General features: G+C 64.8%; 48 protein-coding genes and 1 pseudogene (1 of these 49 running past the window's edge). 21 read left to right on the forward strand and 28 right to left on the reverse strand.

The window, feature by feature from the left end; all coding sequences use genetic code 11:
• Positions 1-112 precede the first annotated feature (112 nt).
• Positions 113-2,167 (forward strand): GGDEF domain-containing protein, encoded by a 2,055-nt coding sequence (locus tag KUV74_RS07460; protein WP_222516021.1) that lies wholly within the window; start codon positions 113-115, stop codon positions 2,165-2,167.
• Positions 2,168-2,254: 87 nt separating this feature from the next.
• On the opposite strand, the gene tadA is transcribed toward KUV74_RS07460, so the two are convergent.
• On the reverse strand, positions 2,255-2,707 hold the full coding sequence (gene tadA / locus KUV74_RS07465) for a tRNA adenosine(34) deaminase TadA (protein WP_045991988.1): 453 nt from the start codon (positions 2,705-2,707) through the stop codon (positions 2,255-2,257).
• A 122-nt stretch (positions 2,708-2,829) separates the two neighbouring features.
• On the opposite strand from tadA, the gene KUV74_RS07470 reads away from it, so the two are divergent.
• Positions 2,830-3,645, forward strand: coding sequence for an acyl-CoA thioesterase (locus KUV74_RS07470; RefSeq protein ID WP_108132364.1), 816 nt, complete (start codon positions 2,830-2,832; stop codon positions 3,643-3,645).
• 172 nt (positions 3,646-3,817) lie between these two features.
• Here the strand turns inward: KUV74_RS07470 and KUV74_RS07475 are convergent, their stop codons facing one another.
• The 3 genes from KUV74_RS07475 to thpD form a co-directional block, all read right to left on the reverse strand.
• Positions 3,818-4,171: a DUF488 domain-containing protein gene (locus KUV74_RS07475; RefSeq protein ID WP_045991984.1), complete on the reverse strand. Its 354-nt coding sequence runs from the start codon at positions 4,169-4,171 to the stop codon at positions 3,818-3,820.
• A gap of 154 nt (positions 4,172-4,325) precedes the next feature.
• The gene (locus KUV74_RS07480; RefSeq protein ID WP_108132360.1) at positions 4,326-4,535 is read right to left on the reverse strand and encodes a hypothetical protein; all 210 of its coding nucleotides are present in this window, start codon (positions 4,533-4,535) and stop codon (positions 4,326-4,328) included.
• A gap of 89 nt (positions 4,536-4,624) precedes the next feature.
• Positions 4,625-5,548, reverse strand: a complete 924-nt coding sequence (gene thpD, locus KUV74_RS07485) for an ectoine hydroxylase (protein ID WP_108449962.1) — start codon at positions 5,546-5,548, stop codon at positions 4,625-4,627.
• A 178-nt stretch (positions 5,549-5,726) separates the two neighbouring features.
• Here thpD and KUV74_RS07490 point away from each other — a divergent pair, with 178 nt between their 5' ends.
• The 8 genes from KUV74_RS07490 (at position 5,727) to KUV74_RS07525 (ending at position 13,940) form a co-directional block, all read left to right on the forward strand.
• Entirely contained in the window at positions 5,727-6,473 is a 747-nt protein-coding gene (locus KUV74_RS07490) for a Crp/Fnr family transcriptional regulator (RefSeq protein ID WP_045991981.1), read from the forward strand.
• A 262-nt stretch (positions 6,474-6,735) separates the two neighbouring features.
• A complete protein-coding gene (locus KUV74_RS20965) occupies positions 6,736-7,437 on the forward strand; it encodes a GntR family transcriptional regulator (protein ID WP_108132359.1) in 702 nt (233 codons plus the stop codon).
• 73 nt (positions 7,438-7,510) lie between these two features.
• On the forward strand, positions 7,511-8,719 hold the full coding sequence (locus KUV74_RS07500; protein WP_108449960.1) for a CaiB/BaiF CoA transferase family protein: 1,209 nt from the start codon (positions 7,511-7,513) through the stop codon (positions 8,717-8,719).
• A gap of 52 nt (positions 8,720-8,771) precedes the next feature.
• Positions 8,772-10,064, forward strand: a complete 1,293-nt coding sequence (locus tag KUV74_RS07505) for a TRAP transporter large permease (RefSeq protein WP_045991076.1) — start codon at positions 8,772-8,774, stop codon at positions 10,062-10,064.
• A 68-nt stretch (positions 10,065-10,132) separates the two neighbouring features.
• Entirely contained in the window at positions 10,133-11,179 is a 1,047-nt protein-coding gene (locus KUV74_RS07510) for a TRAP transporter substrate-binding protein (RefSeq protein WP_222516022.1), read from the forward strand.
• A 7-nt stretch (positions 11,180-11,186) separates the two neighbouring features.
• Positions 11,187-11,735 carry a TRAP transporter small permease gene (locus tag KUV74_RS07515; protein ID WP_108132356.1) on the forward strand — a complete coding sequence of 183 codons (549 nt, stop codon included), beginning with the start codon at positions 11,187-11,189 and terminating at the stop codon, positions 11,733-11,735.
• A 19-nt stretch (positions 11,736-11,754) separates the two neighbouring features.
• The gene (locus KUV74_RS07520) at positions 11,755-12,702 is read left to right on the forward strand and encodes a hydroxymethylglutaryl-CoA lyase (RefSeq protein ID WP_124803374.1); all 948 of its coding nucleotides are present in this window, start codon (positions 11,755-11,757) and stop codon (positions 12,700-12,702) included.
• A complete protein-coding gene (locus tag KUV74_RS07525; protein ID WP_124803376.1) occupies positions 12,699-13,940 on the forward strand; it encodes an MFS transporter in 1,242 nt (413 codons plus the stop codon). The genes KUV74_RS07520 and KUV74_RS07525 overlap by 4 nt, the downstream gene beginning before the upstream one ends.
• Before the next feature lie 99 nt (positions 13,941-14,039).
• Here the strand turns inward: KUV74_RS07525 and KUV74_RS07530 are convergent, their stop codons facing one another.
• From KUV74_RS07530 to KUV74_RS07545, 4 genes are all read right to left on the reverse strand, one after another.
• Positions 14,040-14,978 (reverse strand): CorA family divalent cation transporter, encoded by a 939-nt coding sequence (locus KUV74_RS07530; protein ID WP_052704205.1) that lies wholly within the window; start codon positions 14,976-14,978, stop codon positions 14,040-14,042.
• A 43-nt stretch (positions 14,979-15,021) separates the two neighbouring features.
• Entirely contained in the window at positions 15,022-18,051 is a 3,030-nt protein-coding gene (locus KUV74_RS07535) for an EAL domain-containing protein (protein ID WP_146164649.1), read from the reverse strand.
• A 181-nt stretch (positions 18,052-18,232) separates the two neighbouring features.
• Positions 18,233-20,071: an ABC transporter ATP-binding protein gene (locus tag KUV74_RS07540; RefSeq protein WP_108132352.1), complete on the reverse strand. Its 1,839-nt coding sequence runs from the start codon at positions 20,069-20,071 to the stop codon at positions 18,233-18,235.
• A gap of 69 nt (positions 20,072-20,140) precedes the next feature.
• Entirely contained in the window at positions 20,141-21,328 is a 1,188-nt protein-coding gene (locus tag KUV74_RS07545; RefSeq protein ID WP_222516023.1) for a M24 family metallopeptidase, read from the reverse strand.
• A 156-nt stretch (positions 21,329-21,484) separates the two neighbouring features.
• Here KUV74_RS07545 and KUV74_RS07550 point away from each other — a divergent pair, with 156 nt between their 5' ends.
• A complete protein-coding gene (locus KUV74_RS07550) occupies positions 21,485-22,204 on the forward strand; it encodes a YebC/PmpR family DNA-binding transcriptional regulator (RefSeq protein WP_108132350.1) in 720 nt (239 codons plus the stop codon).
• A gap of 191 nt (positions 22,205-22,395) precedes the next feature.
• Positions 22,396-23,496 (forward strand): GGDEF domain-containing protein, encoded by a 1,101-nt coding sequence (locus tag KUV74_RS07555; protein WP_222516024.1) that lies wholly within the window; start codon positions 22,396-22,398, stop codon positions 23,494-23,496.
• A gap of 93 nt (positions 23,497-23,589) precedes the next feature.
• Here KUV74_RS07555 and KUV74_RS07560 read toward each other — a convergent pair whose 3' ends face one another.
• Complete coding sequence (locus tag KUV74_RS07560; protein ID WP_222516025.1) at positions 23,590-24,381, reverse strand: META domain-containing protein; 792 nt, start codon at positions 24,379-24,381, stop codon at positions 23,590-23,592.
• A 148-nt stretch (positions 24,382-24,529) separates the two neighbouring features.
• Positions 24,530-26,251 carry a GGDEF domain-containing protein gene (locus KUV74_RS07565; RefSeq protein WP_108132347.1) on the reverse strand — a complete coding sequence of 574 codons (1,722 nt, stop codon included), beginning with the start codon at positions 26,249-26,251 and terminating at the stop codon, positions 24,530-24,532.
• Positions 26,252-26,519: 268 nt separating this feature from the next.
• Here KUV74_RS07565 and KUV74_RS07570 point away from each other — a divergent pair, with 268 nt between their 5' ends.
• Together KUV74_RS07570 and KUV74_RS07575 are read left to right on the forward strand one after the other, a co-directional pair.
• Positions 26,520-26,822 carry a hypothetical protein gene (locus tag KUV74_RS07570; protein WP_045991267.1) on the forward strand — a complete coding sequence of 101 codons (303 nt, stop codon included), beginning with the start codon at positions 26,520-26,522 and terminating at the stop codon, positions 26,820-26,822.
• Positions 26,823-26,929: 107 nt separating this feature from the next.
• Positions 26,930-27,034 (forward strand): annotated as a pseudogene (locus KUV74_RS07575) (type II toxin-antitoxin system HigB family toxin); the annotation flags it as partial.
• A gap of 179 nt (positions 27,035-27,213) precedes the next feature.
• Here the strand turns inward: KUV74_RS07575 and KUV74_RS07580 are convergent.
• The 6 genes from KUV74_RS07580 to KUV74_RS07605 all read right to left on the reverse strand — a co-directional run bounded on the left by KUV74_RS07580 (position 27,214) and on the right by KUV74_RS07605 (position 34,938).
• Positions 27,214-27,738, reverse strand: coding sequence for a helix-turn-helix transcriptional regulator (locus tag KUV74_RS07580; RefSeq protein ID WP_222516026.1), 525 nt, complete (start codon positions 27,736-27,738; stop codon positions 27,214-27,216).
• Positions 27,739-28,270: 532 nt separating this feature from the next.
• Positions 28,271-29,848, reverse strand: a complete 1,578-nt coding sequence (guaA, locus tag KUV74_RS07585) for a glutamine-hydrolyzing GMP synthase (RefSeq protein WP_045991086.1) — start codon at positions 29,846-29,848, stop codon at positions 28,271-28,273.
• A 166-nt stretch (positions 29,849-30,014) separates the two neighbouring features.
• On the reverse strand, positions 30,015-31,484 hold the full coding sequence (gene guaB / locus KUV74_RS07590; RefSeq protein ID WP_222516027.1) for an IMP dehydrogenase: 1,470 nt from the start codon (positions 31,482-31,484) through the stop codon (positions 30,015-30,017).
• A gap of 126 nt (positions 31,485-31,610) precedes the next feature.
• On the reverse strand, positions 31,611-32,708 hold the full coding sequence (locus KUV74_RS07595; protein ID WP_222516028.1) for an ABC transporter substrate-binding protein: 1,098 nt from the start codon (positions 32,706-32,708) through the stop codon (positions 31,611-31,613).
• A 119-nt stretch (positions 32,709-32,827) separates the two neighbouring features.
• Complete coding sequence (locus tag KUV74_RS07600; protein WP_222516029.1) at positions 32,828-34,273, reverse strand: sensor histidine kinase; 1,446 nt, start codon at positions 34,271-34,273, stop codon at positions 32,828-32,830.
• The gene (locus tag KUV74_RS07605; RefSeq protein WP_222516030.1) at positions 34,270-34,938 is read right to left on the reverse strand and encodes a response regulator; all 669 of its coding nucleotides are present in this window, start codon (positions 34,936-34,938) and stop codon (positions 34,270-34,272) included. The genes KUV74_RS07600 and KUV74_RS07605 overlap by 4 nt, the downstream gene beginning before the upstream one ends.
• Positions 34,939-35,062: 124 nt before the next feature.
• Here KUV74_RS07605 and KUV74_RS07610 point away from each other — a divergent pair, with 124 nt between their 5' ends.
• The 4 genes from KUV74_RS07610 (at position 35,063) to KUV74_RS07625 (ending at position 39,355) form a co-directional block, all read left to right on the forward strand.
• Positions 35,063-36,037, forward strand: a complete 975-nt coding sequence (locus tag KUV74_RS07610; RefSeq protein ID WP_222516031.1) for a Bug family tripartite tricarboxylate transporter substrate binding protein — start codon at positions 35,063-35,065, stop codon at positions 36,035-36,037.
• Entirely contained in the window at positions 36,034-36,468 is a 435-nt protein-coding gene (locus KUV74_RS07615) for a tripartite tricarboxylate transporter TctB family protein (protein ID WP_222516032.1), read from the forward strand. Before KUV74_RS07610 ends, KUV74_RS07615 begins: the two co-directional genes overlap by 4 nt.
• A gap of 95 nt (positions 36,469-36,563) precedes the next feature.
• Entirely contained in the window at positions 36,564-38,069 is a 1,506-nt protein-coding gene (locus KUV74_RS07620; RefSeq protein WP_222516033.1) for a tripartite tricarboxylate transporter permease, read from the forward strand.
• A gap of 215 nt (positions 38,070-38,284) precedes the next feature.
• Positions 38,285-39,355: an AbrB family transcriptional regulator gene (locus KUV74_RS07625; protein ID WP_124803390.1), complete on the forward strand. Its 1,071-nt coding sequence runs from the start codon at positions 38,285-38,287 to the stop codon at positions 39,353-39,355.
• Positions 39,356-39,386: 31 nt separating this feature from the next.
• Here the strand turns inward: KUV74_RS07625 and KUV74_RS07630 are convergent, their stop codons facing one another.
• The 4 genes from KUV74_RS07630 to KUV74_RS07645 form a co-directional block, all read right to left on the reverse strand.
• Entirely contained in the window at positions 39,387-40,481 is a 1,095-nt protein-coding gene (locus tag KUV74_RS07630) for an alpha/beta hydrolase (protein ID WP_124803392.1), read from the reverse strand.
• A gap of 35 nt (positions 40,482-40,516) precedes the next feature.
• Positions 40,517-42,088 (reverse strand): GMC oxidoreductase, encoded by a 1,572-nt coding sequence (locus tag KUV74_RS07635; protein WP_222516034.1) that lies wholly within the window; start codon positions 42,086-42,088, stop codon positions 40,517-40,519.
• Complete coding sequence (locus tag KUV74_RS07640; protein WP_157032936.1) at positions 42,085-42,705, reverse strand: hypothetical protein; 621 nt, start codon at positions 42,703-42,705, stop codon at positions 42,085-42,087. The genes KUV74_RS07635 and KUV74_RS07640 overlap by 4 nt, the downstream gene beginning before the upstream one ends.
• 170 nt (positions 42,706-42,875) lie before the next feature.
• Positions 42,876-44,609, reverse strand: a complete 1,734-nt coding sequence (locus KUV74_RS07645) for an alkaline phosphatase D family protein (RefSeq protein WP_222516035.1) — start codon at positions 44,607-44,609, stop codon at positions 42,876-42,878.
• 180 nt (positions 44,610-44,789) lie between these two features.
• Here KUV74_RS07645 and xseA point away from each other — a divergent pair, with 180 nt between their 5' ends.
• Positions 44,790-46,184 (forward strand): exodeoxyribonuclease VII large subunit, encoded by a 1,395-nt coding sequence (xseA, locus tag KUV74_RS07650; protein WP_222516036.1) that lies wholly within the window; start codon positions 44,790-44,792, stop codon positions 46,182-46,184.
• 134 nt (positions 46,185-46,318) lie between these two features.
• On the opposite strand, the gene glrR is transcribed toward xseA, so the two are convergent.
• From glrR to KUV74_RS07680, 6 genes are all read right to left on the reverse strand, one after another.
• Complete coding sequence (glrR, locus tag KUV74_RS07655; RefSeq protein WP_045991097.1) at positions 46,319-47,704, reverse strand: two-component system response regulator GlrR; 1,386 nt, start codon at positions 47,702-47,704, stop codon at positions 46,319-46,321.
• A 228-nt stretch (positions 47,705-47,932) separates the two neighbouring features.
• Complete coding sequence (locus tag KUV74_RS07660; protein ID WP_261392290.1) at positions 47,933-48,520, reverse strand: hypothetical protein; 588 nt, start codon at positions 48,518-48,520, stop codon at positions 47,933-47,935.
• Positions 48,517-50,025: a sensor histidine kinase gene (locus KUV74_RS07665; protein ID WP_222516037.1), complete on the reverse strand. Its 1,509-nt coding sequence runs from the start codon at positions 50,023-50,025 to the stop codon at positions 48,517-48,519. The genes KUV74_RS07660 and KUV74_RS07665 overlap by 4 nt, the downstream gene beginning before the upstream one ends.
• Before the next feature lie 810 nt (positions 50,026-50,835).
• Complete coding sequence (argA, locus tag KUV74_RS07670; protein WP_045991098.1) at positions 50,836-52,146, reverse strand: amino-acid N-acetyltransferase; 1,311 nt, start codon at positions 52,144-52,146, stop codon at positions 50,836-50,838.
• Positions 52,147-52,370: 224 nt separating this feature from the next.
• Positions 52,371-53,636 (reverse strand): inorganic phosphate transporter, encoded by a 1,266-nt coding sequence (locus KUV74_RS07675; protein ID WP_045991099.1) that lies wholly within the window; start codon positions 53,634-53,636, stop codon positions 52,371-52,373.
• An 83-nt stretch (positions 53,637-53,719) separates the two neighbouring features.
• Positions 53,720-54,400, reverse strand: a complete 681-nt coding sequence (locus KUV74_RS07680) for a TIGR00153 family protein (RefSeq protein WP_045991100.1) — start codon at positions 54,398-54,400, stop codon at positions 53,720-53,722.
• Positions 54,401-54,535: 135 nt separating this feature from the next.
• Here KUV74_RS07680 and KUV74_RS07685 point away from each other — a divergent pair, with 135 nt between their 5' ends.
• Both KUV74_RS07685 and KUV74_RS07690 read left to right on the forward strand, forming a co-directional pair.
• A complete protein-coding gene (locus KUV74_RS07685; protein ID WP_124803406.1) occupies positions 54,536-55,417 on the forward strand; it encodes a CYTH domain-containing protein in 882 nt (293 codons plus the stop codon).
• 98 nt (positions 55,418-55,515) lie between these two features.
• Positions 55,516-56,493, forward strand: a complete 978-nt coding sequence (locus KUV74_RS07690) for an ion transporter (protein WP_240184309.1) — start codon at positions 55,516-55,518, stop codon at positions 56,491-56,493.
• A gap of 173 nt (positions 56,494-56,666) precedes the next feature.
• On the opposite strand, the gene KUV74_RS07695 is transcribed toward KUV74_RS07690, so the two are convergent.
• Together KUV74_RS07695 and KUV74_RS07700 are read right to left on the reverse strand one after the other, a co-directional pair.
• Positions 56,667-57,290 carry an L-threonylcarbamoyladenylate synthase gene (locus tag KUV74_RS07695; RefSeq protein ID WP_045991103.1) on the reverse strand — a complete coding sequence of 208 codons (624 nt, stop codon included), beginning with the start codon at positions 57,288-57,290 and terminating at the stop codon, positions 56,667-56,669.
• A 79-nt stretch (positions 57,291-57,369) separates the two neighbouring features.
• A protein-coding gene (locus KUV74_RS07700; RefSeq protein ID WP_315900729.1) for a PHP domain-containing protein crosses the window boundary here: on the reverse strand, positions 57,370-57,671 show its 3' end. It continues 679 nt past the right edge of the window; 302 of the gene's 981 nt are visible here — the last part of the coding sequence; its start codon lies off the right edge, out of view; the stop codon is at positions 57,370-57,372.

Genomic DNA, 57,671 nt, shown 5'->3' on the forward strand with positions numbered 1-57,671 from the left:
AATCCCACTGGCGCGAGGCGGCGCACTTCTTCCTGAGCCTCGTTCAGCGCCTGGGTAAGCTGGTCGTAGCGCGGCCAGTCAGGCCGCGAGCCGCCAGGGTTGGAACGCCTGAATGTGGTACACCTCGACACCCGTTGTTCGTCACTACCGGCTATTGAGCCAAGGGCTGACCCTGCTCGCCCTGGTGCTGGCAGTCGCCTCCCTCACCGTGCTCGATACGCGGGTAGCGTCTCTGCCAGCGAATCAGACGACCCTGGCGCTGGCCCTTATCGTAGCCATCGGTCAATGGCGATGGACACGCAAGGGGGTCTTCACCAGTGCCCTGGTGCTATGGCCACTGTGTCTGTGCCTGGTCACTCTGCTATTCGGCACCTGTGCACCGGAAGACTGGCTGTCACTGGAGCGCCTGTCCGAACCCTTCCGTTGGCTGACAACACCTTCGACTCTGCTGGACTGGCGCCCGCCGCTGGTCGAACTGGTCGTGCTGACGCTGCTGACCCTGGGGATACTGGCGCGCACGCGCTCGAGCCTGGGCGTCCCCTTGCTCCACATGTCCTGCTTGCTGCTGTTGCTGCTGGACCAGACACCACTGCATCACTGGTTGCCTTCAGCGGCACTGCTGCACGCCCACTCGCTCACCGTCACCGCCGTCCTCGGCCTGTTGCTGGCCGGCCAGTGGGTGGGCGTGGTAAGCGGCTGGCGTCCCACCCGCGACAGCCTCAGGCGTGGGCTTTGGCCTTCGACACTTCTGGTCGTGATGACCCTGGCACTTTGGCAGTACCTGGAGATTCAGGCCGATGGCGAACTGCAATATCTAGGACAGCGCGAAGGCCGTGCCATGGAGGAACGCCTGGCTAGCGAATTCAATGACTTTCGACACTCCCTGCAACATTTGCAGGTTTTCCTCGAACAATCGCCGCTCCCGCCCTCTACCGAACGCTGGCAGCACCTGACGCGACCTCTTCGCGACCTCTTCCCCTACCTTGCGACGCTGCGCTACGTCGAAGTGACCGGCGGCAATGTGCGAAGCCCCGCGACCACAGTCGTCCCCAGGCCCACTGATATGCCTCAACCTGCCGCGGTGCTCCCCCCGGAGGCCCAGATCACTACCCTCGCCATCGACGCTCCTGCACCGACGATGAAGATCACGCTCTCGCTACCGATTCGCCGTCCCGGTGGAAAGCTGCTCGGGCACTTGGCAGCGACCTTGTCACTGTCAGCCATGGCCGAGAATATGTATACGCATCCCCCCTCGGGGGCGGGGAGCCTGCAGGTCCGACTTACCTACCACAACCGTCTGATCAAGGAATGGCCCATGGAGGGGCATCCGGCCCCGTGGACAGTATCTGTTCCCCTCGACGCCATTCCCCTGCATCGACCCGACAATAAGGCGGTGACAGTCGACACAGCCTATCTACCGCTCGAGCTGACCTTGCGCCCCGATACCCGATTGCTGACGCGCCTGCGCAGCCGTCTTCCGGCTGTCACCCTGATGCTGGGTCTGCTGTTCAGCCAGTTCCTCTATCTGACATTGTTCAGCCAGCACCAGATGGCCTCCCAGCATCGTGCGCTTGCACGCTCCAACGGAGACCTTCGCCGCGAGGTCCGCACTCGCCATCGCCTGCAGCAGCAACTCAGCTGGCTCGCCGACCACGACGAACTCACCGGTCTGCCGAACCGACGTCACCTTCAGGCCACCGCCCAGACCTGGCGGGCGCGCTTGCCCCTTAGCGTTATTCTTGTCGACATCGACCACTTCAAGCGCATCAACGACTGCCTCGGCCATGCCGAAGGCGACAGAGTGCTCAAGGCGGTAGGTCGACTTGCACAGGAGACCCTGGGGGATGACGGCCTGCTGGGGCGCTACGGCGGGGAAGAGTTTCTGGTGATCATTCCCGAAGGACGGCTAGCCGAAGCCAGCGCTGTGGCCGAGCGTCTGCGGCGTGCCGTCCGACAGGCACCGCTGGCTCATCACGACGGCACGCCACTGACCATCAGCCTGGGGGTGGCATGCCAGGACCAGGCACCGCTAGATCTGGCACGCCTGATACAGCAGGCGGACCAGGCGCTCTATACAGCGAAGCACCAGGGACGCGACCGGGTCGAGCTTTTCGTGGATACCGTCGACGGCGCATCGGACCTGGACACACCGCCCTTCACCGCCTGAACGAGGCTCGACGCCTATAACGGGAGTCTTGAGTACCCTGGTCTGCACCGCCGACGTTGCCTCAGTGCTTTGCGCTTCGGCAAAGGCTCATCGGCGCTCGGCAAAAAACGTCTTGAGCAGGCGAGAGGCTCGGCTCGCCAGCACCCCACCTTCGACCTCCACCTGGTGGAAGTGCCAGGGCTGGGCGAACAGGTTGGCTCGGGACTCGACCATGCCGGAACGAGGCTCCGCGGCACCGTAGACCAGACGCCGGATCCTGGCGTGGATGATGGCCCCGGAGCACATCATGCAGGGTTCCAGCGTCACGTACAGCGTGCAGCCCTCGAGCCGATAGTTCGACAGGCTCACCCCGGCGTCCCTGAGCGCCTGAACCTCGGCATGGGCGCTGGGATCATGGCTCGCCACGGGGCCATTGGCGCCGCGTCCGATGATCTCTCCGGCCGCGTCCACCACCACCGCACCGACCGGCACCTCTCCTGCCTGGGCCGCCCGCTCGGCCAGTTCCAGCGCTCGATGCATGTAAAATTCGTCACTGCGCAAGGTGTTGCACTCCCGTACACTGAGCCCAGGCAAATGCTGAACCATTGTCGCGGGCACGGCAATCGCCACCGTGTCACCGCCATCGACTAGCCGGGCTACCCCGGCGCAAGGAGGATACGCGAATGTCGGACGCCTTGAAGGGTCTGGTAGACCTGCTGGGCCTGGAAATGCTGGAAGAGAACCTGTTTCGTGGACGCAGCCAGGACCTGGGGCTTCCCCAGCTGTTCGGCGGCCAGGTACTGGGCCAGGCGCTGTCGGCAGCCACCCAGACCGTCGCGGCGGAGCGTCAGGTGCACTCGCTGCACGGCTACTTCCTGCGTCCCGGCGACGCCGCCATGCCGGTGGTCTATCAGGTCGACCGCGTTCGTGACGGAGGCAGCTTCACCACCCGCCGCATCACCGCGATCCAGAAGGGCCGTCCGATCTTCTTCTGCAGCGCTTCCTTCCATGGCCAGGAACACAGCCTGAGCCACCAGGCCAGCATGCCCGCCCTCGAGGCAACAGAGCCCGGCGACAGCGACGAGATCCTGCGCTTCCCCGGCCACCCGATCGAATTTCGCCATGTGGAAGACACCGCCGAGGACGGCGCGCCCGCACGCAAGCGGTTGTGGTTCCGGCTCAATGGCGAGCTGCCCGATGACCCCGCTCTGCATCGCTACCTGCTCGCCTACAGCTCGGATTTCAACCTGCTGACCACCGCCCTGGTGCCCCATGGCATCCGTTTCGGCGACCCCAAGCTGCAGATCGCCAGCCTCGACCACTCGCTGTGGTTTCACCAGGACGTGGCCGTCAACGACTGGCTGCTGTACGACATGGACAGCCCTTGGGCCGGCGGCGCCAGAGGCCTGGCTCGTGGCAGCATCTACAATCGAAAAGGCGAACTGGTGGCCTCCAGCGCCCAGGAAGGCCTGACACGCCTGAGGGAGCCCCGGGACTAGCGCACGGGAGGCCATCAGGGACGCCTGGAAACCCCGCTAGCCGGGCTGGCGGTAGGCCCGGTGTGATCGAGAAGGTGGTGTCAAGCCGGTGTAGCTCAGCAGGTAGAGCAACGCATTCGTAATGCGTGGGTCGGAGGTTCGAGGCCGTGATGCCCGGTGGTCCGCCCGAATGTCACCCGGTCAGCATGGCCAGATAGTCCTTGAGCACCACGGCGTTGTTGTGGGTCTCATCCTTCGAGGAAAACACCAGGGTTACCTTGTGCTGCTGGCTGCGCTCGGCCAGGGGTCTGAGCGTTTCCCTCTGCTCCTTCAGCTCAGCCAGATAGCGCTGACGAAACTCGCCCCAGCCCAGTGCTTCGCTGTGAAAGGCCTTGCGCAGGTCATCACTGGGAGCGGCCTCCTTGATCCATTCATCGATACGCGCCTCGTCCTTGGCGATCCCCCGCGGCCAGAGCCTGTCCACCAGCACCCGATAGCCGTCGTTGTCGGCGGGCGCATCGTAGGCCCGCTTGAGCTGAATCGTCATCGTGCCTCCACGTCCGAGAATGTGCTCCATCCTTAACAGACGCATGGCCCGGCCGTCACCCCGTGTGGCTTTGGCAGTCGCAGCCGATGCCGATGCCGATGCCGATGCCGATGCCGATGCCAATGAGACAATCAGACCAGGCGCCAGCGTCCGACTATTCGAGGCGTTCGAGAATGGTGCAGGAGCAATCCCGCTCCCCCACCTCGTCGATCAGTACCCGATAGCGCGGCAGACGTATGTCGTCACCGTCACCTTCGACCAGGGCCGAGGTATCGATGATCTCGGCGGTGTTACCCGAGGACAACTGGTCCTCGGCTACCATGACCAGATCACGGGCAATCAGCAGGGTGTCGCCAATGTGCATGGGGGCTTCCTCTTGATGGCTCTTTTCTCTTGATGGGGAGCGGCCACGCCCAAGGGCGAAGCCATCTACCGACATTGGCTGGCGCCTGATCATCCCAGTGCTGGCGTGCGCTCGCGCGCCGCCAGGTGCTCGGGCCGTGGGGACTTGGCGCCGAAGGGAGTGACCAGGCGGTTGTCGACGCTGTTGTAGACGAAGAACAGGTTGGAGCGCGGCCACGGTGACAGGTTGCTGTTGGACGCATGCAGCGCGTTGCAGTCGAACAGCAGAATCGACCCGGCCGGCCCCTTGGGTGCCTCGATGCCCTGCTGTTCGATGATCGGCCCCAGCTGCTCCCGGGTCGGTACACCGATGTGCTGCGCCTTGAGCGAGGTCTCCCAGTTCTGGTCCGGGGTGCGTCCCACGGTGGGGACAAACTGGCGATGGGACCCCGGCACCAGCATCAGCGGTCCGTTGAACTCGCCGTTGTCGGTGAGCATCAGCGAGACACTCAGCGCGCGCATGCCGGGCATGCCGTCTTCTGCGTGCCAGGTCTCGAAGTCCGAGTGCCAGTCGAAGCCACTGCCCTGGAAGCCGGCCTTGTCGTTGATCCGCGACTGGTGCACGTAGACACCGCCCCCGAGCAGCTGCTCGACGATCTTCAGAAGCCGCGGCGAGCGGGTCAGGCGATCGAAGCGCTCGGACAATTCGTGCATGCCGAACACCGAACGAATGGCGCCAGAGACAGGATCGGTGATGACCTTGTCGCTGCCGGTCAGCTCGGGATCGCGCTCCATGGCGCTTAGCTCATCGAAGAAGGGCTCAATGTCGTCGGCCTCGAAGAAGCTGTCGAACCAGAGAAAGCCACGTTCTTCGAATGCGGCCAGCTCCTGCTCGTCGAGCGGCCCGGCCTGGCGCTGCTCGGGCGTCGCATGGACGACCGGGCAATGGCGGGCGATATTGCCCATTGGCGCGTCGAGGCGTGTGGGATAGCCATCATCCGAACGGATCGACAGTTGGTTGGGTGCGTAAGTCATGACTCCGCCTCCGTAACGATTCCAGAATGGATCGCCGTGACCGGAGACGCTGTGCCTTGACCGACCTCGGCGATGGACCCCCATCCTGGGCCTGTATCTACCGCGCCGACATAACCTGAGTTAACGTAAACCCCTAATACGCATTCTCCATCGAGCCTGTCGTGCAAGGAGCCTTGCCGTGTCGAACCGGGACAGCTGCATCGTCAAGCATTTTCGCCACTATCACCCGCTCAGCGATGGCGATCGCCAGCTGCTGGGCGCGCTCGAGAAGTCACCGCTGGAGGTCAAGGCCGGCGATAGCCTTTGGGAGGAACGCGATCCTGCCCAGGACTTCTTCACCCTGAGCCAGGGCTGGGCCTTCTCCTACCGGCAGCTGGAAGACGGCGCGCGCCAGATCCTGGAGGTCTACCTCCCTGGCGACGTGATCGGGCTACGCGAATACGCCTTTCATCAGCGTCTTACCGGCGTCCAGATGATCGAGGACGGCACCATCTGCCGCTTCCCCCACGCCCGTCTGACCGACATCTTTCAACAGTCGACCACCCTGACCTCGATCCTCTTCGCCATGGCCAGCCGCCAGCAGGTGCTGCTGACCGAGCGCCTGGTCAATCTGTCGCGACGCAGCGCCAGACAGAAGCTGGCTCACTTCATCATGGAAATGTACGAGCGCCTGGCCAAGACCGCCGGCCGCCAGGAAGACCACAGCATCCGTCTGCCACTGTCCCAGGAAATGCTGGCCGACGTGCTGGGGCTGAGTCCTGTGCACGTCAGTCGCACCTTCAGCGCACTCGACGAGGAGGGCCTGCTGCACCGAAACCGTCATCGTCTGCTGCTGCCTGATCCGGCCGCCCTGGCCGATGCCGGCCAGTTCGACGAACGCTACCTGGCCGACAGCGTATTCGCGGCCAACGACGCGGTGGGCTAGGGCTTGTCTTAAAAGTGCCTGCGCTCGGTAATACGGCGTTAAAAATCGGATCAAAATGCTCATTTACACCCCGTAAACTGCGCTTTCTCACCGATTTTTGCCTTGTCTAACCTTCGCTCGTCGACTTTTCGGACAGCGCCTAGGACTGGTCCACCACCGGGGAATCACCAGCCGCTGCATGCAATTTCGACCAAAAGTCTAACTTCGCCCAGCTATAAAGCCCTCTACTCTTACGATTGTATGCAATGTAAGAGATTTCCTCGTGACTCCGACCACCCCGCTCGAAGCCAGCGGTGCCCGCACGGCCACCGCCCAGGTCCATGAAGCCATCAAGCAACGCATCCTCGACGGCGCCTATCGACCGCTCGAATTCGTGCGTGAGGCGGCGGTTGCCCGGGAACTCGAGGTTAGCCGTACCCCGGTCCGCGAGGCACTGCGGGAGCTGGTCTCCGAGGGCTGGCTCGAGGCCATCCCCCATCAGGGCGCCAGGGTGGCCGAGTGGACCGAAAAGGACGCCCGTGAAGTGTTCGAACTGCGCCTGGTACTCGAACCCATGGCGGTCGGACTCGCCTGCCGACACATCGACGCTGACACCCTCGCCCATCTGGATGACCTGGCCTCGCGCATGGAGGCCCTGACCGAGAGCCCCCTCGATGGTGCGGGCCACAGCGAGCTGGCCTCGCTCAACCACGAGTTTCACCGCCTGTTGATCCAGGCCAGCGACAACCAGCGTCTGGCCCAGATCCTCGAGAGCGTGGTGCGTACCTCGATCATCCGACGTAATTTCGCCAGCTACGACCGCTCGGCGCTCAAGCGCAGCATGCAGCACCACCGCGAGATGCTGATCGCCATCGGCGCCGGCAACGCCGCCTGGGCGGAGAACGTGATGCGCGCCCATCTGCTGGCCGCGCGGGTACTGCACGTGACCGTCGACACCTCGACCGCGACCTCATCGCCCCCGTGATCCTCCCGACGCGGCCCTTTTTGCGTTTCACCCTTCATCTTCCACCCTCGACCTCTGACCACGGACCTCCAACATGAACGAGCTTATCGCCTCACTCCCGCTGGACGACCTCAAGGTGCTCGAACTCGGCCAGCTTATCGCCGGGCCCACCTGCGGCCAGGTACTGGCCGACTTCGGCGCCCAGGTGGTCAAGATCGAGCCACCGGGCAAGGGCGACGCCATGCGCCAATGGGGCCAGACCGACGAGAGCGGCGAACCGTTGTGGTGGAACGTGATCGCCCGCAACAAGCAATCGCTGACCCTCGACCTGCGCAAGCCCGAGGGCCAGGACCTGCTGCGGCGACTGGCGGCCAAGGCCGACGTGCTGATCGAAAACTTCCGCCCCGGCACCATGGAGCGCTGGGGCCTGGACTACCAGAGCCTATCGGCCGACAACCCGGGGCTGATCATGGTGCGGGTCACCGGCTTCGGCCAGGACGGCCCCTACGCGTCGCGTGCCGGCTTCGCGGCGGTGTGCGAAGCCATGGGCGGGCTGCGCTACATCAGCGGCTACCCGGACCGCCCCCCGGTCAGGGTGGGGATTTCGCTGGGCGACACCCTGGCCGGGGTCCAGGGCGCCATGGGCGCGTTGCTGGCGCTGCACCAGCGCGAGAAGACCGGGCGTGGCCAGGTGGTGGACAGTGCCATCTTCGAGGCCGTGATGGCGATGATGGAGAGCCTGATCCCCGACTACGCCCGGGCCGGCAAGATCCGTGAGCGCGCAGGCAGCTTCCTGCCCAAGATCGCGCCGTCCAACGCCTATCCCGCCAGGGACGGCCGGGACGTCATCATCGGCGCCAATCAGGACACCGTCTTCCGCCGGCTGTGCGAGGCCATGGGTCAGCCCACCCTGGCCGATCATCCGGACTATGCCGACCATCGCGCGCGAGGCGAGAACCAGCAGGCCATCGACGAGCTGATCGCCGCCTGGACCGCCCACCACGATGCCCAGCATATCGTCGACCTGCTGGCCGACGCCGGTGTCCCGGCGGGCCTGGTGTACACCGCCAAGGACATGCTCGAAGACGAACACATCAAGGAGCGCGGCTCCATCGTCGAGGTGCCGGACCGCCACGGCAAGCCGCTGCCGATGCAGAACGTCTTTCCGCGGCTGTCGCAGACGCCTGGCAAGGTACGCCAGGTCGGTCCGGCCCTGGGCGAACACACCGAAGCGGTGCTCGGCGACTGGCTGGAACTCGACCACAACAGCATCGATGCCCTGCGCAAGGACAGCGTGATCTAGCTCCGCCAACCAGCGACCACTCTGCCGACAACAACAACCTAGAGGCTCTTGCATGGAACCCCTACTCGTCCTGGCGCTGCTGATCGTATTGATCGCCGTCGGCCTGCCGATCTTTCTGTCCCTGGGGCTGGCCGGGCTCGCCGGCCTGTACATGGCCCGGGGCTCCATGGCGTTCTTCTTCGCGCCGTCGTCGCTGTTTGGCCAGCTCAATGCCTTCGAATTGATTGCCCTGCCGCTGTTCATATTGATGGGCAACCTGCTCGGTGCTACGCCGGTGGGCAGCAACCTGTTCCAGGCGGCGGTGAGGTGGCTGCACTGGCTCAGGGGTAGCCTGGCGATCTCCTCGGTGGGTGCCTCGGCGGTGTTCGGCGCGGTGTCCGGGGTGAGCCTGGCCGGCGTCGCCGCGGTCGGTTCGATCGCCGTACCGCAGATGCTCGAGCGCGGCTACAGCCGCTCGCTGGCCGCCGGTGCGGTGGTCAGCGCCGGCGCCCTGGCGATGCTGATCCCGCCCAGTGTGCCCTTCATCATCTATGGCGCCGTGGCCAGCGTATCGGTGGCCGACCTGTTCATCGGCGGTATCGTCCCCGGGGTGGTACTGGCCCTGGCGCTGTCGCTCTACATCTTTATCCGGGTGAGTCTGAAGCCCGAGGAAGCGCCCAGCGTCGAGCAACGCTTCAGCTGGCGCGAGCGCTTCGCCAGCCTTGCCCACATCTGGCACGCCGCCCTGCTGGTGCTGGTGGTGCTTGGCTCTATCTATTCTGGACTGGCCACCCCCAGCGAGGCCGCCGGCATCGGCGCCTTTGGCGCCTTCGTGATCGCCGCGCTGATCTTCCGCTGCCTGACGCTTGCCTCCTTCGGCCGCATCCTGGCCAGCACCGCACGAGTCAGCGGCGCCATCCTGCTGATCATCGGCTGCGCCAAGATCTTCGGCGACTACCTCAACATGGTGCGGGTGCCGCAGCTGCTGACCGAATCGCTGACCGCCTCGGGCCTGCCGGACTGGGCGATCCTGCTGGCGGTCATGCTGCTGCTGATCCTGCTCGGCATGATCGTCGATGCGGTCTCGCTGATCGTGGTCACCACGCCGGTGCTGCTGCCGCTGATCCAGGCCATGGGCTATGACCCCCTGTGGTTCGGCATCGTCATGGTGCTGAACCTGGAGATCGCGGTGATCACCCCGCCGGTAGGGCTAAACCTCTACGCGCTCAGGGGGGTCTGCCCGGAGCTGTCGGTGGAGGAGATCATCAAGAGCGCGCTGCCCTTCGTGGCGGTGCAGTTCCTGGTGCTGATGCTGTTCGTGTTCTTCCCCAGCATCAGCCTGTGGCTACCGAGCCTGATGCACTGAAGGGGCCCCGATTCACTCGCCCCGCTGGCCAGGGGCAACAACGACAATGACAAGACGGAGACATTCCCATGAACCTGACCCGCCGCCAACTGCTCAAGACCACCGCCTTCGCCACCGCAGGGGCCTCGCTGCTGGGCCCCCAGGCGCTGATGCCACGCCATGCCCGCGCCGCCGCCACCTTCACCGGCGTGACCTACCTGCCACCGTCCTACAAGGCGCTGACCTACGGCTCCGCCGGCTTCGTCAACTACCTGCGCGACAACGGCGGCGACGTGCTTGAGGTCGATTTCTACGACTCGGGCCAGCTGCTCAAGGCCGACGAACAGCTTCCCGCGCTGCGCTCGCGTAATATCGACTTCATGTTCCACACCACCTCCTACATCACCCGCTCGCTGCCGATCCTCGGCATCACCGGGCTGCCCGGTGTCGTCGGCGAGCTGTACCGCCACCCCGAGCGGCTGCGTCAGGGCAGCCCGCTGTTCGACCTGATCAATGAGGAGCTGGCCAAGGAAAACCTCTACATGCTGACCTCCGGCGGCGGCATCCTCGAGCCCGAATACATCTGGAGCACCCAGGACAACGCGGTGCGCAGCCTCGAGGACATTCGCGGCAAGAAGGTCAGGGTGGTCAGCTTCGAGGCCACCTCGGCGCTGGAGGCCTACGACATCGGTGCGGTGCGCATTCCTTCGTCCGAGACCTACATGGCGCTGCAGCGCGGTACCGTGGACGCCGGCGTGTTCAATATCTCCACCATCATCGGGCGCAGCCTGCAGGAGCAGGTGGACGTGTGCTACCAGCTGCCGATCACCGGCTTCTCGGTGGCGCCCTTCATGCTGCGTGACCGCTGGGACAGCCTCGACGACGACAGCCGTGCGATCCTCGAAGATGCCGCCCGCTGGTACGACGAGAACTTCATCAGCCACTGCAACGACGATATCTATCCCAACGAGTACTGGCCTCAGGTGCGCGAGGAGAACGTCGAGATCATCGCCCCCAGCGACGAGGATCTGGCCGCCTTCAACGAGGCCACCCACAAGGTATGGGACCACTGGAAAGGCGAGGTCGGTGAGGAACTCGGCGAACGTGCCATCAAGCTCGCGCTGGGACAGGCCTGAGGTCGCCATGAAAGCGCACGCACAGAGGATCCCCCTCAAGGGCTGGGATGGCGTACTCGCCATCCTGCGCCTGGCCTCGATGGCGGTGCTGGTGTTCATGACGGTGTCGATCTGCTACGACACTGTCATGCGCTACGCCTTCTCCGCCCCCACCCACTGGAGCCTGGAGATCAACTCCTTCCTGCTGGTGTATCTGGCGGTGATGGGCGCCGCCGAGGCCCAACGCTTCGACGCCCATATCCGTATCACCTTCTTCAAGGACAAGCTTCCCGCCAAGGCGCGTCGCCTGCTGGAAGTGTTCACTGGTCTTGCCGGGATGACGTTCTGCGCGATCCTCGCCTGGCGCGGTTATCTGATGGCGGCCCAGGCCTTCGAGTACGGCGAACGGGTGTCCAGCGCCCTCGGCACCCCCATGGGCATCCCCTACGCGCTGCTGCCGATCGGCTTCACCGCACTCGGCCTTCAGTTTCTGATCGACACCCTGGCGAGCCTTTCCCGCGGCGCCCCACTGCCGCCGCCGGACGGCTCCGATCACATCGATGCCACCCACCCTTGAACCCGACGGAGACTCCCGCATGACCACCACGTCACCCGCCCCGATCGAACTGGTCGAGGTCGCCCCGCGCGACGGCTTCCAGTCGATCGCCGATCCGCTGCCGACAGAGCGCAAGATCGAGGTCATCCAGGCGCTGCTCGACGCCGGCATCCGACGCATGGAGATCGGCTCCTTCGTCAGCCCCCGGGCGATTCCGCAGATGGCGGACACCGGCGAGCTGATCCGCGCCTTCGCCCATCGCCGCGATGTGAGATTCTCCGCGCTTGTTCCCAACCTCAAGGGAGCCGAGCTTGCGCTTGAACACGATGTGAGCGAGCTGGTCTACGTGGTCTCGGTGTCCGAGGCGCACAACCGCAACAATGTGCGCCAGTCGGTGGATGAATCGTTGGCGGCCTTCGCCCGTGTGGTCGAGGCGGTGCGCGCCAAGGGCAACACCGCCCTGCGCCTGGACCTCGGCACCAGCTTCGACTGCCCCTTCGACGGCAGGGTCGACTGGCGCCGGGTCGATGAGGTGCTCACTAAGGCGCTCGCCATCACCGGCGAGTTGCCGGTGGAAGTCGCCCTGTGCGACACCACCGGTCGCGCCACACCCTTCCAGGTGGCGGACCACTTCACCGAGCTGACCGAGCGCCACCGATCTCCCGCCCTGTCCTGGGCGTTCCACGGCCACGACACCTTCGGCATGGGCGTGGCCAACGCCCTGTTCGCGGCCCGCCACGGTGCCACCGCACTCGACGCCGCCTGCGCAGGACTCGGCGGTTGTCCCTTCGCTCCGGGGGCCACCGGCAACACCGCCAGTGAAGACCTGGTCTACGCCCTGCAGGGGGGCGGGATGGCAGGTGACATCGATCTTGGCGCGCTGCTGCACGCGGCCGACTTGATCGCGGCACTGCCCGGCGGCAAGACCGAAAGCCACCTGCGCCGGGTTCCACGTGAGGGCCTGGCCGGGGCAGACGCGGGGGCATGAACCAGCAGACGGCGCCCTCTACAGCTCCCTCTTCACCACCCTCTCCGCCTCCCCAGGTCGGTATCGCCCTGCTGGCAACGACCCTGGTGCTGGCCTTCTCGTCGCTGGTGGCGCTGTTTCCCTCGGCGATCGCGCCGACCCTGGCGGACTCGCTGGGAGTTTCCACCGCCACCGTGGGTATCCAGGTCAGCCTGATCTTCGGTGGCGCCATGCTGACCTCGCTGGTCGGTGGGCCGCTGACCCGACGCTATGGCCCCTGTCGCGTCAGCCAGCTGGCGCTGGGGCTGCTTGGCGGCGGCGCGGCGCTGCTGACCCTGCCGTCGCTGGCCACCTTCGCCCTGGCCTCGCTGATCGCCGGGCTCGGCTATGGCCTGACCAACCCCTCTGCGTCGCTTTTGCTGTTTCGGGTGACTCCGCGTCACCGCCAGGGCCTGGTGTTCTCGCTCAAGCAGACCGGGGTGCCCTTCGGTGGCGTGCTGGCGGGCCTTGTCGCCCCCGCCCTGGCGCTGGCCATCGGCTGGCAGGCGGCTCTGGGCTGCCTGTTCCTGGTCGCCGTCATCGGTATTCTGCTATTGCAGTTGCAGCGCCATCACTGGGACCGCGAGCGCGACCCTCGCACTCCTTGGCTGACCACGCCCCTGGCCGGTCTCCAGGTCGTCTGGCAGCGCCCGGCGCTGCGCTACCTGGCCCTCTTGAGTCTCTGCTTTTCAGCCATCCAGCTATCGGTCTCGGCCTTCACCGTGGCGCTGCTGGTCGAGGATCTGGGCGTCGGCCTGGTCGTCGCCGGCGCCACCATGTCCGCGGTCCAGGTCTTCGGCATCATCGGCCGAGTGCTGTGGGGCCTTGTCGGCGATATCCTCGACGATCGCCTGATCACCCTGATGGGGCTGGCCTGCCTGAGCGCCGGTAGCGGCCTGGCCATCGCCACCATGGACGCCGACTGGCCGCGCTGGGCAATGGTCGCGGTGCTGTGCCTCATGAGCCTGTCGGCGCTTGGCTGGAACGGCGTGTTCATGGCCGAGATCACCCGTCTGGCCCCCGCCGAACGGGTGGCCGACGCCGCCGGCGGTTGCCTGGTGCTGACCTACAGCGGTGTGCTTGTCGGGCTACCCCTGCTGGGTGCGCTACATGGGCTGTTCGGCAGCTATACCGCCCTGTTCGGGCTGTTGGCGGGACTTGCCCTGGTGGGCCTTGGCTTTCTGCTGAAGGCGCGACGGGCCATCGCCGCTCCCGGCTAACCGTCGACGCGGTGTGACCAGCGTTCGGCGGCCAAAGGTCGCTGAAGCGTCTGGTTCAAGCGGCTGGCTCAAGCGGCTGGCTCAAGTGGCTGACGGGGCCTAGATAAAACGCCAGCGCTTGAGCACCACCAGCTCCACCGCCACCAGCACCACCATGAAGGTGCAGAACAGGGCGAAGGACATGGGATTGTCGACGCCAGGCATGCCGCCGATATTCACGCCCAGCAGGCCGGTCAGAAAGCTGATCGGCAGGAAGATGCCGGAGATGATCGACAGCAGGTAGGTGTTGCGGTTGACCTTTTCGGTGTGCTGGTGGGTCTGGTACTGCTGAACCATGCCTACGTGCTCAAGATAGAAGTCCACCGACTCGTTGATTCGCTGGATGGTGTCGCGGGCATTGGCCAGATCGAATCGATCATCGGCAAGCAGCGGTGGCAGGCTGTCGATCATCGCTTCAATGGCGTAGCGCTGGGGCTTGAGGAAGCGACGCAGCTTGATCAACCGCTTGTTCAGCGACATCAGGACGGTGTTGTCGGCCTCAGGCTCTTCTTCCTGGGCGGCGATGGTGGCGTCGAAGGGCTCGACGAAATCCTCGATGCGCTCGTGGAGCTTCTCGATGATATCCACCACCACTGCTCCCAGATCGTCAGGCCCCTTGCCCTGCTCGAGCTCACGGCGTATGTCGGCGATGGCCCGGGAAGGCAGCTTGCGGGTGGAAATCAGCACCCCATCGTAATAGAGGATGCGGATACTGAGCATGTCGTCGGGCTGCTCGCCCTGGTTGAGGTTGACCCCACGCAGAATCAACAGGAAGTTGCCGTCGCCGAGGGTCTCGAAGCGCGGCCGGGTGTCCTCGGCCAGCACGCCGTCGATGGCGGATTCGGGGATTCCTGCCAGCTCGAGGCGCTCGCAGGTGGCTTCGGCATCCCGCTGAAAGTGGTACCAGGCGCCTGCCTGAAGCGGGCCAGGCGCTGGCTCGGGCAACTGGCGGACTTCCTGGCCAAACGACCAGGCGTCGATGAAAAAAGGCGCGGTCATGCAGGCTCCATCAGGTGTTCATCAGGCGGGCCGCGCCCGCCGCTTACAAGGTCGAGAAATCAAGCTCGGACAGCGGCGCCGGCTGTCCGTACAAAAAGCCCTGGTAGCGGTGGCAACCGTGTCGATGAAGCCAGTCCCGCTGCTCCGCTGACTCCACTCCCTCGGCAATCACATCAAGCCCCAGGCTGCGAGCCAGAGCAATGGTGCTTGCCACGATGGCGGAGCTGGTGGCGTTGTCGAGCACGTCGCGAACGAAGGACTGGTCGATCTTCAGCTCGTCCAGCGGCAGACGCTTCAAATAGGCCAGCGACGAGTAGCCGGTGCCGAAGTCGTCCAGCGCGAAGGTCACGCCCAGTGCCTTGAGCCGCGTCATGGTGCGCTCGACCCCGTCGCGATCCGCCACGAACAGCGACTCGGTCACCTCAAGCTTGAGACGCCGGGCCGGCGCCCCGGTGCGCGCGAGGATATCACTGACCCGGGCAACGAAGCCGGGATCCTGAAACTGCCTGGGACTGACGTTGACCGACACGGTCCTGGTGCTGTCATCACCCTGCTGCACCCAATCCACCAGCGTCAGGCAGGCCTGCTCGATGACCCAGAGACCGAGTTCATGGATCAGTGGGCGCTCCTCGGCCAGCGGAATGAACTCGGACGGCGGAACGAGGCCCCTGTCGGGGTGTCGCCAGCGGATCAGCGCCTCGACCCCGGTGACACAATCAAGCTGATCGACCTGCTTCTGGTAGACCAGATACAGCTCAGAGCGTGCCAGCGCGCCAAGCAGGTCTTCGTATAGCTGAGCACGCTGCTGCATCCGTCGCTGCATCCCCGGGTCGAAGAAGCAGACGTCGCTGGCGGTCTGACTCTTGGCCTGGAACAAGGCCATGTCGGCCTGCTGCAACAACCGTTCGCGAGAGACCTCGTCGCGAAACGGACTGATACCGACGCGCGCATTCGGCGACACCGGACGTCCTTCGATCCAGACCGGCATATCCAGCGTGTTCAGCAGCTTGCGAGCAACGGTATCGGCCACGCGCACCGCGGTCTCGAGTTCCACGCCCACGCCTTCGAGGACCACCACGAACTCATCGGCGCTGAGGCGTGCCAGGGTATCCTCCTCGCGCAATACCGACTCGAAGCGACGGGCGGCTTCTCTGAGCAGCTCGTCACCGCCGTGGTGGCCGAGGGTATCGTTGACCTGCTTGAAGTTATCGAAATCAATGAGCAGCAGTGCGCCGTAACAGCCATCCCGCTGACAACGTTCCAGTTTTTCGCCGAGTCGATCGAGCAGCAGGCGTCGATTGGCCAGGCCCGTCAGCGGGTCGAAGAAGGCAAGCTGATGAATTTCTTCCTCCGCCGCCTTGCGCTCGGTGATGTCGCTGAGCGTCGCCACGTAGTTGCGCAGCTGGCCCCGCTCGTCACGCACCGCGCTGATGGTCAGCCATTGAGGATAGATGTCTCCGCTCTTGCGACGATTCCAGATCTCGCCCTGCCAGGCACCGGTATCGCCGATCCGCTGCCATAGCTGTCGATAGAAGTGTTCGTCATGTCGCCCCGAGCGCAGGATGTCTGGGCGACTCCCCTGGACCTCGTCTTCGCGATAGCCGGTGATGTCGGTAAAGGTCCGATTGACCTTGAGAATGCGGCCATCGACATCGGTGATCATCATGCCCAGGTGGGTCTCGAAGGCTACCGCGGCAATGCTCATGTTGGCCTGATGCAACCGCTCCAGGGTGACATCACGCACTACCAGCAGGACACCGTCATGCTCCCCATCACCGCTGAGCAGCGGACTGATCAATGCACTGAAGTCACGGGGGCCGCCACCTACGCTCAGAGAATAATCAAACCGACGTACTTCACCGCTGGCCGCCACCTCGGCCAGCGCCTCGTCCAGACGTCTAGCGATGTCCGGCGGCAGAAAGGCGCGGTAGTGGCTGCCGACCAGGACCTCCGGCGGTGCCAGCAGCAAGGCTTCGTCTCCGGCATGGACAAAGGAGAAGTGGCCACCGCGATCCAGCACCAGTACCAGGTCCTGCATGGAACCGATCAACGCCTTCAAGCGAGCTTCACGGCGGTGGGCGGCCTGTTCGGCGCGCTGCCGTTCGACCACCTCCCCCTGCAACGCCAGCTGGGCACGCCCCTGCGCCAGCACGTGACGCAGCAACCATAATCCGAGCAGGGCCAGCAACGCCCCCAGCACTACCAGTGGCCACAGGCGCTGGCTCCAGCCCGACAGCAACGCCTCGTGACTGTAGCCCAGCACCAGCCACAGAGGCAGTTCGGCCACTCGCCTCGCCACGAACAACCGCTCCTGACCATCCAGCGGGGATTGCTGACGAAAGTGAAGCGTATCCGGCGCGTCCGCGGTCAGCGATCGACTTCCCGCCTGCGACACCAATTCTCCCGGCGCCAGCCCAGCCGCAGGCACGCGGACCACCAGCCGTGCCTCGCTGTCGACCAGGGCGATGCTTTCTCCCTGCATCAGGCCGAACCCCTTGATCGCTTCCGCCAGGGGCCGAGGGTCGATCGATGCCATGGCAACATGCATCTGAGTGGTCTCTGCCGTGCTCCGTTGCACCAGAGTCATGCGATATTCGCCGGCAGACGGCGAATAGTGCAGAGACGAGACCAGGGTCTCTCCCCTCCTCAATCCGGCCAACTGTCGAAGAAACGCATCCTGGGGTAACCAACCCTCGAAAAAGCGAGCTTCTGCGCTTGTCGGGTCCGAGAGGATCGCCAGGTCTTCTACCAGGGGAAGGGACCTGGTTCGCTCCCTGAGCAAGGGTGCCATCGGCGGTCCATTGCCGGCAGGATTGATCATTTCATCGAGAGCCAGTAGCCCGGCAAGCGCGTGAGTCGCGACGTCAAAAGGCTCGGCCACCAGCGCCTCGACCACCTCCGCTCGCGCGTCGAGACGTTGCTCCACACGCTCCACCTCGGCCAGATACTGGCCCCTGAGGGTCCACACGATGCTGGCGACCAGCAGCATCAAGGCGGTCACATAGAGCGCAATGGCACGACGACGCCCCGAGTCGGACGCATTCGTCACAAAGGGGGATGGATCAACTGACACGGACACGTCGTCGTTTCGCCTCTAGAGCATTCATGTGGAAGGTGCGCATCCAGATTCCGTCGACTGTCTTGGGCATGGACGAGTGATCATAGCCAACCCTGCGCTACTTGCGCAGTACTTGCGCACCACTCGCGCATTAAACCGCCTAGTTTCTTGATCACACCAAGCTGACCATGGTCCATCATTCCCCCAGAAAACCTCCGACCTGGCGGCGCCACAGGGAAGCATAGAGGCCATCCCGGGCCAGCAAAGATTCGTGCTCACCCATCTCGACGATGCGCCCCTTGTCGATGATTACCAGTCGATCGAGCATGGCGATGGTCGACAGACGATGGGCAATGGCGATGACGGTCTTGCCCTCCATCAGGGTATAGAGATGCTGCTGAATTGCCGCTTCCACCTCGGAGTCCAGCGCCGAGGTGGCCTCGTCGAGCACCAGGATCGGCGCATCCTTGAGCAACACCCGAGCGATGGCGATCCGCTGGCGCTGCCCCCCGGACAGGGTCACACCGCGCTCTCCCACCTGGGCATCCAGGCCCCGACGCCCATGAGGATCGACCAGATCCTCGATAAACTCGTGAACATGCGCCTGACGCACCGCCTGCCACAACCTTTCTTCGCTGCAGTCTCGACAACCGTAGGTCAGATTCTCGCGCAGCGATCGATGCAGCAGGGAAGTATCCTGGGTCACCATACCGATCTGTCGACGCAGCGATGCCTGGGTGACCTCGGCGATATTCTGACCATCGATCGTTATCTGCCCGGCCTGCAGATCATGAAAGCGCATCAGCAGCGACGCCAGGGTCGACTTGCCGGCGCCGGAGCGGCCGATGATGCCCACCTTTTCGCCCGGGGAAATGTTCAGATCGAAACCGTCGAACACCCTGGGGCCCACCTGGCTTCCCCGGGCGTAGCCAAAGACCACGTCCTCGAAACGAATCTCGCCGTGCTGGACCCGCAGCGCAGGGGCCGCTGGTCGATCCTGCACTTCGGGGATACGCGACAGGGTGTTGATACCGTCCTGAACGGTGCCGACATTCTCGAACAGGCCAGCGACTTCCCACAGGATCCAGTCGGACATGGAGCGCACCCGCATGACCAGACCGATCGCCACCGCCGTTTCACCAAGGGACACCCAGCGGTGATACCAGGCCAGTACGACCAGTCCCGCCATACCCACCAGCAGCAGGGTATTGAGGGTCGCCAACGACACCGATAGCCAGGTGGCCAGGCGCATCTGCCGATGTACCGTTCCCATGAAGCCATCCATGGCTTCCCGGGCGTAGGCCCGCTCCGCCCCGGCATCGGCAAACAGCTTGATCGTCTGGATATTGCTGTAGCTGTCCACGACCCGCCCGGTCATCACCGCCCGCGCGTCCGCCTGGGCCATGGACACTCGGCGCAGCCGGGGGATAAAAACCCTCATCAATGCCAGGTAGCCCGCAAGCCATAGCACCAGAGGAGCCATCAACCAGGGCTCGGCGGCCCCCAGCACCACCAGCGCGCCGGTGAAATACACCAGCACATAGACCAGCATGTCGAGCACCTTGGTGACGGTCTCGCGCATGGCCAGCGCGGTCTGCATCACCTTCTGCGAGACGCGCCCGGCAAACTCGTCATGAAAGAACGACAGGCTCTGCTCGAGCATCAGCCGATGGGAGAGCCAGCGCCCGAGCATGGGGTAGTTGCCGAAGATTCCCTGGTGGGTGATCAACGACAGCAAAAACACCAGAAGTGGCAGTCCTGCCAGCACCGCCGCTCCCAGGCCGATCAAGCTGGTCAGGTGGGTGTCGACAAAGCCCTCACGGTCGGCTTCGGCCAGCCAGTCCACCAGTTCGCCCATGGCGGTGAAGAACACCACCTCGGCGATGGAGACCAGCGCCGTGACCACCGCCATGGCCGCCAACAGCCCGGTGAAGGGACGCGAGTAGTGGAGCACGAAGGGCCACAACCGGTCCGCGGGTACCGACTCAGGCTGGTCGGGATAGGGATCCACCAGCCTCTCGAAAAAACGCAGCATGTTCCGCTCTCGTATCGCATGACGCCAGCCGCTCATCATACCCTTGTGCCGTTCATGCGGCGTGTCCTGTCAGGGTCGGTGCACCAGTGCCATGTCGTGGTCGGTCAGGCGCATCGCGCCTCGATCGCTGACCCTCACCGTATTGCTTAGACCGATGCCAAAACCTCCCGGCAAGCGCAGACACAGCGGCAGGTGGAAGACCATGTTGCGGGCAAGCGGTGTGGTCTGCCCGGCGGCGAGAAAACCAGTGCCTTCCACCCAGCTCGGCGGAAACTGGGCACCGACCGCGTAGCCGTAAACCCCCGAATGGAAGAAGCGTTCGCGGTGTGGCGCCAGGATAGCATCGGCGAGCCGGGCGACGTCTTCGAAAGGTGTGCCCGGCGTCATGGCCTCGCACATGCGGGCCTCCATCTCGACACACAGGTCGGCGGCGAGGCGCATCTCGTCGCTGATCGGCCCGACCACCACCGTGCGCATGGTCGGCGCGGTGTAGCGCTGCCAGACAGCACCAAACTCGAGGAACACCGCATCGCCCGAAGCGATGCCCCGGCGCTTGTGGTTGACGTGGATGATGCCACTGCGCGACCCGCTGGTGACGATCGGGGCCAGGCTGAAAAATTCGCTGCCGGCCTCGAGCATCACCTGGGCACCGACGGCGGCCACCTGGTTGTCGGTGACACCGGGCTCGACCACCTCGATGGCACGCGCAAGCCCAAGCGATGTCATCTTGGCGCTGCGCGTCAGGCAATCGAGTTCGGCGTCGCTCTTGACCAGTCTCAGGCTCGCCATCAGGCCACCGGCACGATCATGGAAGCGATCGCCACCGAGTCGCCCCTGCAGATGACGCATCAGGCCAAACCGTAGACCGCTACTGCTGCCATCGATGCCGATGTCGTGACTGTCCGCCAAGGCGTCAGCCAACGGATCGATCACCTCATCGAGGGCTTCCCAGCGATAGCCGACCACTTCATCGACCCTCGCCGTTACCACGGCGGGCCCGGTCTCGATGGACGCCACCTGCAGCAGCGTGCGCGAAGGGGTGACCACCAGGGCCGCGTGCACGGAGACTTCGAAGGTGTGATAGCCACACAGATAGAAGATGTCCGCCGCCTGGCACAGCAGCAGGGCGTCCAGCCCCTGTCGCTGCATGGCATCGCGAGCGCGCGCCAGCCGGCGATCGAACTCCTCGGCGGCAAACGGCAGTTCGCTTCCGGCGTGCTCTACCGCCAGGGCCTGGCGGTACTGATGGTGATCCATGGGCCGTCTCCTTGATCGATTCACCACAGTGTAGACAGTCAAGCCGGTTCGTCTTCCAGGCGATCCCGGGCAAGCCGAGGGGAAATAAGACTTCTCGCCGAGGGGCGGACTCTCGTAGAATTCCAGACTCGTGTAGACACGCCACAGGAATACGCAATGGGCAGGGCCTTCCAGAACCGCAAGGAATCCATGGCCAAGACGGCCGCCGCCAAGACCAAGGTCTACAGCAAGTACGGACGCGAGATCTACGTCTGCGCCAAGTCCGGAGGCGTCGATCCGAACGCCAATCTGTCGCTGCGCAGCCTTCTCGACCGCGCCAAGAAGGACCAGGTACCGGGTCATGTCATCGATCGGGCGCTGGAGAAGGCGTCGGGCGTCGGCGGCGAGGACTACTCGCTGGCACGCTATGAGGGCTTCGGTCCCGGCAACGCCATGGTGATCGTCGAATGTCTGACCGACAATCCCAACCGGACCTTCGGCGACGTTCGTGCCTGCTTCACCAAGACCAAGAGCAAGATCGGCACACCGGGCAGCGTCAGCCACATGTTCGACCATCTGGCGATCCTCGCCTACACCGGCGAGGATGAAGAAGCCGCGCTGGAAGCCTTGATGGAAGCCGACGTGGATGTCACCGACATCGAGAACGAGAACGGCCTGATCACCGTGTTTGCTCCGCCGACCGACTACGCCAAGGCGCGTCAGGCGCTGCGCGAATCCCTCGGCGCCGAGGAGTTCGAGATCGACGAGATCCAGTTCCTGCCCCAGGCCACCACGCCGGTGGAGGGGGATGACCTGGCCATGTTCGAAAAACTGCTCGACATGCTCAACGACCTCGATGACGTCCAGAACGTTTACCACAGCGCTGAATTACCCTAGCGCATCGACGCCTTTCGACTGACGAAACTGCTACAGTTAAGTAGCATCGCAGTGCCCGGCAGGGGCTCGTACCCAGGCATGAGCCCTGCCCTGACACTGCTTCCGGGCATGGGATTCGATAGAACTGCGAGGACTCTACCGTTCGTTGGAACGCTTCGACGACTACTTCCACCGAGAGCGAGTTTCCGTGCATGGCCCCATTTTCAACCCTGACCCAGGCTGCCGCACAACGCCCGGACAACATTCGACACCGCAATCTTCGCAAGCACCTGCTCACCCGCTGGGCCAGTCTGATGGGTGCGGCGGTGCACTTCCTCTTCATTCCACTGTTCTGGGTGCTCGATCACTCGCTGCTGGCACTGATCAACGTGATCAGCGTGGCCATGTGGCTTGGCGCCTATCTCGCCAATCAACATGGCGAGCAGGACCGCGCGGTCTACCTGATCACCACCGAGGCTTACTGCCACGCCATCATCGCCACCGTGATCCTGGGTACCTCCGCCGGCTATCACTTCTACCTGCTGACACTGTCCTGCTGGGCGGCCGTCACCCACTCGGTCAAGTGGGTCGCGCTGGTGCTCGGCCTGATGGGGATGCTGATCTTCCTGTTCCTGGAGTTCCCGCTGTCCCAGATGTTTCCGCTGGAAAGCGGCCCCGGCTTCCCGCTGATGCTGGCGACCCTGAACCTCTCCTGTGCGCTGTTCACCATGGTCGGCTTCGCCATGCTGGCCCGCCACGTCTACGAGACCCAGGAAGAAACGCTGACCAGCATGGCGACCCGTGATGCCCTCACCGGCCTGCACAACCGTCGTTTTGCCGGCGAATACCTGCGCCAGTTGTCAGGCGACAGACAGGATGGCACCAACACGCCCTACAGCCTCGCGCTGATCGATATCGATCATTTCAAGCTGATCAACGACAAGCATGGGCACAAGGTCGGCGACCAGTGCCTGATCCAGATTTCCGATTTGCTGGTGCGCCACTTTCGCCGCTCGGATGTACTCTGCCGCTGGGGCGGCGAGGAATTCCTGCTGATCTTCCCCGGCGCCGACTTGAACGAGATCCTGCCGGTGCTCGAAGGTTTCCAGGAGCGCCTTCGCAGCCTGCCCATCATGCACAACGGCGACGTCATTTCCTTGACCGTCAGCGTCGGCGTGACCAGCCATACGCCCGGCATGCACTATGATCTGCTGATCAATCGCGCCGATCACCTGCTTTACCGAGCCAAGGCCGAAGGTCGGGACCGGATCATCAGCGATGAGTCAGAGGAGCAGGTCCCTCCGCCGCTCTAGCCGGCAAGCGCCAAGCGACCACCCGAACAGCGCCAGGTCGTCGCTCCCACGCCAATCCAATGCCGCCCGTCAAAGCCTGCCTTCAGGCAGGACTCAGGTCAGGTGCACCACCTCGAACCGGGCCAGCACCTTGTCGTTTTCATCGAGCAGTTCAAGCTCATCGGCCAGCAGACGAAACGCTCTAGTGGCCCCCAGTGCCTCGACCAGCGCGCGCTCCTGGGCCATGACAGGCCCCTGGCAGGCCTTCCTGGTAGTGGCCAGCGGAGCCAGCGACAGCGCATCCCCCTCCCGCTGGTAACTTCCCATCAGGCGGTTGCACCCTCCGGATCCGGCCAGGCGACCCTCCTGGGTGTGCAGCACGATATGCGCAGAACCGTCGACAGCGACTTCTCCGTCGACTTGCACCAGCTTCCAGTAGCGCTCTTCCAGTGGTTCGTGCAGCGGTTCGGGCAGACGCGCCAGGCGGGCAGCCTCGCCATCTGGCGTACGCGTCGCCTGCGACACAAGATCGCCACCCTGCGCGACTTGCCACCGCTGCGCCGCCTCCGGGGCAGGCTCGCCCAGCGCCAGTTCGCCATCCGTCAACTGCCACTGACCACGGTGGCGGCGGCGAGGTTGCTCGCCGGGTCCCAGGTGGGTCTCCTTGAGCAGATATCGCCCCCCGTCATCGAGCGCCAGATCGAGACGTACCGCCTTGCAGTCATCACAGGACACTTCACCACGAAAGCTCGCAGGAAGTGGCGCCAGGCTGGACGCCTCTGCCTGGAACGACTCGCTCGACCCGGTGCCACTCGACGACGCCCCGGTACAACCGGCCATCAGCAGCAACAGCCAGGCCGTCCCCCACAGACGCGACTGGCGTAGAGTTCCTGGAGTCGGTTTCATGGTGCCCCCTTGGTGTTGAAGAAACGATGCTGGCACACGGCTGTGGCAACATGTGACGCATCTTGGACCGCCATCCTGCCAAGGGTTCCCCGCCTGCGCATGTCGAAGATCAGGGAACCGGCCAGACGCCAGACTTCAGAAGGTACCTTCATGAGGTTGTCGAGGCGACGCCACCGGAGGCATTCAGCACCACCCGATCGCGGCCGGCGTACTTGCCTCGATACAGCGCCTGGTCGGCCCGCCGCAACAGTGCTGAGGCGCTCTCGCCCTCCAGTCGTTTGGCCACCCCCAGAGTACAGGTCAACAACACCTGCTCTCCGGTGAGCAGCGTCAAGGGCGTTGTCGCCAGACCCTTGCGAATGCGTTCGGCGATATCCAGCGCCTGATGCTCGTCGCGCTCCTTGAGCAGAATCACGAACTCTTCTCCCCCGTAACGACACACCGGATCGATGTCGCGCACGACCTCCTCGATCACCTTGCCCAGATGCTGCAGCGCGCGATCACCTTCGGCATGCCCCCAGCCATCGTTGAATCGCTTGAAGTTATCGATATCCAGCATGATCAACGACAGTGGTCGCCCGCTTACCTCGGCCTGGGCCACCGCAGCGGGCAAGGCTTCATCGAGATAGCGGCGATTGTGCACACCAGTAAGACCATCGAGATAGCTCATGCCGTGCAACCGCGCCTTCTCCTCCAGCAGCGTCTCTCGCTCGCGCTGCAACAGACTGATGCGATCGGCCAGGGCCAGCGACAAGAGGATGGCCTCCAGCGCGGAACCGATCTGGAAACCGTGCAGCGTCCAGAAGTTGTGGGGGGACAACCCATAGGTCACCAGCAGCAACAGGACCACCCCGACCACCAGCACCGACCATGCCATCAACAGCCACTGAGCGGGGCGAAAGCCACGCCACAAGCCACGCACCGACGACAGCAGAAAAGCCGTTAGCGTCAGCACCCCCAGCAGCGAATAGAACACCACGGTCAAGAAGCTCGGCAGCAGCCAGGCGATGGCGGCGGCCAGCGCCAGGAGCCAGCACAGCCACCGCATCAACGAGTCCACTCTCGGGTCCTGGCGCGCCGTCATCAGAAAACGCCGGCAGAACTGCAACCCACAGATGCTGATCACCGACAGGGCCGTCAGCAGCAAGGCCTCGTTCAGGCGTGCCCCCATCTGCGGAAAATAAAGCAGCAGCAAGCCGTTCTGACACAAGAAGTAAGCGCCCGCTCCACTCAAGAACCCCAGATACCAGAGGTAGTTGGTATCGCGAAGACTGAACAGTAGAAGGCTGTTGTAGATCACCAGGCCCGCAATCAAGCCGAAATAGAGCCCCTGCCCCAGCAACAAGTCACGCCAGTAACGGTGTAGATCGACGTCATCCAGTACCTGCACATTGAAGCGTATCGCCTGATCGGTCTCGACGCGCAACAGCAGTTCATTCGTTGCCACAGGCAAGCGGAACTGGGGCAAGGCAGCAGCGAGCCCCGGATCATCGGCAAAATGCGTCTCCCTCGCGACGGGGCGACACCCCGAGTCGTCACAGACCAGCAGCTCGACTCCCTGAACCAGAGGATTGGACAGCACCAGGCGCTGCCCGGGCAGAGCACCCACCACCCTCAGTCGCAGCCATACCGGATGCGCCTTGAGTCCCAGGCTGACCTGCTCATCGAGAGACTCTGCGGTAACCGTAGAAAGCGCTCCTTTCTCCGGTGGTTGCTGCCCCTGGTGGTCGAGTACCCACAGCGACACATTGGGCTGTGGGCGTGAGGCCTCCCCCGCCAGCTCCCACGCCAGCAGCACCACCATCGCGGTCAACAAAAGCCAAAGCCGCCCCATGCCTCTGCCCGACTCACCTCCGCCGCCCCACTGCATCGCAGCACTCCTTGTCGCCCAGACTCAGTGTAGCCGCTTCCTTCCGGCATACCTTTCCTGCGGCACTGTGCCGCCAGCGAAGTTTCAACCCAGAGGAAGGATAGTGCCCAAATCCCCCAGCAAGGACTCACTTACACGAGACGACCCAACAGGGTTGAGGTAGCGCCCCCGAGGGAGGGAGTGGCAAGGACGTCATATGCGAGTATGCTGGGACCTGAACGTGATGAAAGAACAGGAGATCGCTCACTTCACCAGCAAGGAGGTTCACATGAAGGTCTACAAACCTCAGTGGCAATGTACCCTCAACGTGACCGAGGGCGCAGAGCAGACCGCAAGCTGGAAGAATCGCCTGGCCTGGCAGCTCAGGCAGATGGCAGACCGTCTCGAAGGAGGCCGCCGCACCCTGATTCTGGATGTGGATGTCCAGCCCTCCATCGCCAAGGACGATGTGGATCGTTGCCTGGGCAAGGGCTTTGCCCTTTCCCAGACCCTGATGACCGAGCTGGCCCAGCAGGCCGCCTGCGAGGACATCATGCGTGACGCCAAGGCAGAACTGTACGAGAGCGATTGAACGACAGAGTCCCCGACCGGCGCGGCTTGATGGTGCGCCAGGCCCGGGCCAATCGTCTGCACCTGAACGCACAACACCCGCCAAGTGGCGGGTGTTGTGGTTTGTGGAAGCTCGATTTCAGAAACGCCAGCATTCTCAAAGATGGTCGGGCGGTGTTCAATATCGCTGGAAACAAGTATCGACTCGTCGTCTGGATCAACTACGCATACAGAAATGATATGGAAGCTTCACCAGGGGCTGGGTATTCCAGCCGAAGCACTCATCAAACCACCCAAGGAACACGCATAGAAACGTCGCCGCCGATCATCCTCACCCACACACATGACGTATCCTTGCTGGTGAGAGAACCAGGGAAGATCATTACGATGCCCCGACGGGCTATTAAGAAGGACTAGGCGGTCAGAAGCTCCATATCCCCACCGGTATGCACGGGGTGGCGCTGGGTCTCCTTGGCAATATTCACCGTCAAAGCCACCTTCGCCACTTCCAGCACACCGGCATCTATCGTGTAGCCTCCCCTGCCCTTGAGCCACTCAAGCACCTCGGCGAGATGCCAGATCGAGGCGCTACCTTCGTGAACCGGAACGGGAAACGTCGCTCGGTGGGAAAGCATCAACTTGCGCATTGCCTGTCGGGAAACACCCACAACATCCGCCACATCGGTCAAACCCACCAGGTCCGGCGAAGCCTCGACAAGACGTGCCGACGACACGGCGCTCTTGACGTCGGACAAGGCAGAGCGCATCGCCACTTCGGCACTGTCTGCTTCCCGGGAAAATTCCAGCGCCAGGCGCCCCGGCAGTCCCACGCCCACCAGAGCATCATCACAACCCGCAGCGCCAAGGCGCTCCACCAGGGCATCCGGGTCGCAGTCGTGGTCAGCCAGTTGGTATTTCAGTGTAAAAATATACTCCACGGCTCAATCCTCCGATTCCGACTCACCCCGGCGCCCCCACTTCAACTCGCCAGCCCTCCCCTTCCGCGTGCCTGATCGCGGCTTCGATCTCCTTTTTCGGGTGCGATGGACGAGTCATTCCTTGCCTCCAGTATGGGAACGGCCACTCATGGTTGTCAACTGACAACCCTCACCCGCCCCTTGTGCCAGAAAAACTCCTTCGCGATGGCTTCACCCCAGTCACCAAGGGTGTACGACGGCTTCAATCAAGCCGGCGCCAATACGGACATGGTGAGGGGGGATGGGGACCAGCAGTAGCGTTCCTTCCCACAGGGGATCAATAACCATCAAACTCACCTGTTTCAGCGTATTCATCGACACCCACGCCATGACAGATCGAGAGCCGGTACCGGGCACCACCGCGTTGGAGCAAGTCAGATGGCCCGCCTGGCCAGGGCCCATCATCTGCACCTGAACGCACAACACCCGCCAGATGGCGGGTGTTGTGGTTTTCGAACATTGCACCGACGCCGTCAGGTCGTCGGAGAAGGGATCATTCCCACTCGATCGTCGCCGGCGGCTTGGACGAGACGTCGTAGGTGACGCGGGAGACTCCGGACAGTTCGTTGATGATGCGGTTGGAGACCTTCTCCAGCAGTTCGTAGGGCAGGTGCGCCCAGCGGGCGGTCATGAAGTCGATGGTCTCGACGGCACGCAGGGCGATGACCCATTCGTAGCGGCGGCCATCACCGACCACACCGACGGACTTGACCGGCAGGAACACCGCGAAGGCCTGGCTGGTCTTGTGGTACCAGCCGGAATTGTGCAGCTCTTCGATGAAGATGGCGTCGGCCTCGCGCAGGATGTCGGCGTACTCCTTCTTGACCTCGCCGAGGATACGCACGCCCAGGCCCGGCCCCGGGAAGGGGTGACGGTAGACCATGTCGTAGGGCAGGCCGAGTTCCAGGCCGAGCTTGCGCACCTCGTCCTTGAACAGCTCACGCAGCGGCTCGACCAGCTTGAGCTTCATCGTCTCCGGCAGGCCACCGACGTTGTGGTGGGACTTGATCACGTGGGCCTTGCCGGTCTTGGCGGCGGCCGACTCGATCACGTCCGGGTAGATGGTGCCCTGGGCCAGGAAGTCCACACCCTCGATCTTGGCCGCTTCGCTGTCGAAGACGTCGATGAAGGTGTTGCCGATGATCTTGCGCTTGGCTTCGGGGTCGGCCTCACCTTCGAGCTTGCCGAGGAACAGCTCTTCGGCGTCGACGCGGATCACCCGCACGCCCATGTGCTGGGCGAAGGTCTCCATCACCTGATCGCCTTCGTTCTTGCGCAGCAGGCCGTTGTCGACGAACACGCAGGTCAGCTGATCGCCGATGGCCTTGTGCAACAGGGCCGCGACCACCGAGGAGTCGACCCCGCCTGACAGTCCCAGCAGCACGTGACGGTCACCGACCTGGTCACGCACCCGGGCGATCTGGTCCTCGATAATCTTGGCCGGCGTCCAGTTGCGCTCGGCGCCACAGATCTCCAGCACGAAGTGCTCGAGGATGCGCTGACCCTGCAGGGTGTGGGTGACCTCGGGGTGGAACTGTACGCCGTAGAAGCGCTTTTCCTCCCAGGCCATGGCAGCGATCGGGCAGCTCGGGGTGGAGGCGGTGACGGTGAAGGTCTCCGGCACCTGGGCGACCTTGTCACCGTGACTCATCCACACGTCCAAAAGGCCGCGTCCGCTGTCTGGATCGACGTGATCCTTGATGTCCTTGAACAGCGCCGTCTCGGCGTCCAGGCGGATCTGGGCGTAGCCGAACTCGCGCTTATTGGAGCCCTCGACCTTGCCACCCAGCTGCTCGGCCATGGTCTGCATGCCGTAGCAGATACCGAACACCGGCAGCCCCATCTCGAACACGCAGGCCGGCGCCCGCGGCGAGTCCAGCTCGGTCACCGACTCCGGGCCACCGGCCAGGATGATGCCGTTGGGGCGATACTCGCGGATCTCCTCCTCGGTGATGTCGAAGGCGCGAATCTCGGAGTAGACGCCGATCTCGCGAACCCGGCGAGCGATCAGCTGGGTGTACTGGGAGCCGAAGTCGAGGATCAGGATCTTGTGGGCGTGGATATCGGTCATGGGGACTTACCTTGCAGGCAGTGGGGCCGGTGGGCCGAGCAATCGAAAAGCGAAAAGCTGGAAGCGGCGGACCGCTTCCAGCTCAGGGTGACGAGGGGCGAGTCGCCCCGCGCGCCCTCTGGTGCAACGCGTCTGGTGCGATACGCCTGGCGCGTCACGTCAGCGCCTACCCTGCTCGATAGTTGGGCGCTTCCTTGGTGATCTGGACGTCGTGAACGTGGGACTCGTTGAAGCCGGCGCCGGTAATCTTGACGAACTCGGGCTTGGTGCGCATCTCGTCGATGCTGGCACAGCCGGTGTAGCCCATGGAGGCACGCAGGCCACCCATCAGCTGGTGCACGATGGCACCCATCACGCCCTTGTAGGGCACCCGGCCTTCGATGCCTTCCGGCACCAGCTTCTCGACGCCGTCGTCCTTGTCCTGGAAGTAGCGGTCGCTGGAGCCCTGGGTCTGGGACATGGCGCCCATGGAACCCATGCCACGGTAGGCCTTGTAGGTACGCCCCTGGAACAGCTCGACCTCGCCCGGCGCCTCCTCGGTGCCGGCCAGCAGGCCACCGACCATGATGCAGCTGGCACCGGCGGCCACCGCCTTGGCGATGTCACCGGAGAAGCGCACGCCACCGTCGGCGATCAGCGGGATGTCGAACTCCTTGAGCGCCTCGGCCACGTTGGACACCGCGGTGATCTGCGGCACGCCGACACCGGCGACGATGCGGGTGGTGCAGATGGAGCCGGGACCGATGCCCACCTTGACCGCGTCGGCACCGGCCTCGGCCAGCGCCCGGGCGGCGTCGGCGGTGGCGATGTTGCCGCCGATGACCTGGATCTGCGGGAAGTGCTCCTTGACCCAGCGCACCCGCTCGATCACGCCACGGGAATGACCGTGGGCGGTATCGACGACGAGGGCGTCGACACCGGCTTCGGCCAACGCCTTGACCCGGTCAGGGGTTTCCGGACCGGTGCCCACGGCGGCGCCGACCAGCAGGCGGCCGTCGGCGTCCTTGGCGGCGCTGGGGAAGGTGCGCGCCTTCTCGATGTCCTGGAAGGTCACCAGGCCACGCAGGCGGAAGTCGCCGTCCACCACCAGCATCTTCTCGACCCGGTGCTCCTGCATCTTGCCCTTGATGACGTCCAGCGGGGTGCCTTCCAGCACGGTCACCAGGCGATCGCTCGGGGTCATGATGTCGGCGACGCTGTCGCCATGGTTGGGCTGGAAGCGCATGTCACGCTCGGTCACTAGGCCGACCAGGGTCTCGCCCTCGACCACCGGAAAGCCGGAGAAGCCGTGTTCCTTGGCCATCGCCAGCAGGTCCTGCAGCTTGGCCTTGGGTCCGACGGTGACGGGATCCTTGACGATGACGCTCTCGTGCTTCTTGACCTTGCGCACTTCCAGCGCCTGCTGAGCGATGCCCATGCTCTTGTGGATGATGCCGATGCCACCTTCCTGGGCCATGGCGATGGCCAGGCGGGCTTCGGTGACGGTATCCATGGCGGCGGAGGCGAGGGGAATATTGAGGAAGAGGTCGCGAGTCAGGCGGGTCCGGAGACTGACGTCCTTGGGGAGAACGTCGGAATAGCCGGGAACGAGCAATACGTCGTCAAACGTAAGTGCTTCTTGGGCCATACGTAGCATAATCGGCAACACCCACTGAGGCTTTAGAGGGAGGGAAGAAGTTAATCGCCCATTATAACGTTCCGCCCCGGCCTCCGGCAATGTGCCAGCTTGACACATCGATGCGCCTCGGTTGCCATCCGCCGTCTACTCCGGCGCCAGCGCCCCGCTACCCCGTTCGACCGCTTCATCCAACGCCTGCTCGCCCTGAAAACGCGCTCGCCAGTGGTCGGCGAAGGCCTCCCGGCGGGCAGGATCGACGAAGGCCAGCAAGGTGGCGTTGGGTAGTATCGGGTAGAGCCGCTCCCCCACCTGGGTGCGCAGCCTGGCGGCGGTGTAGGGGCCGGTCACCCCCGGCAGCACGCTGAACAGTGGCGTCTGTCCCGCCAGTACCCGCTGGCCACGCTGACTCAGCAAAAACTTGACGAAGGTCTCGGCGGCCTCGACGTGGGGGGCATCGCGATGCACGAAGGCCATGCGCATCAGCACCAGCGAATAGTCCCGGGGCACCTGCACGATCACCTCGGGATGTTCCTGGGCGTAGACCATGGCGTAGGAACCCAGCAGGTTGTAGCCGAGCCAGTAGCGTCCCTGGCTGAGCCCTTCGAGCATGGCCCGGGTGGTCGTCTCCAGGCGGGTATCGACACGCCCCATGGCGCCGACCAGCTCCCAGAAGCTCGAGGAGTAGCGTGCATCCTGCTGGGCCAGGGTGTAGCCCACCCCGCTGGAAAGCGGCGAGTAGGTGGTCACCTTGCCCGTCAGCCAGCGGGCCTGGGTCGCCAGCAGTGCGTGCAGGTCGCCATGGGTCTGGGGCGGCAGCATATGCCGCGACAGATCCAGCCGATAGGCCATCACCACCGGCTCGAAGGTGAAGGCGAAGACCTCGTCGCGCCAGCGCGCCCACTCGGGCCAGCGCTCGATCTCCGGCCCGTTCAGGCGCCGCGCCAGTCCTTCATTGACCCTGGCCATCTGCCACGGCATCGCCGAGCTGATCACCACGTCCGGCGCTCTGCTCGCCCCTTCGCCCGTCGCCTGGCCTCCCTGAAGATGTCCCACCACGCTGTCGTCCACCTCCCGGGTGGTGCGATCCTCAAAGCGCAGGGGAATCTGGGGATAGGCCTGGCGAAAGGCGTCCAGCAGCGGCGCCACCACGTCAAGATCCAGCGCCGCCGAGATCACCAGCGGATCATCGTCCGAGGGGGCTCGGCTGTCGCCGCTGTGACAGCCGCCCAGCAGCAGGAGCATGAGCAGTAAAAGCGGCAGGCACGGCGACACCACCAGGGGCTGCCGCCGTGTGACCTGCGTCGCACAGCGGGCCGGGAGACGTCCACAGGATCGAAGGCGTTGTCCGGGCTGCAGGGGCATCAAGTACTCTCTCCTGGATTCACGTCGGCCGCAAAGGCACCGGTGACATCCTGTTCGTCCTTCGCCAGCGGCAGCCACAGCACCACCTCGAGTCCCTGCGGCGAGCGGTTGGCGAATTGCACACGGGCGCCCATGCGCCGGGCGGTGGTATCGACGATGGCAAGACCCAGTCCAGAGCCCTCGGTGTCCTGGCGCCCACCCCGCTGAAACGGCTGCCCCAGCGTCGCCAGCGCCGCGTCGTCGACACCGGGGCCATCATCGACGATCGACAACCGCGCCCAGTCGCCCTCGCGCGACAGATGCAGGGTGATCTCGCATCCTGTCGGCGTGTAGCGCAGGGCGTTGTCGATCAGGTTACCCAGGGCTTCGCGCAGTGCCCAGTCCTCGACACAGACCTTCAGCGGCTCCGCTGGCAGGCTGCCAAGCCCGAGGTCATGCTCCGCCGCCCGCTCCCGCGCCGCCCAGTCCAGGGCGACGTCGCGTACCAGCTCACCCAGGTCGAGCGCAGGCAGCGCCGTCTCCCGGTCGAGGTGGCGCAGTCGCGCCAGCGACAGCAATTGGCCGGCCAGTCGGCTGGTGTCCTCGGCCCGGGCGTGAACGCGCGTGAGCGCCTGGCGCCATTCATCCGGATCACTGCTGCGAAGGCCCAGCTCGCTGACGGTCTTGAGTCCCGCCAGCGGCGTCTTGAGCTGGTGGCTGGCGTCGGCGGTGAAGCGCAGAAGATCCTCGCGGCCCTGGCGCTGACGGGCGAACAGGTGGTTCAAGGCCTGGGCGAGCTCATGAAGCTCCCTGGGCACCCTGGCCGCCAGCGGACTGAAGTCATCGGCGCCGCGTCCACGAATCTGGCGGCGCAGGCGGCGCAGGGGAGACAGCGCCGCGCGCATGGTCAACCCCATCAGCACCCCGGTCAGCAGCACCATGGCAATAAAGCGCGACAGCGAACGCTCGAACAGTGAGCGGGCCAGGGCTCGGCGCCCCTCGAGGGTATGCCCGACCCACACCTGCACCGGCAGCTGGGTGACCCAACCCGCCGAGGCCACCCGCTGGGCATGCAGACGCAGCTCTCCCAGCGTCGTGGTCAAGTCCCGCGACATACCGCCTTCATCCAGCGCCTGCTGCCAGGCGACGGGGATGTCCACCGGCCAGTTACGCGACAGCGTCCTGCCTTCATCGTCCAGCACCGCGTAGAACACCCGCGCCTGGCTGTCGGTGGCGAGGATCTGCAGCGCCGCCGCCGGCACCACCACCTGGGGGATGCCGTCCTGCCAGCGCACCGCCTCGGCGATGGTCAGCGCCGCCGCCTGCAGCTGGGCGTCGAAGGCCCGCGCCGCCGCCCGCTGACTGCTGACCCAGGCCTCCACCATCAGCGCCAGCCCCAGCACTCCGACGGTGACCACCAGCCAGCCACCGAGCCGACGCTTGAGTGATCCATCGACCTCGATCACCCGTCGTCCTCTTCCAGACGGTAGCCAAGTCCGCGAAAGGTGCGGATACGCAGACCTGCGCCCTTGAGCCGCTTGCGCAGCCGGCTGACGTAGACCTCCAGGGCGTTGGAGCCCACCTCGCCGAAGCCGAAAAGTCGCCCTTCCAGGGTCTCGCGAGGCGCGATGGCTCCAGCGTGCAGCAACAGGCTTTCGACCAGCAGCAATTCGCGATGGGGCAGCGCCATGGGCTCGCCGAACAGACTGGCGGCGCCGCTGGCCGGATCGAAGGACAAGGGACCCAGGCCAAGACGGTTGTCGGCACGCTGCTGGCTGCGCCTGAGCAGCGCGCGTACCCGCGCCTCAAGTTCGGCCAGCTCAAAGGGCTTGGCCAGGTAGTCATCGGCGCCCAGGTCGAGTCCCCTGACTCGGTCATCCAGGGCGCCCCGGGCGGTCAGGATGATCACCGGGGTGCGATCGCCCGCGTCACGCAACTCGGCCAGCAGTGACAGGCCGTCACCGTCGGGCAGCCCGATGTCCAGAAGCATCAGGTCGACCCCACCCTGGCGCAGCGCCGCCCTGGCATCACTGCAGCAGGCAAACACCTCCACGGTATTGCCAAGGGGGGTCAGGGCCTCGACCAGCGAGCGGCTGATGAGGGCATCATCTTCGACGACGAGAAGGCGCATGCGACTAATGTCTTATCCAGGCAGGGAGGGCATGACAGGTTGATGAAAGCTAGTCGGCCTAGCATCTCTCACGTTAAAGCACCCCGGTTTCATCAATCCATAATAATAGTTGTCAGGAGTCCGCATGAAGAATATCACAGCTCTACCCGCCGCCCTGCTGCTCGGCGCCAGCCTCAGCGTCGGCACCGCCCAGGCCGCCGACGAGGCCGAATGCATCGCCCCGGCCAAGCCCGGCGGTGGCTACGACCTGACCTGCCGGCTGGCCGCCAATGGTCTGCTCGAGACCGGACTGATCGAGGACCCGATGCTGGTCACCTACATGCCCGGCGGCATCGGTGCGGTGGCCTACAACCACGTCAATGGCGTGCGCACCGACGACCCCAACCTGATCGTCGCCGCCAGCACCGGCGCCGCGGTCAACCTGGCGCTGGGCAAGTTCGGCCAGTACGACGCCAGCGAAGTGCGCTGGGTCGGCGCCCTGGGAGTCGACTACGGCGCCATCGTGGTCAAGGCCGACGCGCCCTGGCAGACCCTGGATGAGCTGATGACGGCGCTGCAGGAAGACCCCACCCAGGTCGCCTTCGGCGCCGGTGGAAGCGTGGGCAGCCAGGACTGGATGAAGGCCGCGCTGACCGCCAAGGCCGCCGACGTCGATCCGCGCAGCCTGCGCTACGTGGCCTTCGAGGGTGGCGGTGAAGCCCTGGCCGCACTGCTCGGCAACCATATCCAGGTGTTCTCCGGTGACCTCTCGGAGCTCAAGTCCCAGCTCGAGAGCGGCGACATCCGCGTGCTGGCGGCGCTGTCCGAGGAGCGCATGGGCGGCCCCTACGCCGAGATTCCCACCGCCGCCGAACAGGGTTACGACGTCCAGTGGCCGATCTGGCGCGGCTACTACATGGGCCCCGAGGTCAGCGACGAGGCCTACCAGGCCTGGGTCGAGCGCCTCGAGAACCTGGCCGACAACGAGACCTTCGCCGAGCTGCGCGAAGCTCGCGGCCTGTTCCCCATGGCCCGCTTCGGTGACGACTTCGACGGCTACGTCAAGGATCAGGTCGCCGGCTTCAAGGAGCTGGCCGCAGAAGTAGGTCTGACCCAATGAGTATCGCCGCCGACCGCTGTCTAGGTATCGCCCTGATGGGGTTGGCGGCGTTTACCGCCGTCAACGCCCTGTCCCTCGAGGTGCCTTTCAGCTACGACCCCGTCGGCCCCAAGGCCTTTCCGCTGGGGCTCTCCATCCTGCTGGGGCTGCTGTCGCTGGTTCTGGTGATACGTCCGGGTGAAAACGGCCACTGGCCCGACAAGCGCCTGGGATTGCGCCTGGTCGGCGTGCTGGTGCTGCTGCTGGTCTACGCCGTGCTGTTCCCGCGCCTGGGCTTTTTGTTGAGCTCGATGCTGGTGATCGCCGCCCTGGCCTGGCTGTTCGAGGCCAGTCCGCTCAAGGCCGTGGCCACCGGTGTGCTGATGGCGCTGGGCGGCCAGTGGCTGTTTACCCATGGCCTTGGCATCGGCCTGCCCGGCTTGCCGTGGTAGCGCGAACCGCCGTCCTGAAGCCAGCTCCTGTAACAGCTTAGCTGCCAGCGCGGCCCCAGCCCTGACCGCCACCGATCCCTGATCAAGGTGTTCCCATGTTCGACTTTCTTATTGAAGGCTTCGGCGTCGCCCTGACGCCGCTCAATCTTGGCCTGGCCTTCCTCGGCGCGCTGCTGGGCACCCTGTTCGGCGCCCTGCCGGGCATCGGGCCAATCAACGGCATCGCCATCCTGATGCCGCTGGCCTACACCCTGGGCCTGCCCGTCGAATCCGCGCTGATCCTGCTGGCCGGCATCTACACCGGTGCCGAGTACGGCGGGCGCATGTCCAGCATCCTGCTCAATGTGCCCGGCGACGCCGGCGCGGTGATGACCACCCTCGACGGCCATCCGCTGGCCAAGCGTGGCCTGGCCGGTCCGGCGCTGGGCCTGTCGGCGGTGGCGTCCTTTGTCGGCGCCACCATCGCCATCATCGGCCTGACCCTGTTCGCCCCGCTGCTGGCCCGGGTGGCGGTGATGTTCGGTCCCGCCGAATTCTTCGCGCTGATGGTGTTCGCCTTCTCGTCGATGTCGGTAATGATGGGCAAGGACCCGATCAAGACTGCCATCGGCGCCGTGCTCGGCGTGCTGATCGGCACCGTCGGCGTCGACTCCGGCACCGGCGTGATGCGCTACACCTTCGGCATGCCGGAGCTCTATGACGGTATCGACTTCGTGGTGATGATCATCGGCCTGTTCGCCATCAGCGAGATCCTGCTGATGCTCGAGCACGCCCATCGCGACGACGTCGATGACACCCTGCCTCCGCTGGGCCGGGTATTCGTCAGCCTCAAGGAAGTGATGGCCTGCAAGGGCACCATGCTGCGCTCCGGTGTGCTCGGCTTCATCATCGGCGTACTGCCGGGAACTGGCGCCTCGGTGGCCGGGGCGGTGTCCTACACCACCGAAAAGCGGCTGGTGGACAAGGACAACACCTTCGGCACCGGCGACATGCGTGGCCTGGCGGCGCCCGAAGCGGCCAACAACGCTTCCGCCGCAGGCTCCTTCGTACCGATGCTGACCCTGGGCATCCCCGGCTCCGGCACCACCGCGGTGCTGCTCGGCGCGCTGATGCTCTACAACATCACCCCGGGTCCGATGATGTTCACCGACAACCCGGAGGTCGCCGGTGGCCTGATCGCCTCGCTGTACATCGGCAACCTGGTGTTGCTGGCGCTCAACCTGCCGCTGGCCGGGGTCTTCGCCAAGGTGCTGACCATCCCGCGCTGGGTGCTGGTGCCGGCCATCGCCGTGCTATCCTTCGTCGGGGTCTATCAGCTGCATTCCGACCTGACCGCCATCTATCTGATGCTCGTCATCGGTGTCTTCGGCTACCTGCTGCGCAAGCTCGGCTTCTCGCTGGCGCCGGTCATCCTCGGCTACGTGCTGGGCGGCCTGATGGAAGAGAACCTGCGTCGGGCTTTGGCGATCAGCGGTGGTGACACCGCCATCCTGTGGCAGTCCGGCATCTCGCTGTCGCTGTGGATCGCCGCCTCGGCACTGCTTGTACTGCCCTGGCTGGTACCCAAGCTGCTCAAGCAACGGCCCTCGAGCCAGGCTTGATGCAACGGGCTTCAGGGCCATGCTCGAGTCGCCCCGGCAAAGGCCCTGGCATCGCTCTTATATGGCCCGCACGAAGCCCCTGCGTAGCCTTTGTGTAGCCCTTAATGTAGCCCTCGTGTAGTCCCTGCGCGGCGCCATCTGGCGCCGCGCGCCGTCGTCAGGCTCGATCACCACCACCTGTGCACAGAGTACAGGCAACGCACACAGGAGACGCCATGCCCGCCGCCCCCTCACTCCTTCCCCCCGGCGCCTGGCGCTTCCTGCCCACACTGGCCCTGGGCAGCCTGGGCGGGGTCATCGCCTACCTGATTGACCTGCCGCTTCCGTGGCTGCTCGGCGCCCTGATCACCACCACCCTGGCGAGCCTCGCCGGGGTGCGCCTGGGCTCGCCGGGACGGTTGCGCAAGGGGGTTCTGGTGGTCATCGGGGTGATGCTGGGCTCGGCCTTCACCCCGGAGCTGTCCGGCGATATCACCGCCTGGGCCGCCAGCGCCGCAATCATGCTCGCCGCCACCGCGGTAATGATGGTGGTGGCGGTGGCCTTCAGCTACCGCGTGGCCGGTCACTCGCTGGACACCGCGCTCTACGCCGGCGCCCCGGGCGGACTGTCGGCGCTGTTGATGATGGCCCACGAGTCTGGCGCTGACCTGCGCGCCGTCGGTATCACCCACGCGGTGCGTATCCTGGTGCTGCTGCTGGCGATTCCACCGATCCTCGGCCTGTTCGGCCACGTGGATCTGGCCGGCGCCAGCAACGGGCCGGCCCAGTGGAGCCAGCTACCCTCGCTCGCCGGCACCGCCTGGCTGGTGGTAGCGGCGGTGCTCGGCGCCGTGGTCGGCCGGGTGCTGCGCCTGCCCAACGCCCTGCTGTTCGGCCCGGCGCTGGTGTCGTCGCTGCTGCACTTTTCCGGGCTGACCCACGCGGTGCTGCCACCGGCGCTGATCGCCCTGGCTCAGGTAGTCATCGGCACCTCGGTGGGCGTGCGCTTCGTCGGCGTGGCGCTGTCCGACATGGCGCGACAGCTGGGACTGGCGGTGGTCCAGGCGCTGATCCTGGTGGTGCTGGCGGTGGCGGCAGCCTGGGTCGGCCAGGCGCTGACCGGCATCTCGGTGGCCGCGGCACTGCTGGCCTACATGCCGGGTGGGGCGCCGGAGCTGAGCCTGGTGGCGCTGTCACTGAACATCGAACCGGCCTTCGTCACCTCCCACCATCTGCTGCGCATCACCGTTCTGCTGGTGGCGTTGCCGCCGCTGGTGGGCTGGGCCCATCGCCGCCTCAGGGCCTGACGGCATCTGGATTCTGGCGTGGCGCCTGGGCTCAGGCGTGGGCGTTCAGGAACGTCATCAACCGGGGAAAGACCTCACGGTCGACCCGGGCGCCCATGAACACGTCCTGATGACCGTAGCCGTCGATGATCGCGAGCTCATGGCGGCCCGGGGCGGCCTCCTCCAGGGCCCGGTGGCAGTGCACGTTGCTGTCGGTGAAGACGCGATTGTCGCGTCCCGTCAGCAACAGGCAGGGGGTATCGACGCGGCGCGCCTCGAGCAGGTAGTCGTCGGGTAGCGCGGCGTATTCGGGTGCCTCGCGCATCTTCACCGTGCGATGGCCCCGGCCCAGCATCTTCAAGACATGACGGTGATAGTTGAGCCCTACCGGGCCGTAGAGGTCACCACCCCGTCGGTGGGTGCGCTCGTCCAGGTTCTCGTGGTTGTACAGTGCCGGCCAGCCGGTGCCCCACATCAGTGACAGCATATGGCAGGCCGGCACGTCGCATTCGCGGTGGAACAGCGATACGCCTTTCGACAACAGCTTGCCCAGCGTGAATCTTGGATCCTCGCTCCAGCGCGGGCTGACGTAGGGCTGCTGGAAGATGCGCTCGATCACGAAGGGAAAGATGTGGCCCTTGATCCTCGACCAGCGCGGTACATGGGGCGTCAGCGCAACGCTGTTGAGGATGCAGGAGCGAATGCCGCTGACGGTGCCGCCGAACAGTGCCATGGCAAAGCCCATCGAGCCGAGACAATGAGCGATCACGTGCAGCTCGACGTCGTCACCGGCGACCTGACGGATCTTTGCCACCGCCGCGGGAAAGTCAAACAGCGCACAGTCATCCATGGAGTAGCGGTTGGGCTGCAGGTTGTAGGGGTGGCGGTTGCTCATGCGGAAGTCCAGCGTCCACACCTCGTCGACCCCTTCGTCCAAAAGGAAGCTGACCAGATTGCGATGCTCGGGCTGGATGAACATGTCGCTGGAGGTGGTCAGGCCATGAACGATCATCACCGCCATGCGCCCCTGGCCACGCCGAAAGCGCAGCAGCGACAGCCCCAGGCCATCCTCGGTACAGAAGCCGTGTTGGGTGACCTCGGCGTCGACAACGCCGTCGAGGGTGTAGAGGGGGATCTCGCGGGCCATGATGTTACCTCCCGGTGGGTCGCCGCTTCCGTCTGCTAGGCCAGCATCCGCGCCATGGCGCGCTCGGCCAGGGCGGCGATGGTGCGCGAGGGATTGAGCCCCAGCGCGCGCGGCACGATGGCACCGTCGAGCACGTACAGTCGCGGATAGCCGAACACCTCCCCGGCATGGTCGACCACCCCGTCCCAGCGATTCTCTCCCATGGGACAACCGCCCAGTGGGTGCGGGGTGATCAAATAGTCCAGCAGGCGCCAGCTCGGTGGCTCGATGGCGACGCCTCCGGTGGCCGCGCTCAGGCGCTTGTGGCGTTCGCACAGCGCCTGCACCGTGGCTCGCGACGCGGCCACCCGATAGTCCAGGCTCAACGACGGCTCTCGCTCCAGCCAACGCCGCGTCAGCCTCAGCACCCCGTCGGCGGTGTCCATGCCCTGGCCGAACCAGGGCATCAGGCAGCGATCGGGGTCATTCTCCTTGAGCGCCTCGGCCAGCACCGCGCGCCAGCCACCCCGCAACATGCTCGCGGTGGCGGAGCGCGACAGCAATTGCGTCAAGGCGTGGGCGATCAAGTCAGGGTAGCCGCCGTCCTCGACGAAGTAGCGCTCACCGCCGTCGCTGCCGTCGAGATAGTCGATGGCGGCGCTGATGGTCGGCCCGCGACAGGCATCGATGCGTCTGTTCGGGTAGATCGCGGGGGTCAGGAAATCGCCATTGGCGCACCAGTGATGGCCGAGCAGCGGCGACAGTTCCGGCAGAGTGCGGTACTGGTCCCTGGCCCGCAGCAACAGCTCGGTGGACCCCAGCGAGCCGGCGGCAAGGATCACTCGCTCGGCGCGCTCGTGACGGATCGTCGGCGCGCCTTCCAGATGCTGAAAGGTCACCCGGTAGCCCCCGGATTCCGGCACCAGCGATCGCACCATGCTCAATGGACGTATCTGCGCCCCCAGCTGCTCCGCCCGGGCCAGGTAATTCAGGTCAAGGGTATTGCGGGCCCCCACCGGGCAGCCGATATCGCAATAGCCGCAGTGGATGCAGGTCCCCTGTTCCTTGCCGTGGACATTGAGGGTCTGCCGACTGTGTCGACGGTGGTGAGGCTCACTGAGCCGATAGTTCCAGTCGGGGTCGAAGCGCACCGCCAGCGGCAAGGGGCGAAAGCGATCGCCGTCACCGCTGCGCACGGCGGCCTCCTGGACCAGTCGATAGCGCTCGCTGACCTGGCCCGCGGGGACCTCGGCCACCTCCAGCATCTGGCCTACCCGGTCCTGGTAGGGGACGAGTTCATCGAAGTCGATCGCCTCCGGCCAGCCACTGTCGAAGGCGAAGCGCTCAGCCGGCACCGAGACATTGGCGTAGACCAGCGAACCACCACCCACGCCAGCGCCCTGTGCCACCGCCATGCGCGAAAAGAAGCGCAGGTCGAGCCAGCCATGACGCTCCCGAGGGGCGTCCACATCGAAGCACCAGTCATCATCCGGCCCCCGGGGGAAGTCCTCGCGCTCCCAGCGTCTTCCGCGCTCAAGCACCAGCACCTTGAGCCCGGCCTCGGCGAGCCGGCAGGCCGCCACGGCCCCACCAAACCCTGACCCCACCACGATGGCGTCGTAGTTCATGCCTCGGGCTCCCGGCGAATGACCCAGGGCGCATAGAGGTGCCACAGTTCACCAAAGAAGAAGCGACCGAAATCCGCCACCGTGCGCAGGTCCCCTTGGCCCGTCGGCGTCATGGTCTTGAGCATGGCCATCAACTCGGCCACGCCCAGGTGCAGGATGCCCGCCCCGAGAATGTCGGCCGTGGCGCTCTCGCCCTCATGCAGAGTGGTATAGAGGGTGGTGGTATCGCGCCAGAGATCAGGCCCCGGATCGTCGTTGACCCGCTTCACCCCGTGCAGGAACAATCGCCGCTCATCCAGTTCCAGAACCGCGTCGTAGACCATCTGACGCCCCGCCCCGGGGCCCTGGGAAAACAACTGAAAGTCGCCCTCGAGAATCACCAACCCAAGGCCCAGCGGGGCAAAATCGACGACACCACCCAGCCTGCCGTGGTGGCGGTCGTCGGCCAGGAAGGCGCCCATGTCGTCGATCTGGACCTTGGCGTGGAGGGCCAGCTCGGTGCCTTCTGTATGCCCCAGCCGTTCACCACGCTCGGGCGCCTGGCTTCCGAGCGAAAAATGGCCTCGCATGGTTTCCTCGAACAGCAATCCCGCCAGCATGGGGTTAGTCGTATTCACCGCCATTTCTCCAGGAAAGGACCTGCTCTTGCGCCTGTCGTCCGGGCCGCCCGCCCTTTGGCGACCGGCACGTCAGCACTCTTCCAACGAGCACTCTTCCAACGAGCGCTCTCCAGCCCAGCGCCCTTCAGCCTCGCTTTCGACATTGCCGCTACCGGCCATATCGCTCGCTACCAGGGCACCAGCGCCAGATCGTTATAGGGCACCACGGAACCATCGGGGTCCGTCACCCTGACTTCATCGCCGTAGCGATCGATCACCTTGACCCGCAGACGGTGGTGAGCGCGGTCCAGCTCCAGGCGACAGAAGTTTTCCTGCTGATAGAAGCCAAAGGCCCGGTAGTGCAGCGTCACGTCACCATCAAACAGCGGAAAGCCATCCACCTGACCGGGCAGACGGGAGTCGTGAACAAAGCCGTTGGGGTCCCCGTCGGCCCAGAAGAACGGCCAGTACAGCGCCGAGGAGGTGACGTCATACAGCCGTCGCGGCTCGCCACCGCCCCCTTCCACCACCATCTCGGCGATATTGGCGCAGTGCACGTCGCCGCTGAGGAAGATCACGTTGTCGATGCCGGCCTCGACGATATGTTCGACCAGCGCCTTGCGGGTGGCCGGAAACCCCGACCAGCTATCGCTCTCGGCACGCCGGGAGAGGTTGGTCCGCACCAGATCCGTCGGCGCCTGGGCGTCATGGCCATCCAGGGCCGGATCGAGCCTTTCATCCAGCGGACTGGGCGCGAACACCGTCGAGGTAACGACAAACTTGGGCATCGCGCCGCAGCGGGCCTGCTGGTCGCTCAGCCACGTGAGCAGCACGTCCAGCTGGGAAGGATGCTGGGGGTCGATGCTGGGCCGTCCCAGCAGATGGTTGTCCATCACCCGGTTCTCGCGACCGTAGGTACGATGGGTACGGGTGTCACAGACGAAGAAGGGATAGCCGCCGCAGTCGAAGTGATAGTGCAGATGACGCCCGAAGCTGCGCGGGCAGTGTGACCACTGGTAGCTCATGTAGGCGCCAATGGCGACATTGAACAGCTCGCGCTTGGCGGCGAGCCGGTCACGATGCCAGTTGTCCTCGATCTCGTGGTCATCGAGGATCATGTACACCGGTGCCTGGCGCAGGAAGTGGCGCATCTGCGGGGAACCAAAGGCCTGGCGATAGCGGTCCTGAAACTCGGCGAAGGTCTCGGCGCGACCGATCGGCACGAAGCGACTGTACTGATCGGCGTAGATCTGATCGCCCACCAGCAGGCTGAAGCGCGCCGCCGGCCGCCTGCCTCGATGCCGGAGGTGGCTGGCCATGGGGCCGAAGATGCGATCGGCTTCCTTGGTCTTCCACAGGGTACCGGGATAGCGACAGGACCCCAGCAGAAAGGCCAGTCGTGGCTCCACTGCGGCGGCGAAGGTGGTGAATTCGGCCTCGCAGTGCTCGCCATCGAGGTCGGCGAGCAACGACGCCATGCCGTTGACGTCGGGCAGCCTGGCGGCGATCTGGGCATCACTCAGGCTTTCCACGTCGGGCGTCGTGTCATCCAGGGTGAGGGTCGCGACACGCACCTTGTAGCGGGTATCGGGCGTCAACGGAACCACCCCATCGGGCTGGCCCAGCGGTGCCACGCCATCGATCGCTCCCAGGCCTTCCTCGGCCCCCAGCTCGAAGGTCCCGGTACGATCAAACTCCCGGTGCAGACGAAAATAGAAGGCGTGGGGACGTGACGGATCACCGTCGATTAGGCGGGGCGAGCCATTGTCCTCGACCAGCGCCAGCAGGCCCACGGTACGCAAGGACGCGGTCAGGTCGACGCCATCATCATTGGGAGCGATACCGCGAACCCACAACCGACAGCTGTGAGCCGTGGTGTGCCCCACGATAGGCCCGATATCGGGCGCCCGAAGTCCCGACATGTGCCCTCCTCCGTCGCAGCGGCGCGTGCGAGGCAGACCGGTTGCCCGCCTGTCCCGTTAAGCGTAGTTCGACTTTGCTGAAGCGGCGACCTGGGCTCTGGTAACCTGTCACTTGCCAGCGCGGTCCTGCCAGTCGCTGATGCTCGCCGATTCTCTTCAATGCCAGCCCAGGAAGCCTCCATGACAGCGACGTCGGACAGCGCCCAGGACGTACTCTCGGTCAGCGACCTCAATCGACGCGCGCGCTCCGCGCTGGAGGCCGACCTGGGCGAACAGTGGATCGAAGGCGAGCTGTCGGGGGTCTCGCGCCCGGCCTCGGGGCACGTCTACTTCACCCTCAAGGATGAACGCGCCCAGGTGAAGGCGGTGCTGTTTCGCACGCGTGGCCGCTTTGTGTCGACGCCCATGCGTGACGGCGATCTGGTGCGGGTGCGCGCCCGAGTCTCGCTGTTCGAGCCCAGGGGCGACTACCAGTTGATCGTCGAGGCGGTGCAGGCCGCCGGAGCCGGCGCCCTGCTCGCCGCCCTGGCGGCGCTCAAGCAACGCCTGGGCGACCAGGGGGTCTTCACCAACGCTCGCTCGCTGGCCTTTCCCCCGCGACATCTGCTGGTGCTGACCTCCGCCAGCGGCGCCGCCCTGCGCGACGTGCTGGCGGTACTCCGGGCACGCTGGCCGCTGGTCACGGTGACCCTGATACCGGTCCCGGTCCAGGGGGCCGAGACGGCGCCCGCGATCATCGCCGCCCTGGGCCTGCTTAATCGTCAGGCGACGCTGGACCCGGCCCGGGACGTGGTGCTGATCACCCGTGGCGGCGGCAGTCTCGAGGATCTGTGGGCCTTCAACGATGAACACCTGGCCCGAGCGATCCACCACTCGCGCCTGCCGGTGATGTCTGCGGTGGGCCACGAGACCGACCAGAGCCTGTCGGATCTGGCCGCCGACGCCAGCGCACCGACGCCCTCCGCCGCCGCCGAACGTCTGGTGCCCTCGCGCCAGGAGCTGACGGCCCGGCTAACCCAGGCAGACAATCGTCTGAAGGGTGCACAAGCACGCCTGTTGCAGCGGGAAGGCCAGCGGCTGGATCACCTGCGCTCGCGCCTGCGTCACCCCGGCGAGGCGATCGCACGTCAGCGCGATAGTCTTGGCCAGCTGAAGGAACGCCTCGGACGCGCCATCAGCGGTCGAGTGGTTGCCGAGCGGCGCCGCCATACAGACCTGGTTCACCGTCTATCGCTGCGCTCGCCCGGACTCACCCTGGACGAGAATCGGCGCCAACTGAGCCGCTTGAGACGCCGTCTCGACGGCGCCCAGCGGCTATCGCTGGTCCATCGGCGCGAGCGCCTGGCGGCCGCCGCCCGGGAGTTGCAGGCGGTCAGTCCGCTGGCCGTATTGGGTCGTGGCTACACCATCCTCACCGCCAGCGACGGCCAGGCGGTGCGCCGTGCCGATCAGACCGCGCCCGGCCAGCGACTGCACGCTCGTCTCGCCGATGGCGAGCTGGACGTCGAGGTGATCGAGACATGGCCGGCAGCCGAGCAGGCCACCGGCGACCGGTCGGACGACGACGGGGCCTAGGTTGTCGGTATCTTGCCGGCGGCACCTTGCCGGCGGCACCTTGCCGGCGAACCGCCGCCGGCTGAAGCAGCCGGACGGGGCCGGAGCGGGAATCTTCGGGGGCTCGGCCCATCGGACCAAGCCTGCCCATCGGGCTAGCGAGAAGGGCTTGCCACCCCCGGCTTGAACGAGGCGGGTTCCAGCTCGTGGCGGGACAATAACTTGTAGAAGTCGGTGCGGTTACGTCCGGCGATGCGCGCCGCCTGGGTCACGTTGCCCTCGGTGATCTTCAGCACCTTGACCAGGTAGCTACGCTCGAATCCTGCGCGAGCGTCGTTGAAGGTCGGCATGGCGTTGTCTTCCGCCGCCAGCGCCTGGGCCACCAGGGCTTCCGGGATCATCGGCGCACTGGACAGTGCCACGCACTGCTCGACCACGTTGACCAGTTGACGCACATTGCCGGGCCAGGCACAGGTTGCCAGCAGATTGAGCGCCTCCGGCGAGAACCCCTTGACGAAGGGCTTGTGGCGCGACGCCGCCTGGGCCACCAGATGCTTGACCAGAAGCGGCACATCCTCGGCGCGATCCTTGAGCGCCGGCAGCTTCAGGTTGACCACGTTGAGGCGATAGTAGAGATCCTCACGGAACTCGCCTTCATGCATGGCCTGATCCAGATCGCGATGGGTCGCCGACAGCACCCGCACGTCCACCGGCACCGACGTGGTGGAGCCCACCGGGCGCACCTGTCGCTCCTGCAACACCCGCAGCAGCTTGACCTGGATCGCCAGTGGCATGTCGCCGATCTCGTCCAGGAACAGGGTGCCACCGTCGGCCGCCTGGAACAGCCCGCCGTGTTCGCTGATGGCCCCGGTGAAAGCGCCCTTGGCGTGGCCAAACAGCTCGCTTTCCAGCAACTGCTCCGGCAGCGCGCCGCAGTTGATCGCGATAAAGGGCTTGTCGGCGCGGGCGCTGGCCTTGTGGATGGCATTGGCCAGCAGCTCCTTGCCGGAGCCCGATGGTCCAGTGACCAGCACGCTGACATCGGACCCCGCCACCATCCGCGCCTGCTCGAGAATACGCTCCATTTCAGGGCTGCGGGTGATGATCTCGTCGCGCCAGCTGTCGTCACCTTCGCCGCTGCTGGCGGTATTGGACAGAGCATCGTCGATGGCCCCGAACAGCTCTTCGCGGTCCACCGGTTTTGTCAGAAAGCTGAACACGCCCTGGCGGGTAGCGCTGACCGCATCCGGAATCGAGCCATGGGCAGTCAGGATGATCACCGGCAGGCCGGGCATGCGCCGCTGGATATCCTGGAACAGCGCCATGCCGTCCATTTCATCCATGCGCAGGTCAGACAGCACCAGATCCGGCCGCCCTTCTTCCAGCCGTTTGAGCGCCTCGCGACCGCTCTCGGCGGTGGTCACCCGGTAGCCGCGGCTTTCCAGGCGCATGCCCAGAAGCTTCAGCAGGCTGACATCATCGTCTACCAGCAGTACATGGGCCGATGTCCTGGCGTTCGCGGTCGCTGCGACTTGCTTCATATCACCGTCTCCACAATTTCACTCCATCCGCTGTCGCTGGTTGGTGCTCTGCTCTCATTCCGCCTGCTGTCGCAGATTGATGTTCTGCTCGATGGCAGGCATGGCATTCTCTGCTTCAGCCTGCCAGCGTCCTGACAGCGCTTACTCCGCCTGCTGTCGCAGATAGATGTTCTGTTCGATGGCGGGCATGGCATTCTCTGCTTCAGCCTGCCAGCGTCCTGACAGCGCTTACTCCGCCTGCTGTCGCAGATTGATGTTCTGCTCGATGGCGGTCATTGCATCGAGCTTGTCTGCCAGTTCCTTGTTTTCCTGGCGTAGCCGAGCCACCTCGCCATGATGGCGACCGGCGCGGTCATCCAGGGCGCGCCGCCCTTCGAGTTCGTTGAGCCAGTAGCGCAGCAAGGGCTGCAGCTCAGCGGGGGCCAGGCTCAGGTCCGCCTTGTAAAGCTCCGACGCCTGGTCCCACTGGGCTTCGCTGCCCCAGCTCAAGGCCACGGCGCGCCCCAGGCGTTGCTCGGGCGCATGACCTTCCAGCCGCGCCAGCATGGCGTCACGCCACTGGCGATCGCCACGCTGGGAGGCCAGACCGAAGGCGATCCAGTCGGTCAACATGCAAGAGGACTCGGCAAAGGTCGGCACCTCTGCATGGCAGGTGGTCAGATCGAGCGCTTCGACCGCCGGTGTTTCGTCACCGACTGACTCGATAGGCAGCATTTCACAACCGCTGATCACCAGCATCAGACTGACAACAGCGGCAGGGCCGACGACTCGGGTAAGCGAGCGTCGAGGTGTCAGGGTCACACCCCTTGAGTTCATAGCGTCAGATTCCTTGCGTCCTGACCCGTCAATGCGGGCCTTGTATCGTTATGTAGGCCGTAATGTCGGCCATCTTCCGGTGGTGCTGCCGGCAGCGTCAGTCGAAAGCACACCGGCCACTCGGGATCATCGATCAGCTCGAGCCGGCCGTGCTGCAGACGAGCGCAGTCGGCCGCCACGGAGAGTCCGATGCCGGAGCCCTTGAGCGCACCCTTGCGTCGTGCTCGTCCCTGGTAGAAGGCCTCGAAAAGGTGGTCGCGATCCTGCTCGGCGATCGGCTCGCCGGTGTTGGCTACCTCGAGCTCGAGCCTGTCGTGGCGTGCACGGGCGCGAATCAGCAGCTTGCCACCATCCTCACCGTAGGCCACGGCGTTGGACACCAGATTATCGAGCAATCGGGCTGTGGCCTGATGATCGGCACGCCACTGCAGCGGGCCCGAGAACACTTCGACCGACATCTCCTTGGACTGCAGGCTCAATCGATGCTTGGCCAGCACCTCGCGTGCGACCGTGGCCATGTCGAGGCGCTCGATGGCCGCACTGCGGTGGTGCTGCAACAGATTATAGTCGAGCAGTTGCTCGATCAGGCGCTGCAGTTCGGCGCCGCTGGCGTCGATCAGGTCCAGTACTTCACGCTGACGCGGGCTCAACTCACCGGCCACGCCATCGGACAAAAGCGCCGATCCCTCACGAACGCTGGCCAGCGGTGTCTTCAGTTCATGGGACATATGGCGCAGGAACTGCTGTTTCTGGGCTTCGAGCTCTTCCAGGCGATGGGTCAACCAGTCGAGCCTCTCGCCCAGCGCTACCAGCTCCGCAGGGCCCTGAACGTGGCGCTGCTGGCTGTCCTGATAGCCACTGCCGATGCCGAGGATGCGCCGCTCGAGCTGACGCACCGGGCGTATGATCAAGCGGGTGAACAACAGCATCAGCATCAGACTCGCCGAGACCAGCGCCCCGGTCTGCCACCACAGGCGTTGCTGAACTTGTCGAGCCCGTTCACGGATGGCGTCCAGGCGCAGATCGATGCGCCTGTTGGTGGCCTGGCGCATACCCTCGACGTGTCGGGAAAAGGCTACAAAGTCGTCGAGCGAAGCCGCGTAGGCCTCCGGCGGCTGTTGCGGCAGGGTCGCGAGTTCGTCGAGCAGGCGTTCCAGCGCCTGGATGTCGGGGTCATCGGGCAGCAGCAGGCGCTGGCGCGCCAGCAACTCGCGGAACTCGGCCAGACGATCGGCATAGATGTCGAGCAGGCTTTCTTCCTGGATCACCGCGTACTGGCGCGCACCACGCTCCATTTCCACCGCCAGCGACCCCAGCGTGCGTGCCCGACGCGTCTCGGACACCGCCTGACGAGCGCTGACCTCGGCCAGCCGCGACAGCTCCGACAGCGCCTGACCAGCCTGGTACATCAGCACACCAAGCGGCAGCATGACCACCACGAAGGCCAGCAGCACCAGTTGCAACAACGAGCGGGGGCGCCAACGGCGCGTGGCAGCAGAGGTCATGACCAGAGTTCTGTGAAGGAAGGTGAATGAAGCGTCCATCAATCCATCCAGAAGAATACCAGAATTGGCCCATTACCCCCGCGTCAAACGCTCAGCCGACTTCGCAAAAAACCGTATGAAAAAAAAGGGGCCGGCTAGGCCGGCCCGAATACGCAGGGAACTGAAGGGTCGAAAACAGATCAATCGATGGCCTGGTCCGCCCATTGAACGGTTTTCGGGTGGCCCGAAGGGCCCGAAGCCAAGGTGCGATCGTCGTTACCAGGAACCTGATCTCACCTCTCGGATGGTCTCCCATCCTGCCTCGTTCTGGCTCCGTCGCCTGGGCGGCGGAGCGAAAGACTCCCCCGAAGGGGTCGGCTTCCTTGCCAGAGCATCCTTGCTCTTCACGACACCTCTCCATGCCTGATCGGCCGGTGCCGTCTCATCGCAACCTTGTGTCGCACATCACGCGGAGCAGGCGCTGGGTTCGTCGGAGTCGCACAGGGCAGTGATTTCTCCGCCGATCCCGGAAGGACAACGACACTTGATCGCCACCTTCCCTGCTCGCCAAGACTATTGCGATCACCGTGCCAAAAACAAAGCAACTTATTTATTATCAATAACTTAAAATTATCAAAAATCGTCAACCACAGACATCTTGAGCGTCATGGCCGACTTTCGAGGCCTGACCCCTGAACAAACGTCGCCAAATCCAGACGCAAAACGAGTAAAAATCAAAATATCCTTACTTAACAAACAATTACGGCGTCTCCATTTGGAGACGCCGTAATTGTTGGCCGAAACGTCGACGAGCACCTTCCCTGGTACGCCCTACAAGGCCTTGCTCATTACCTTCGACTTCCGCGCATGATTGTAGGCGTCGCGTCGCAGCGGTGGCAGTTCATCGAGCGCCGAGGGGACAAAGCCGTGCTCAAGAAACCAGTGGGCGGTGTGGGTGGTCAGGGCAAACAGACGATCGATGCCCTGGCGCCGGGCCTGACGCTCGATCTCTGCCAGCAGGCGTTCACCACGGGCCCCGCTACGATAGTCCGGGTGCACCGCCACGCAGGCCAGCTCACCGACGTTGGCGTCGTCGAAACGGTGCAGGGCGGCGCAACCGATGACCATGCCATCACGCTCGATCACCAGGTAGTCGTCGATCTCGTGCTCGAGCCGTTCGCGGGATCTCGGGACCAGCATGCCGCGCTTCTCCAGCGGATCCAGCAGTTCCAGCAGCCCGCCGATATCCTCCACGCCCGCCGCTCGAAGCTGTTCGTAGCGATGCTGGGTGATCATGGTGCCGACGCCGTCACGGGTGAAGAGTTCGCCCAGCAGAGCGTCGGCGTCTCGCCAGGACAACAGGTGGGTGCGTGCGACGCCATGGGACGCCGCCTCGCAGGCGGCTCCCAGGTGGCGTGCGCGCTCCTCACCGATAGAGGCGTCGTCCAGCAGCGGCCGCGCCTCCGCCGGAGACAGCTGTCGCAACAACCGCCCGCTGTCATCGCGCAGACCGTCGGATTCCCCCAGCAGGATCAACTTGTCGGCCTTCAGCGCCACTGCCACTTGCTGGGCGACCTCTGCGGCGTCCAGATCGAAGACCTCGCCAGTGCTGGAGAACCCGAGCGGCGGCAGCAGCACCAGCGAGTGCTGCTCGAGCAGGGCTCTGACCGCCCCCGAGCGGACCCGGCGTACCTCGCCGGAACGCTGGAAGTCGACGCCGTCACGCACCCCGAGGGGCTTGGCCATGACCAGATTGCCGGACACCGTGGTCAACTCGATACCGTGCAGCGGCGTGTTGGGCAGCCCCAGAGACAGCCGCGCCTCGAGCCACAGGCGTTGCTCGGCGGCGACCCGCTCGACCCTGGCCATGATGGTTTCGTCGGCGACCCAGCGCCCCTGATGGCGCACCGGCGAGATACCCTCGGCCTCGAGCACGCTGTGTACCTGATGGCGAATGCCGAAGGCCACCACCAGCTTGACCCCCAGAGTGTGCAAGAGCGCCAGGTCCTGGATCAGCGACTCCCCTCGACCCGCCGCCATCGCCTCCCCTTCGACCAGCACGACGAAGGTGCGGCCACGGTGGGCATTGATATAGGGCGAGGAATGGCGAAACCAGTCGACGAAGGAAAAGGACGTGTTCAAGGACCGGACCTGCTGCGGCGGACAAGGAGAAAGGAGTTCTCACTATATCAGAGCCTGCTATCGACCCACACCCGCCCCGCCCGTTACGCCCTGTTGCCACCTGCGCACCTGTGAACGCCAGACACGACAACGGCGCCCGAAGGCGCCGTCGTGGGGGGGAGGAGGAGTGAGCGACATGATCGCCCTATAGCCCCTTTCCAACCCGTTAGTTGAAGATCCCTTGCCTAGTTGAAGATCCCCTTGAACATAAAGAAGAACATGATCGCAAGGCCCGCGCCCGCCGGCAGGGTGATCAGCCAGGACATCACGATGGTACCGATGACCCTCAGGTTGAGGGCGGCAAGACCACGGGCCAGACCCACGCCCAGCACCGCACCCACCAGGGTGTGGGTGGTCGAGATCGGCAGGCCGGTTCCCGAGGCCAGCACCACGGTGGTGGCGGCGGCCAGGGTGGCGGCGAAGCCACGGCTCGGGGTCAGCTCGGTGATGCCGGTGCCGACGGTGGCGATGACCTTGTGACCATAGGTCACCAGGCCGACCACGATGCCACCACCGCCCAGCACCAGCACCCACCAGGGCACCGCCGAGGCGCCTTCGATGCTGCCATGCTCATGCACCACGCTGATGACCGCGGCCAGAGGGCCGACGGCATTGGCCACGTCGTTGGAACCGTGGGCGAAGGCCATGGCACAGGCGGTGAAGATCATCAGCACGCCGAACACCCGCTCGACACCCTCGAAACCGAAGGAGTCGGTCTTGCGCTGGCTACGGCCGATGCTGCGCTCGCGCCAGATACCCAGGCCCATCAGCGCCAGGCCAAAGAGCACCGCGATCAGCAGACTCTCGAAGGGAGCGAGGTGCAGGCCCACGTGCTTGAGGCCCTTGGTCAGGGTCACCATGGCGACGATGAAACCCACCAGGAACACGTACATCGGCACATAGCGCTTGGCAGCGGCGAACGGGTCGTCGGCTTCGAACACCAGACGCTGCACCGACTTGAACAGCATGAAACCGATGGAGCCCGCGAGCAGCGGCGAGACGATCCAGCTGGCGGCGATCTGGCCCACCTTGCCCCAGCCCACCGCCTCGATGCCGAGCCCGGCCAGGGCAAAACCGACGATGGCACCGACGATGGAATGGGTGGTGGACACCGGCCAGCCCTTCATCGAAGCGATCAGCAGCCAGGTGCCGGCGGCCAGCAGCGAGGCCAGCATGCCGTAGACCAGGAACTGGGGGTCGTTTTCCAGAAGGGCCGGATTGATGATGCCCTTGCGGATGGTTTCGGTGACCTGGCCACCGGCCAGCCAGGCACCGAGAAATTCAAAGATGACGGCGATGATGATCGCCTGCTTGATGGTGACCGCCCGTGAACCTACGGAGGTACCCATGGCGTTGGCCACGTCATTGGCACCGACGCCCCAGGCCATGAAGAAACCGAACGCGCAGGCCAGTAGGATGAAGATGTCACCGTGCTGGGCAATGATCGACATGGGAGAAGATCCCTTGATTGCTGACTGAGGAAAGTCTGAATGACGTCAGACCGCCCGCGGGCGGTCGGATGGAAAGACGGTCTTCAGTTCGCCGTCATGATCTGGAGTCGGCTGCCGACCCGCTCGGCGCGGTCCGACACTTCTCCGATCCATTCGATGATCTGATAGAGGAACATCACGTCTACCGGCGGCAGGTCCTTCTCGAGGGCGAACAGCTGGCGACGAATGGCGATCTGCTGCTCGTCGGCACGCTGCTCCAGATCATGCAGCCCACGGATCAATTTCTGCATCAGCTCGGTGACATTGCGTCCGAAGCCGGATTCGAGCAGGTCCTTGAGTTCCTCGAGGGCCTGACGCGCCTGGGCGACACAGTCGACGGCGGTGGCGATGTACTCGCGCATCGGGGTCGCCAGGGCGTCGGGTACCTGCATCTGGCGGCCGAGCATGATGCCGGTGATGTCGCGGGTCTTGTTGGCGATCTTGTCCTGAACGCTGACCAGGTCCAGCAGGTCCGAACGGGAAACCGGCAGGAACAGGGTGTTGGGCAGGTTCAGCCTCAGCTCGGTCTTCAGCGAGTCCGCCTCGTGTTCGAGCCGGGTAATCACTTCACGATGCGAGGCCGCCGCATCCCAGTCGCCCCTAAGGGTCGCCTCGAAGAAGGGCAGCAGCTCGGCAGAGCAGTCGTGCGCCTTTTCGATATGGGCCAGCAGCGGTTGAAAGGGGGAGCGGCCAAACATCGCCGAAAACGGATTTGATGTCACCATAGGGAGTCACGGACACTGGAGAAATGGCGGCGACAGTATAGTGACCCCAAACTGTCACGTCATGGAAAAAATACCGCCACACTAACGTCACATTGATGTGATTCACCCTCCATTATCCCTGTCAGGACGCTCCGCATGAGCCATGAAGTCGAACTCAAACTCGCCCTGGGGCCGGACGGCCCGGATGCGCTACGACGCCACCCCCGCCTCGCCGGAGAGGCTTCCCGCCGTGAGACGCTGGTCAATACCTACTACGACACCCCAGAGGGAGATCTCAAAGAGGCCCGCGTCGCCCTGCGTCTGCGGCGTATCGGCGACGAGTGGCGCCAGACCCTGAAGACCAGCGGCCAGGGCGGTGGCGGCCTGTCCACCCGGGGAGAATGGGAATGGAAGGTGGCCGGCGACACCCTCGACCTGGAAGGTCTCAAGGGGCTCGAGCCGATCCAGGCATTGGACGAGCCCCTGCTGACCCGCCTGGTTCCCTGCTTTACCACCGACTTTCAGCGGGAGGTGTGGCTTTTGCAAAGCGATGGTGGCGAGGTCGAAATCGCCCTCGACGAGGGCGAGATTCGCGTGGGGGAGCTAAGCGTTACCATTCGCGAGGTCGAGCTCGAGCTCAAGCGGGGAGACGCCAGACAGCTACTGGAGCTGGCCGACGGCTTCGCCGAGAGCGTCCCGCTGCGCCCATCGGACACCAGCAAGGCGGCTCGCGGAACGGCACTGGCGGAGGGCTGGCGGCTGCCGTCCGGCGACAGCCCCTCGGCCCTGCTGCATCGCCTGGTGGTCGCCCTCGACGCCTACGCCGACACCCAGGACAGCGGCTGGATGGTCACCGCCCGGGAGACGCTAAAGCGGCTTGCACAGTGCTCGTCGGCGCCCGGTGTCGGTGAGGAAGTGAAGCACCTGCAAGGCTCCCTCGAGGACGCCGAGCACCGTCCCGACTGGCTCAGTGCCGAGGTCGGCGCCGGCCTGTTGAGACTCGGTCGCCGGCTACCCGACAACGTCGAGATGGAGTAACGTCAATAGCGAGCAACGCCGACGATGGCCCCATTTCCTGTAGGCGATAGCCCGATCCCTGCAGGAGAATGCCCCGAGACCACAAGGACACGCCCGTGATCAACGGCTACAAGCCGGCCGCCGAAGGCCTCAAGACGCGCATCTTTCAGATCATCTTCGAGTCGGATACCCGGCTGGCCAAGGGCTTCGACATCGCCTTGATCACCGCCATCCTGGCCAGCGTGCTGGTGGTGGTGCTGGAGAGCGTCGATAGCCTGCGCATGCAGTATGGCGAGCTGTTCCGGGCCATCGAGTGGACCTTCACCATCCTCTTTACCATCGAGCTAGTCCTCAGGCTCTACTGCCTCGAGCGGCCACTCAATTATCTGAAGAGCTTCTACGGCACCGTCGACCTGATCGCCATCCTGCCGAGCTGGCTGGCGCTGCTGATCCCCGGGGCCCAGTCGCTGATCGTCATCCGCCTGCTGCGCAGCCTGCGCATCTTCCGGATACTGAGACTGATGGAATTCGTCGGCGAGGGACGCCTGTTGATCGACGCGCTGAAGCGCAGCGGCCACCAAATCTTCCTGTTCCTGTTCACGGTGTTCATGCTGGTGACCATCTTCGCCTCGATGATGTATCTGATCGAGCCGAGGGAGGCCGGTTTCACCAGCATTCCGGTAGCCATCTACTGGGCGGTGGTGACCCTGACCACGGTGGGCTACGGCGATATCTCGCCGGTGACGCCGCTTGGCCAGGCCATCAGCGTGGTGGTCATGTTGATCGGCTACTCGATCATCGCGGTCCCCACCGGGGTCTTCTCCGCCGAGGTAATCCGCTCGATTCGTGCCGATCGCTACTCCGACGAAGCCTGCCCAGGCTGCGGCCACGACCGCCACGAGCAGCGTGCCAAGTACTGCCTGATCTGTGGCACCTGGCTCGACGAGGACACCCCCGACCCCAACGCACCGAAGGAAGAACCAGAAGAGGAACCGGAGGACGACGGCGGTGAGGAAAAAAAGGCCAAGCGCGAAGATGACGACGATGATGGCGACGATGGCGTCAGCAATCCCGACCGCAGCGGCCCCTCTGTCTAAGGCCCTGGCCGCAACGGGCCCTCTGTCCAAGGCCCTGGCCGCAGCGGGCCCCTGTCCAGGGCGGGGGTTCAGGAGAGCGAGCCAGGGACGGGACCAGTCGAAACATCGTGGCTGCATGCGCCTGTCGCCTTTCTGACAATGCGCCGCATGCTTTCGCTGGTTTGCGTCGAGCGCTACTCCTGGAAGGGTGAGATATCGCCGCGCCCTTCGCGCACGATGACCGGCGGCATGTCGCGCAGATCGATCACGCTGGTCGGCTCCAGCTGACAGGCGCCACCGTCGATCACCAGGTCCAGGTGCGCACCGAAGCGATCGCGAATCTCTTCGGGGTCGGTCATCGGCAACGCCTCCCCTACCGGAATCAGGGTCACGCTCATCAGCGGCTCGCCCAGGCGTTCAAGCAGGGCACGCGAGATCTCGTGGTCCGGCACCCGAACGCCGATGGAGCGGCGCTTGGGATGCAGCAGCAGCCGGGGCACCTCGGTGGTGGCGTGCAGGATAAAGGTGTAGGCGCCCGGGGTGTGGGCCTTGAGCAGGCGGAAGACGGCGTTGTCCACCTTGGCGTAGGTGCCGATCTCCGACAGGTCCGAGCACACCAGGGTGAAGTTGTGCTTGTCGTCCAGCGACCTGAGCCACTTGATCTTCTCGATGGCCTTCTTGTCCCCCAGGTGGCAGCCAAGGGCGTAGCCCGAGTCGGTCGGATAGGCCACCACTCCGCCCTTGTGGATGATCTCGACCGCGCGGTCGATCAGGCGCTTCTGGGGGTTGTCGGGGTGAATCTGAAAGTACTGGGTCATGTTGCCTCCCTGGCGAACAAACGGGCAAAAGAAGTTGGCGAAGAAAGCACGAGGCGCAGCGCGGGCCTTCCCTCTGAGACTAGACCGAATGGGCGGCGTTCTTGTCTTCCGGGCTCTGGTCTTCCGGGCTCTGGTATTCCGGGCTCTCGCCTTCCGGGCCGGCGCGCGGGGTGTCATCGTCCACGCTCCCATTTGTCGCGCCAGGGCCCGCCACGTCCGTACTCGCCGCGCTGGCGAACCAGGCGGCAAGGCGCGGATGGGCCCACACCGGCGCCACCGCGGTGCGCGGAATCGGACTCATGCTGCCCGGTGCCAGGTGTCCTCCCGGAAAGTGAAAGTCGCTGCCCAGCGATCCGTACAGGTCGCGCTCCATCAACTGTC

Origin of the sequence: Halomonas sp. DP1Y21-3, assembly GCF_019801245.1 — a bacterium.
GTDB lineage: Bacteria > Pseudomonadota > Gammaproteobacteria > Pseudomonadales > Halomonadaceae > Halomonas > Halomonas litopenaei.

Coding starts and splice junctions, on each gene's coding strand:
- KUV74_RS07460 (WP_222516021.1), top strand. CDS start 113: ATGTGGTACACCTCGACACCCGTTGTTCGTCACTACCGGCTATTGAGC.
- KUV74_RS07470 (WP_108132364.1), top strand. CDS start 2,830: ATGTCGGACGCCTTGAAGGGTCTGGTAGACCTGCTGGGCCTGGAAATG.
- KUV74_RS07475 (WP_045991984.1), bottom strand. CDS start 4,171: ATGACGATTCAGCTCAAGCGGGCCTACGATGCGCCCGCCGACAACGAC.
- KUV74_RS07480 (WP_108132360.1), bottom strand. CDS start 4,535: ATGCACATTGGCGACACCCTGCTGATTGCCCGTGATCTGGTCATGGTA.
- thpD (WP_108449962.1), bottom strand. CDS start 5,548: ATGACTTACGCACCCAACCAACTGTCGATCCGTTCGGATGATGGCTAT.
- KUV74_RS07500 (WP_108449960.1), top strand. CDS start 7,511: ATGAACGAGCTTATCGCCTCACTCCCGCTGGACGACCTCAAGGTGCTC.
- KUV74_RS07505 (WP_045991076.1), top strand. CDS start 8,772: ATGGAACCCCTACTCGTCCTGGCGCTGCTGATCGTATTGATCGCCGTC.
- KUV74_RS07510 (WP_222516022.1), top strand. CDS start 10,133: ATGAACCTGACCCGCCGCCAACTGCTCAAGACCACCGCCTTCGCCACC.
- KUV74_RS07515 (WP_108132356.1), top strand. CDS start 11,187: ATGAAAGCGCACGCACAGAGGATCCCCCTCAAGGGCTGGGATGGCGTA.
- KUV74_RS07520 (WP_124803374.1), top strand. CDS start 11,755: ATGACCACCACGTCACCCGCCCCGATCGAACTGGTCGAGGTCGCCCCG.
- KUV74_RS07525 (WP_124803376.1), top strand. CDS start 12,699: ATGAACCAGCAGACGGCGCCCTCTACAGCTCCCTCTTCACCACCCTCT.
- KUV74_RS07530 (WP_052704205.1), bottom strand. CDS start 14,978: ATGACCGCGCCTTTTTTCATCGACGCCTGGTCGTTTGGCCAGGAAGTC.
- KUV74_RS07540 (WP_108132352.1), bottom strand. CDS start 20,071: ATGCTGCGTTTTTTCGAGAGGCTGGTGGATCCCTATCCCGACCAGCCT.
- KUV74_RS07545 (WP_222516023.1), bottom strand. CDS start 21,328: ATGGATCACCATCAGTACCGCCAGGCCCTGGCGGTAGAGCACGCCGGA.
- KUV74_RS07550 (WP_108132350.1), top strand. CDS start 21,485: ATGGGCAGGGCCTTCCAGAACCGCAAGGAATCCATGGCCAAGACGGCC.
- KUV74_RS07555 (WP_222516024.1), top strand. CDS start 22,396: ATGGCCCCATTTTCAACCCTGACCCAGGCTGCCGCACAACGCCCGGAC.
- KUV74_RS07560 (WP_222516025.1), bottom strand. CDS start 24,381: ATGAAACCGACTCCAGGAACTCTACGCCAGTCGCGTCTGTGGGGGACG.
- KUV74_RS07565 (WP_108132347.1), bottom strand. CDS start 26,251: ATGCAGTGGGGCGGCGGAGGTGAGTCGGGCAGAGGCATGGGGCGGCTT.
- KUV74_RS07570 (WP_045991267.1), top strand. CDS start 26,520: ATGAAGGTCTACAAACCTCAGTGGCAATGTACCCTCAACGTGACCGAG.
- guaA (WP_045991086.1), bottom strand. CDS start 29,848: ATGACCGATATCCACGCCCACAAGATCCTGATCCTCGACTTCGGCTCC.
- guaB (WP_222516027.1), bottom strand. CDS start 31,484: ATGCTACGTATGGCCCAAGAAGCACTTACGTTTGACGACGTATTGCTC.
- KUV74_RS07595 (WP_222516028.1), bottom strand. CDS start 32,708: ATGCTCCTGCTGCTGGGCGGCTGTCACAGCGGCGACAGCCGAGCCCCC.
- KUV74_RS07605 (WP_222516030.1), bottom strand. CDS start 34,938: ATGCGCCTTCTCGTCGTCGAAGATGATGCCCTCATCAGCCGCTCGCTG.
- KUV74_RS07610 (WP_222516031.1), top strand. CDS start 35,063: ATGAAGAATATCACAGCTCTACCCGCCGCCCTGCTGCTCGGCGCCAGC.
- KUV74_RS07615 (WP_222516032.1), top strand. CDS start 36,034: ATGAGTATCGCCGCCGACCGCTGTCTAGGTATCGCCCTGATGGGGTTG.
- KUV74_RS07620 (WP_222516033.1), top strand. CDS start 36,564: ATGTTCGACTTTCTTATTGAAGGCTTCGGCGTCGCCCTGACGCCGCTC.
- KUV74_RS07625 (WP_124803390.1), top strand. CDS start 38,285: ATGCCCGCCGCCCCCTCACTCCTTCCCCCCGGCGCCTGGCGCTTCCTG.
- KUV74_RS07630 (WP_124803392.1), bottom strand. CDS start 40,481: ATGGCCCGCGAGATCCCCCTCTACACCCTCGACGGCGTTGTCGACGCC.
- KUV74_RS07635 (WP_222516034.1), bottom strand. CDS start 42,088: ATGAACTACGACGCCATCGTGGTGGGGTCAGGGTTTGGTGGGGCCGTG.
- KUV74_RS07645 (WP_222516035.1), bottom strand. CDS start 44,609: ATGTCGGGACTTCGGGCGCCCGATATCGGGCCTATCGTGGGGCACACC.
- xseA (WP_222516036.1), top strand. CDS start 44,790: ATGACAGCGACGTCGGACAGCGCCCAGGACGTACTCTCGGTCAGCGAC.
- glrR (WP_045991097.1), bottom strand. CDS start 47,704: ATGAAGCAAGTCGCAGCGACCGCGAACGCCAGGACATCGGCCCATGTA.
- KUV74_RS07660 (WP_261392290.1), bottom strand. CDS start 48,520: ATGAACTCAAGGGGTGTGACCCTGACACCTCGACGCTCGCTTACCCGA.
- KUV74_RS07665 (WP_222516037.1), bottom strand. CDS start 50,025: ATGACCTCTGCTGCCACGCGCCGTTGGCGCCCCCGCTCGTTGTTGCAA.
- KUV74_RS07675 (WP_045991099.1), bottom strand. CDS start 53,636: ATGTCGATCATTGCCCAGCACGGTGACATCTTCATCCTACTGGCCTGC.
- KUV74_RS07680 (WP_045991100.1), bottom strand. CDS start 54,400: ATGGTGACATCAAATCCGTTTTCGGCGATGTTTGGCCGCTCCCCCTTT.
- KUV74_RS07685 (WP_124803406.1), top strand. CDS start 54,536: ATGAGCCATGAAGTCGAACTCAAACTCGCCCTGGGGCCGGACGGCCCG.
- KUV74_RS07695 (WP_045991103.1), bottom strand. CDS start 57,290: ATGACCCAGTACTTTCAGATTCACCCCGACAACCCCCAGAAGCGCCTG.